The sequence below is a fragment of the Megasphaera sp. ASD88 genome, from assembly GCF_002287425.1.
GTDB classification, from domain to species: Bacteria; Bacillota; Negativicutes; order Veillonellales; family Megasphaeraceae; genus Megasphaera; species Megasphaera stantonii.
In genome coordinates, this window is sequence record NZ_NQXW01000016.1 from 1 (window position 1) to 57,379 (window position 57,379).

Here is a 57,379-nt window from a genome sequence, read left to right on the forward strand (position 1 = left end):
GGGACAGGTGTATGGGGAACTGAGCATAATGTACGAAGGCCGACTCCCAGAGTAACGCATAGCTGGCAAAAGCAGGCGAAAATCCTGTCTGTACTTGACATGTTCAGCATGTGTTGTTATATATAAACCATGAGCTGAAAGTTCTCAAATTCGCTTTCAGCTTACCAAGTATCATAGAAGATCTATGTTTACAGAGATTTTTTCACAGGCTCCTATCCGCTGCATAAAAAAGTAACGAGATAGCAAAAACTACCTCGTTACTAAAGTCTAACTTTTTGGGGTCACATCACTCCTTCATGACAGCTTTTTTCTATTTTCGTTTCAATACAGCCCTGACAGCCTCTGCCACGTGGCTGGGACCTAAGCCGTAAGCTTCCAGCAATTCGTTTGGCCGGCCCGACTCGCCGAACCGGTCGCGAATGCCGACCAATTCGACAGGCACGCAGCAGCGCTGAGCCAGGCATTCGCATACAGCGCTTCCCAGCCCGCCGATGCGCTGGTGCTCTTCGCATACGACGACGGCTCCCGTCGCGGCGGCGCAGGATACGATGCCGTCTTCATCCAAAGGCTTGACCGTATGGACGTTGACGACTTGTACAGAAACGCCTTCACTGGCCAAGGCCTTCGCCGCTTCCAGGCTTTGATACACCATGATACCGTTGGCAAAAATTGTAACGTCCGTCCCCTTGCGGAATACAGAGACCTTTCCAATCGTAAAGGGCGTGTCGTCGTCAGTGACGACGGGCACGGGATTACGGCTGAAGCGGATATACGAAGGCCCTGTCATATCGTATACGGCCATCGTCGCCTTATACGTTTCCTTATAATCGCAGGGAACGACGACCATAATATTGGGGATCGTCCGCATGAGCGCCACGTCTTCCAGGGCCTGATGGGTCCCGCCGTCGGGTCCTACGGAAATGCCGGCATGTGCGCCGCCCAATTTGACGTTCAGGCGATTATACCCGACCGTATTGCGGATCTGTTCCCACGCCCGGCCAGTCAGAAACACGCCGTACGTAGACACGAATGGGACGAATCCCGTCAGGGACATGCCGGCAGCCGTGCCGACTAAGTCCTGTTCCGAAATGCCTACGTTCAGATATTTTTGCGGATAGGCTGTACGCACCCAGTCGGTTCGCGTCGATTTTGCCACGTCGGCATCCATGACGATGACGTTATCGTGAAGGCGGCATAATTCCAGCAGCGCCTTTCCGTAGCCGTCGCGCATAGGTATACACTCCATTACAGCACCTCCTGAGATAATTCCTTCATGGCGGCCGCATACTGCGCTTCATTCGGCGCCGTGCCATGCCAGTCGGCCTGGTTCTCCATGTATGACACGCCCTTTCCCTTTATAGTCTGGGCCAGGACGACAGTCGGACATCCTGTATGCACCTTCGCTTCCGACAATACTTGATAGAGTTTATCTATATCATGTCCATCAACAGTCATGACATTCCAGCCAAAGCTCTTCCACTTGGCGTCAAAGGGCTGTAAATCCTTGATTGTTTTCAGCGAATCGACAAGCTGCATGCCGTTGCAGTCTACGATAAGGCAGACATTATCCAGATGATGATGGGCCGCAAAGGCCGCCGCTTCCCAAATCTGCCCTTCCTGCTGTTCGCCGTCGCCTATAAGGCAGAACACATGAGGCGTTTCATGACGGTATTTCAAAGCCCAGGCTATGCCGTTGGCAATGGACAATCCCTGTCCCAAGGACCCGACGGCGCAATCAAGACAAGGCAGCTTGACCATATTCGGATGTCCCTGCAGCGGGCTGCCTAAAGAACGCAGCGTCGGCAGCCAGTCTAAGGGGAAAAATCCCTTATGGGCCAATACGCTGTAATATGCCGGAGCCGCGTGGCCTTTCGATAAGATAAACCGATCTCTCCCCTCATATTTCGGCTGCTGCGGAATACACCGAAGCAAGTCGGTGAAATACAGCGTTACCAGAATCTCCACAGCCGACAGAGAGCTTCCGGGATGGCCGGAGCCGGCTAAATAAATAGCCTCGACGACGTCCTTTCGAACTTGTCTGCATAACTGCTGAAGCTGATCCATTATCAATAAGGCCTCCAAACTATACACGTAGTGTCGCCGTTGCAGCGCAACGAGGCGATACTCGTCTTTCATATAAAAAACGCATCGTATCGCTTATTCAGCTCACTATGATACGAATGCGCCTGCAACAAAAAAATGCAGATTCAGCTTGAGCCAAATCAATATACGTGCATTATCATTTTACAATGATTATACAAACAAGTCAAACAAAATATGCGCATACCGTATACATACCCACGTCCCATACTGCAAAACATCAAAAAGGCTTACAAGACCTGCATACGTGCAGGCCCTATAAGCCTTTTGTCAGTCTACACGCTTTCGTGACGCGTCGCGTTTCTTTCAGGGCGCAACTTATTTGCCCATTTCTTCTTTCAATACTGCGCCTAAGCGTTTAATGCCTTCTACAATGCGGTCTTCCGGCATGTTGGAATAGTTGAGGCGGAAGTGGTTTGCATTGCCGCCGTTCGGATAGAACGGGCCGCCCGGAACGTACGCAACGTTCTTTTCCAATACCTTCGGCATAATTTCTTTTGCATCCATGTTTTCAGGCAAGGTTACCCAAGTGAATAAGCCGCCTTCAGGATACGTAAAGGTAACGCCTTCGGGGAAATATTCCTTCATGGAATCATACATGAGGGTACGGCGTTTGCCATAGAGAGCTTTGATCTTTTCAACGTGAGCATCCAAATCGAACATATCGATGAAGTACGACGCCTGACGCTGTGCAAAGGACGAAGACTGGAGATCGACGGCCTGTTTCAATTTGACAACCTTGTCAATGATAACGGGATCGGCAACCATCCAGGCTACGCGCAGACCAGGCATAAAGATCTTCGAGAAGGAGCCCAGGAAGATGATATTGCCTTTCGTATCCATGGATTTCAAGGACGGTACGACGTCGCCGTCATAACGGAGTTCGCCGTACGGATCGTCTTCAATGACGGGGAAATCGTACTTGTTGACGATATCCATAAAGGCTTTGCGGCGTTCCATAGGCCACGTAATGCCCGTCGGGTTCTGGAATTCAGGAATAACGTACATCAAGCGGACGCGGTCGCCGTATTCGGCCAAAATCTTTTCCAATTCTTCCGGAATGATGCCTTTTTCATCCGTCGGAACTTCGACGAATTTCGGATCGCACAGCTTAAAGGCGTTGATAGCGCCTAAATACGTCGGGCTTTCTACTAAAATGACGTCGTCTTTATTGAGGAAAATCTGCGCCAATAAGGACAGGCCCTGCTGAGAACCTGAAGTAATGACGATTTCTTCGGGCGTGCAGTCGACTTGGAAAGCCTTTTTCATGCGAGCGGCAATTTTTTCGCGGAGAGGCAGGTAGCCTTCCGTCGTTCCGTACTGTACAGCCAGCTGGCCTTCTTTGCTCAAAATTTCTACGTCGACTTTCTTCAATTCTTCCAGCGGGAATAATTCCGGCGCAGGCAAGCCGCCGGCGAAGGAAATTACTTCCGGCATAGTCGTCAACTTAAGCAATTCACGGATTTCCGAAGCCTTTAAGCCCATAGCGAGGTCTGAAAATTTCATTACCAATCACTCCTTAATGATTAAATGTCCCCTGTTTCCCTATGTCATTATTATATCATTAATATGAGTTTCTTTCAATTATCGTTAGATGAGAAATAAATTAAAGTTTTACGTTTATCTTCTTCCATCTGCCCTATGAGCTCTTCTTTGCTGTCAAAGCGGATTTCCGGGCGCAGCCGCTTCCGGAAGCGAACGACGATGTCCTCGTCGTACATATCGCCGCTCCATTGCAGGATGTGCGTTTCTATGCGGCGGTATTGGTGGGCAAAGGTCGGATTGGCGCCGATATTCGTCATGGCCGGCAGCAGCTGCCCCTGCCAGTCTACTTCCGTTATATATACGCCGTCAGGCGGCACGGCCATCTGCGGCGGTATCAGCATATTAGCCGTTGGAAACCCGATCAGCCGTCCCCGGCGGTCGCCCTGTACGACCTTCCCCTGCAGGGCGAAGGGATGCCCCAGCAGGGCTTCTGCCGTTTCCATGTGGCCCATCGTGACCAGGCGGCGGATGACCGTGCTGCTGATCGGCGTGGACCGGCCCGGCCGTTCCAGCAGTGTCAGCGCCATGACGGGAATATGATGTCCCGCCATGAACTCGCGCAGCGTCTGCGTATTCCCTGCGGCTTTTGCGCCGTACGTAAAGTTCTCCCCTACGACGATAGCCGCCGGGCAGAGATATTCCAGCAGCTGCCGGCAAAATTCCTCCGGCGTTTCGTCGAGAAGATGCCGGGTCATAGGCAACAGCACCAGGGCGTCGATGCCGACGCCGGCAATATATTGGATTTTCTGCTCGACCGTAGCCAGCCGTATCGGCTCTTTTTCCGGGCACAACACGGAAAGAGGATGGGCTGCGAAGGTGACGACGACAGATTTGCCGCCCGTTTCCGCCGCCTTGTCGATAGCCGTGCGCATGACCTTCTGATGGCCCAGATGCACGCCGTCAAAAGTCCCCAGCGCGACGACGGCGCCTTGGCAATTCGTTACTTCCTGAAAGGAATGGAATAGTTGCATCGTATAATTACCTCACAGTACGTCGGCAAACATCTTATGCGGACGTATGACATGATGTTCTTTATCGAAATGAGCAATGCCGGCCAATTTTCGTTCCGGCGTATAGACCCGCAGCACGTCGCCATGGGCGAGCCCCTTGCCGGCAAAGGGCACCGCGCGGCCCTGCAGGAGGCGGGCACACTTTTCCGCCGTACAAACCGCCTTAGGAAGGTCTTGAATCGCCATGTCGGCAGGCAGGATATAGGCCTGCGGATCGGCTTCCAATTCTTCCAGCGAAGCTGCCTGAGCAATATCAAAGACGCCGGCCCGGACGCGGACGAGATAGGTCATGCAGGCATAAGTGCCCAGCGCTTCTCCGACGTCACGGATGAGCGAGCGGACATAGGTCCCCTTGGAACATGTCACAGCGATGACGCCCCGTCCGTTTTGATACGACAAAAGGCGGATCTCATATATCGTGACCCGCCTGCCCGGCAATGTAAAATCAGCGTTTTGTCTGGCCAGCTTATACGCTTTGACGCCATTAACATTGATGGCGGAATAACGGGACGGAGTCTGCTCGATATCGCCGCAGAACGACGCCAGCACGGAGGATATATCCTCAGCAGACAAATCGGGGACAGCAGCGCTGGCGACGACTTCGCCGGTGCTGTCCTCCGTATCCGTAGCAAAGCCTAAAGCAAACTCTGCATGATATGTCTTTATCCCGTTGTCTCCATATTCAATCAGCCGCGTCGCCTGACCCAGATACACGGGAAGCACGCCGGCAGCCAAAGGGTCCAGCGTTCCGGCGTGGCCAATCTTCTTCATCCCGTATATGCGGCGCATCTGGCCGATTACGTCATGGCTCGACATTCCTGTCGCTTTTAATACATTGACGATTCCATTTATCATTTTACTTTTAAAAGTTCCTTCACTATCATTTTTTTTGCTTCTTCCAGCGGCGCCGCCACGGTGCAGCCTGCTGCTCGCACGTGGCCGCCGCCGCCGAACATGGAAGCGACGGCGTTGACGTCGGCTCGCTTAGACCGCAGGCTGACCCGCGTTTCTTCCGGACCGACGTACTTTACCGTAAAAGCCACGTCGACGCCCTGAATCGTGCGGATGTAGTCGATATAGCTTCCCGTATGCTCACCCGTATACTGCAGCAAGTCCGGCGTAAACGAAAGACAGGCAACCTGGCCCTCACCGAATAATTCAATATGGCGCAACACCTCCGACAAGGCCTGAAGCTTTGCCAAAGACCGGGCTTCCAAATGCTCGGAAACGACGTTCGGCTGCGCGCCGGCTTCGACCAGCAGCGCCGCCATCCGCAAGGTATGGCCCGTCGTATTGCTGAATTTAAAGAACCCGCAGTCCGTCGCGATGGCCATGTACAAGGCGTTTGCCATAGACGGCGAAAATTCGGCCTGCCAGTCCTCCAACAGTTCGGTTAAAATCTCGCCCGTTGCAGCGCAGTCCGTCCGCACATATTCCCAATCGGCAAAATGGAGGTTGGAAATATGATGGTCAATATTCAGGACCTTCCCCTTCGCCAAGGCTTCAGCCGCGCCGATGCGATCCATGCCGGTCGCATCGAGCACGACGGTCAGCCAAGAGGCGTCGGTCTGTATCTGGTCGGGACGCCGTATCTGTTCCGCCAGCGGCAGAAAGAAAAACTTGTCGTCTATGTCGTCGTCCACGGCAACGACAACCTCCTTACCCAGGCCTTCCAGCCATTCCTGCATCGCCAGCAGGCTTCCTATAGCGTCGCCATCGGGGCTGACGTGGGCAGTCAGCACGATGCGGTCATGCTGTGCCAGAATACGGCGTACTTCCTGAGATGAACAATTCATGAAACTCAGTCCTTTTTTTCTATATCACGAAGTATTTTATCGATTTTCATGCCGTAATCGAGAGACGTATCTTCTTTAAATTCAATAGTCGGCGAATAGCGTATGCCCAAGCGGCGGCCCACTTCCGTGCGGATATAGCCCGTCGCGTTTTTCAGCGCTTTCAGGGTATTTTCTTTTTCCTCAGCCTTGCCAAAGAGGCTGACGTATACCGTCGCTTCGCGCAAATCGCCGGTAATCCGCGCGTCCGTCACAGTGACGAAGCCGAGGCGCGGATCTTTTAATTCACGAAGCAGGATATTGGAAACTTCCTGCTTGATGAATTCTTGTATTTTGCGGACTCGCAATTCTCCCATATGTATTTCCTCACTTTATTATTCCGGCGCGACTTCCACCATTTCATAGGCTTCGATTTCGTCGCCTTCTTTGATGTCGCGGTATTTTTCAAGAGTAATGCCGCATTCGTATCCGGAAGCCACTTCCTTGACGTCGTCTTTAAAGCGGCGCAGTCCGTCGATTTCGCCGTCGTGGATGACGATGCCGTTGCGGATCAGGCGGATCTTAGCGTTGTTCGTAATCTTGCCTTCCTTGACGTAGGAACCGCCGACGATGACCTTCGGCGTCGTAATGACCTTGCGGACTTCGGCGCGGCCGATAATGTGTTCTTCGTATTTCTTTTCCAGCATCCCTTTGATAGCCGCTTCCACGTCGTTGATGGCGTCGTAAATGACGCGGTACATGCGCATGTCGACGTTGTCGTGTTCCGCCGCCTTGCGGGCCGCCGCGTCCGGGCGGACGTTAAAGCCGATGATGATGGCGTTGGACGCCGAGGCCAGCATGATATCCGATTCGGAAATAGCGCCGACGCCGGCATGGACGATGGCGATGCGCACTTCGTCGCTCTTAATGTTGAGCAAGGACTGGCTCAGGGCTTCGACAGAACCCTGTACGTCCCCCTTAATGATGAGGGGCAGTTCTTTCAATTCGCCCTGCTGAATCTGGTTGAACAAATCGTCGAGAGTTACCTTCGCATTGACGTGGAGGGCCGACGAACGTTTCTTTTCCATTCGTTTTTCCGCTACACTGCGGGCCGTCTTTTCATCGGTCACGTCGAGGATATCGCCGGCTTCGGGCACATCGTTGAGGCCGAGGATTTCCACAGGGATAGACGGTTCGGCTTTCTTAACCCGTTCGCCCCGTTCGTTGTTCATGGCGCGGACCTTGCCGAAGCAGGGGCCGACGATAATCGTGTCGCCGACGTGGAGCGTGCCCTTCTGGATCAGGACGGACGCGACGGGGCCGCGGCCCTTGTCGAGCTTCGCTTCGATGACGACGCCCTGGGCCGGACGGTTCGGGTTGGCCTTCAATTCGGAAACTTCCGCCAAGACGAGGATGTTTTCCAGCAAGTCGTCGAGGCCGATTTTCTTATGAGCCGACACGGGAACCATAATCGTGTCGCCGCCCCATTCTTCGCTGATCAAGCCGTATTCCGTCAGCTGCTGCATGACGTGTTCTGGATTGGCGCTTTCCTTATCGATTTTGTTGATGGCGACGATGATGGGAACGCCGGCCGATTTGGCGTGGTTGATGGATTCAACTGTCTGCGGCATGACGCCGTCGTCTGCCGCGACGACGAGGACGGCAATATCCGTAACCTGGGCGCCGCGGGCGCGCATTGCCGTAAAGGCTTCGTGGCCCGGCGTATCCATGAAGGTGATCTTCTTGCCGTTGTAGCGTACCTGGTAAGCGCCGATGTGCTGCGTAATGCCGCCGGCTTCGTGGCTCGTCACGTTCGTCTGGCGAATCGCGTCGAGAAGGCTCGTTTTGCCGTGGTCGACGTGGCCCATGATCGTAACGACAGGCGGACGGACCTTCAGCGTTTCCGGCGCATCGATGATTTCTTCGATTTCCGTCGGATCTTCCGGCGGCGCTTCCTGCGTAACGGTTACGCCGAATTCGTCGGCAATCAGAGAAGCCGTTTCAAAGTCGATTTCCTGATTGATCGTCGCCATAATGCCGCCCATGAGCAGCTTTTTAATGACTTCGCCGACTTCACGGCCCAGCTTTTCCGCGAAATCCTTGACGATAATCGTTTCCGGCAGCTCGATAGACGTGGGGTAATTCTTTTTCTTCGCCGGTTCGCCGCCGCCCATATCGTGATGGCCGCCCTGCTTCTTGTTGTTCTTGTTATTTTTATTTTTGCCTTTGTTCAACACGTTAGATAAAAGTGTGTGAGGTCTGTTGTTTTTGCCGTTGGGGTTGTTGTTATTCTGATTGCGCTTATTTTTCTTATTGTCGCTGCGGCCGGCATTTTGGCCTTCGTCGCCGTTTTGCGAAGAACGACCGAAGAACTTCGTCCGCTTGCCGCCGTTGTTCTGCTGATTCTGCTTATTTTGCTGATTTCCATTCTGGCGGTTGTTCTGGCTGCCCGACGACTTTGCGTTCTGCTGTCCGGCATTTTTCTTATTGTCCTGGCCGCGGTTGTTTTGATGATTCTGACCGGACGAACCGCTCTGCTGATTTTTATTGCCGTTCCGCGCCGGCTGAGCCTGCTTCTTGGCGTTATTTCCCTGTTCAGGACGATTTTGCTTATGGGAATTTCCTTGTTTTTGTCCTTCCTGCGGTTTCGCTTGCTTAGCGCGGTTGTTATCGTTCACTTTGCGGCCAGTTCCTTCCATTCCTTTTTTCTGTTCTGCCGGCTTCTCAGCCTTCTTGGGTTCCTTAAAGGATTTATCTAATATGGCTCTCATCGAATCGTCGATGCCTGTAAAATTACCAGCTTTGATATTATGATCGCCTAACACTTTGATGACGTTTTTGGCGGATACGCCATATTCTTTTGCAACTTCGTATACACGTTTTGTCATCTAGTTACCCCCTTTTCAGTCGTTCTCAACACTTTATCTACAGCCTTGGCAAAACCGGCGTCCGTCAGCAGAACGACGACGTTCTGCATCTTTCCGACGGCCCTGCCCAGCTCTTCCTTCGTCAATATATCTACGACGGCAATCCCTTTGCGTTCTGCCAGGCGGCGGTACTTTTCCACGTTGTCGGCTCCGCCGTCTGCTGCCAAAAACAGCATGGGAACCGTATGCTTCTTCAAATGCTTCTCTGCCGCGAAATCGCCGCAAATCGTCTTGCGGGCCCGGCAGGCAAGTCCCAGCAGGTTGCCGATTCGTTCCTGCGCGGTCATGACAACTCCTGCCGCAGGCTTTCATAAATTTCGTCGGATACCTTCGTCTTTAAAGACCGTTCCAGACGATGTTCTTTATAGGCTTTTTCCAGACAAGCCGAATTCTGGCAGATATACACGCCCCGCCCGGATTTCTTGCCGGTCTTGTCGATTTCCACGGCGCCTTCCGGCGTGCGGACGACGCGGATCATTTCCTTTTTGCTCTTCTGTTCCTGACAGCCTGCACAGACGCGCAGAGGTATTTTTTTCTTTTTCATCTATACCTCCTCAGGCTTCGCCTTGTCCGTCTTCAGCCGCCGGCATATCCAATTCGCTCAGGATGTCTTCCTGTTCCACTTCTTCATCAGCCGAAGAAGATTCTTCGCTGGTAAGGGCAGCGGCCTGGCTTTCACTCTTAATATCGATTTTCCAATTCGTCAGCTTGGCCGCCAAGCGGGCGTTCTGGCCGGCCTTGCCGATGGCCAGGGACAGCTGATAATCGGGAACGACGACGCTCGACGCCTTTTCTCCTTCGTCGACGGTAACGGACACGACCTGAGCCGGGCTCAGGGCATTGGCGATGTACACGGCCGGGTCTTCATCCCATTTGACGATATCAATTTTTTCGTTCTGCAGTTCCGTCACGATATTCTGCACGCGGCTCCCTTTCGGGCCGACGCAGGCGCCGACGGAATCGACATTTTCATCGCGGGAATACACGGCGATCTTGGAACGGCGGCCTGGTTCGCGGGCTACGGATTTCAGTTCCACCACGCCTTCGTAAATTTCCGGCACTTCCAGCTCGAAGAGCCGCTTCAATAAGCCAGGATGGGTACGCGATACGAGGATCTGCGCGCCTTTCGTCGTCTTGCGCACTTCTACGACATAGCATTTGATGCGCTGGCCAACCGTGTAGGTTTCCGTCGGAATCTGTTCCGACGCCGGCAGAATCGCTTCGGCCTTGCCCAAGTCGACATAGACGTTCTTGTTTTCAATCCGCTGAATCAAGCCGGTAATGATGTCGTCCGTACGATTGTAAAATTCGTCGTAGACGATGCTCCGTTCCGCTTCGCGGAGGCGCTGGATCATGACCTGCTTGGCCGCCTGGGCGGCGATGCGGCCGAAGTTGGACGGCGTTACGTCGACGTTGACTACGTCTCCGACTTCGTATTCCGGGTTCAGCTTGCGGGCGTCTGCCAGGGAGATTTCCCCATGGTCGTTGACGACGTCTTCCACGACGGTTTTCGCCGCTACGATGCGGTAATCGCCCGTTTCCCGATTCAGCTCTACGTCGGCCAGGGGGTTGGCTTCCGGCTCCTTCTTATAGGCCGTAATCAGCACGGCTTCCAGGGAGTCGCAGATGACGTCTGTCGAAACCCCTTTTTCTTTAGACAAAAACGCAATAGCATTGAGCAATTCCTTATTCACGGTTACACCCTCCATTAAAAATCAATATGCAGACGAACCTGCGATATAGTTTTCATATCTAATATCTCTTCATTTCCATCGACCCGGACGGTCAGCTTGCCGTCTTCGCCTTTCCCTACCAAATCGGCTACCAGGTCTTTTTTGCCGTTGTAGGGCTGGAAAAAGTGAATATCCACGGTTCTGCCGGCGTAGCGGACAAAGTCCTTATCCTTTTTCAAGATGCGGTCCAGTCCCGGAGATGATACTTCCAGCAGATAATTTTCTTGTATAGGGTCCTTTTCATCGAGGACTTTGCTCAGCTTTTCGCTGACAGCCTGACAGTCCTCCAGATCGACGCCCCCTTCTTTGTCGATAAATACGCGGAGGTACCAGTTTTTTTCGCGGACATATTCGACGTCGACCAATTCCAAATCCGTGCCGCTGATAATCCGTTCTACTTCCTGAGAAATCATTGTTTCAATATGTTCACGCTTCATGCCATTCACCAGCTATCCTTCTAAAAATTCATACAGGTAAAAGTTAAGAGTGGGCTCGCACCCACTCTCACATAAAAGAATCTAAATTACGTTTAGTATACCACTTCAGCCGCCTTCTGACAACGCCGCAAGGGCAAATCAGGATATATCGGCTGAAATAGAGCCCAGCACCGGCAGCAGACGCTGCTGCAGCGCCCGTTTCAGTCCCTCCAGGGACGAGCCGTCAAAATCATGAACCAAATTTGGAAAGTTATGAATCCGCCGCTCTGCAAAAAAATCGTCGCGGAGGACGTTGTACATGACGGACAAGCCGCTTCGCGACTCGGTCTGGTAATAGGAAAGAATCATGTACGAGCCGTTAATAATCCGCACGGCCTGATTCGGCCGGATGAGGCAGCGGAATCCGCCGTATTCTGCCGGAAGGAACTCATCCCAGTCTACGTCGGGCAGGCCCTTGTTCTTCAGTATGACGCTGAAATTACGGCTCGGCTCTACATAGTAGTCGCGGATGATCCGGGCCAGCCGGTCTTCCACCATCGCCCGGAACATGGCGAAATCACTGGTAATAAACTCGATCAGGGCAAACTCCAGCATGCCGATGTCCGTGCGGACGGAAAACTCTTCCGAATCGGGATTGAATATCGCCCGTACAGACCAGTTATTGTCGGCGTTGCAATAGGCAAACAGCAGGTACTCTTTATCGCCGCCGTTTTCCTGCACCATGCGATATTCCGTCAATAACTGAAAATCTCCCACCTGAAGTGGGAGAATAGATGCAATATTCCATTGTTTGAATGTTTCAATCAATGCTTCATCCATAAGAGAAAAAAATGGTGCGGTTGGTGGGAGTTGAACCCACACAATCGAAAGATTACTGCCGCCTGAAGACAGCGCGTCTGCCATTCCGCCACAACCGCATAATCAATTAAAACTTGTAAAGATGTTTGTATTGCTGTTCATTCAACAAAACTATCTTAACATATTCTCGCGTTTCTGTAAAGGGTATTTTTTCAATTTCTGAAAAATTTTTTTCCCAACCATATTCTTCCATCCAGGAGTCGACGTGTCCGCGGCCGGCGTTATACGCAGCCAGGGCCAATACCTTATTTCCGTCATACTCATGCAGAAGATAGGCCAGATACCACGTACCCATTTTAATATTTGTCTGCACATTTGTCAATTGGTCCGGCGTAAAATTTTCGATTCCCATTTCTCCGGCAATCCATTCGCCCGTTTCCGGCATGATCTGCATCAGCCCCGAAGCGCCGCGATGGGAAAAGGCGTCTTCGTTGAACTTGCTCTCCACGAGAATCACCGCCGCGACCAAGGCGGGGCTGACGCCGTCTTCATACGAATATTGGCGCACCATGTAGTCGTACTGAAGAGGATAGACGAATTTCCGCAGCACGTCGTCTTTCCACGAGCAGAAATAGGTCGCTGAAAAACACGCCAGCACTACTGCTATGATAATTTTATCTTTTGTCTGGGTCTTCCGTCTCAACGCAGTCTCCTATCCTCTTTGAATTCTATCCATCAGCAGCGCCCACTGCGCCCGCACCTGTTCTTCCGTTTGAGCTAAGGCGCCGTTGTTGTCGATGACGACCTGCGACAGGGCGCGTTTTTTCTCTGCAGGCATCTGCGCACGAATGCGGGCCTCCGCTTCTTCCCGTGAAAAATGATTCCGGGCCATGAGCCGTTCCAGCTGCGTCGGCCCATCTACGCATACGAGCCATACTTCATCGACATACGCTTGATATTCTATCTCAAATAATAAGGGCATGTCAAGAAAAACGAAGGATTTCTTCTCCCCTTCATCTATGCGCCGGAGTTCTTCGTCGATTCGCTCGTAAATCAAGGGAAATAAAATGCCTTCCAGTTCCGCCTTGCGTTCAGCGTCGTTGAACACGACGCCGCCGATATAGGCCCGGTCCATCGTCCCGTCTTCTCTTATTGCTTTCGGGCCGAAGGCCGCCGCTACGGCAGCCAGCCCCTTCGTGCCGGGCCGCACGACATCGCGCGCCAGGACGTCGCAGTCCACGACGGACGCGCCGAGCTCCCGCAGCATCGATACGACCGTACTTTTTCCCGACGCAATCCCGCCGGTCAATCCAATGCGATACATGACAAGTTCCTCCTTACACCTGGCAGTGAGGGCAATAATGCGTTCCCCTGCCGGCAAACTTCGTATAGATAATCGTATGGCCGCAGCGCGGGCACGGCGTCCCTTCTTTGCCGTATACCTGCAAAAAGGCCTGGTTCGACCCTTCCTGGCCATTGCCACTGATAAAGTCGCGTATCGTCGTGCCGCCATGGGCCAATCCCTGCCGCAGCACGACCCCAATGGCCTCGTGGAGTCTGCGGCATTCGTCGGGGCTTATATCACAGCAGCGGCGCTGGGGCCTGACGCCGGCAAGGAACAGCGCCTCGTCGGCGTAAATATTGCCCAAGCCGGCTACGCAGGTCTGATCGAGCAAAAAGGATTTGACGGAACGCTTCGACGATTGGAGGGACTCCTGCAAATAGGAAAGAGTAAATTCGTTGCTGTTGCCGTCAGGTCCCAGCGAATCGTAGCCGGAAATACCCGTCGGCCCCTCCGGCGGCACGAGCCACAGGCACCCGAGGGTGCGGACGTCGCGATACAGGATATACCCTTCATTTAATGCAAAAATAATGCGCTGCCCTCGTATTTCTTCGTACTCCTCCTGATAGATGAGGCTGCCGGTCATGCGCAAATGCACAAGCAGAGACGGACCGCCGCTGCAGCGAAGAAGCAAATATTTTCCCTTGCGGCTGACGGCTGATATCGTTTGTCCCGTCAATCGGCGGCAAAATTCCTCAGGCAGCGCGTTTTTCACCAGGCGCGGCAGCAGGAGCCGTACGTTTTCGATCCGTTTTCCCACTGCGTGCTCTGCAATATAGGCGCGCACCGTTTCTACTTCCGGCAATTCAGGCATATAACTCCTCCTATTTCGCTTCTTCCCAGTTCCGGCCGCAGTGAATATCGACGACCAGGGGCACCGACAAGGTCACGATGTGTTCCATCGTATCCTTCAGCAGCGTTTCCACTTCTTCCCGCTCGTCAGCCGGCACTTCCAGGACGAGCTCGTCGTGAACCTGCACGAGAAGGCGGCTTCGCAAGCTGCGGCGTTCCAATTCGTCCTGAACGGCGTTCATGGCCAGCTTGATAATATCGGCGGCGCTGCCCTGGATAGGCGTGTTCATCGCCGTCCGCTCGGCAAAGGAACGGCGCGTAAAGTTCTTGCTGTTAATATCTGTCAGCGTGCGGATGCGTCCGAACATGGTCTTGGCCATCCCCGTTTCGCGGGCTTCCGCCACGAGCTTGTCCATGTAAGCGTGAATCGTGCTGTAGCGGGCGAAATAGGAGTCGATGTATTCCTTAGCCTGCTGACGGGAAATCGAAATATTGCGGGCCAGTCCGAAGTCGCTGATGCCATAAATAATGCCGAAATTGACGGCTTTGGCATGGGAGCGCTGCTCCGGCGTGACCTCGTCCCAGGGAATGCCGAAGACTTCCGACGCCGTGCGGCGATGGATGTCCTGATTTTTCTTGAAGCCGTCGATCATCGTCGGGTCCTGGGACAAATGAGCCAGAAGGCGCAGCTCGATCTGCGAGTAGTCGCCAGATACGATGTAGTCGTATCCTTCGCCCGGCACGAATAAGGAGCGGATTTTGCGTCCCTGCTCGGTTCGGATAGGAATGTTCTGCAAGTTCGGGTCCGAGCTGCTCAGGCGGCCCGTCGCCGTGACCATCTGGTTAAAGGATGTGTAAATGCGGCCCGTTTCCCGGGAAATCAAGGGTTCCAAGCCGTCCAAATAGGTGGAAATCAGCTTTTTCAAAGCCCGGAACTGCAGTATTTTCGGGATCATAGGATGCTGGTCCATGAGGGCTTCCAGTACGGCCGAATCTGTCGAATAGCCTGTCTTCGTCTTCTTGATAACCGGCAATCCCAGCTTTTCAAATAAGATGACGCCGAGCTGCTTCGTCGAATTGATGTTGAAGGTCTCGCCGGCATCGTCGTAAATTTCCTCTTCCAGCTTGTCCGCTTCCAGCGACAGCTCCCGTTCCATATCCATGAGCCGTTCCGTATCGACGGTAAAGCCGTTCATTTCCATAACGGCCAGCGTATGAATCAAGGGAATTTCAATCGTATCGTACAAGGTCGTCAAGCCGGCCTGCTCCAAGGCTTCTGCCGCCTTGGGCCAGACGTCGAAGGAAAACTGCGCGTCGCCGGCCAGGCGCAAGGCTTCGTCGCCGCTTTCCTGCAAAGGCACGGCAAATTTTTCCGATAAATACGCCAGGCCATAGGCGGTCCGCGTCGGATCCAGCAAATACGCTGCCAGTATGATATCCGCCAAGGGCAGGCGCTTGTCCGTATAGGGCGACGCCGCCTTGACGAGCTGCTTGCCCTGCGACGTGACGACTAAGGCCGCATCTGCCAAAGCACAGAGATACTCTCCTTCCCGTCCTGCCGGCACGATGAAGACGCCCTGATTTCCCGCAATGGCTAAGGCCTTCAGCACAGGCAGGGGCGCGGCCGGTTCATACACGCCTTCTACGGCGACGACCTGGCCGGCCAAGTCCTGGGGCTGCAAGTCGTCCAGCAGCTGCAGGGATACGTCCTGTGCCGGTTCCTCATCAGCTAAGGATGCAAAGCGGTCGAAGGCAGCAAACCGGGACAGCATGTTTTTAAAGCCCAGGCTGCGGAACAAGGCGGATACGTCTTCCTTGCGCGGCTGCGGCAGGAACATATCCAGACTATACTCGACGGGCACGCTGCAGCAGATCGTCGCCAGTTCCTTGGACAAAAAAGCTTTGTCCTTGTTGTCGGCCAGCTTTTCCTGCAGTTTCTTGCCCTTCACTTCGCCGATACGGTCGTACAGTGTCTCTACATGCTGAAATTGAGCGATGAGCTTCGCCGCCGTCTTTTCTCCGACGCCGGGAACGCCGGGAATATTGTCGGCCGTATCACCCATGAGGGCCTTCATGTCGACGACCTGGGACGGCGCGTAGCCGTATTCCGCCGCCATGACGTCAGGCGTAACGGCCAGCATATTCGTAATACCCTTTTTCGTCAAATGGACCGTGACGTTTTCATCGACGAGCTGCAGCGCGTCGCGGTCTCCCGTCACGATGTCGATATGAAAATCCTTCGCTTCCATCTGCCGGGCAACGGTGCCGATAATGTCGTCGCCTTCATAGCCTTCCAGCTCCAGGACATGAATGCCCAGGCATTCCAGTACTTCCCGTATCAAGGGGAACTGGGGCCGCAGATCGTCGGGCGCCGGCTTGCGCGTCGCCTTATAGCCGTCGTACAAGTCGTTTCGGAAGGTATGCTTGTCCTTGTCAAAGGCTACGGCTACGTAATGGGGCTCCAGCTGCTCGTACAATTTAAGCAGCATGTTTAAAAAGCCGTACACGGCGTTCGTCGGCCGGCCCTGGCTGTCCGTCAGGGAAGGGATGGCGTAAAAGGCCCGGTATAACAGGCTGCTTCCATCTATAATCAACAATGTTTCCTTCATGTCAGCCTCCTCTTACCGATGCAGAAACGCCTTGACGATGTTATATACAAAATAAATGACCAGCGCACCCAGCAAATAGGGCATCGCCATGATGATAAAGCCAAGGGCGCTGATGATGACGGCGACGATGCAGAATACGATAAAGCCCAGGGCCAGCTTGACGCGCCAGGACAATCCCGACGTGATGATGCGCACGCCTGAACGGCGGCGCTGCTGTTCGCGCATCTGTTCCTCATAGGCTTTCTGTTCGTCCCGTACCGTACCATCTTCTTCGATCGTCTGCCCGCGGAAGCTGTCCCGTTCGTGATCCGACATAACCTTGGCTTCGGCCTGCTCGTACTGCTGGTACAAGCGATGGCACGATTCGCACATGCCGTCGTCATAGACGGCTTCTCTATCGCAATAGCGGCACTTCATAGTAGTCCTCCTAAATTTCTGTAGCACACATAATACAAAATATCTCTCTTATTATATCATTTATCGTTTTGATTATCTATTCATTCATACAAAACAAGGCCGGCAGCCCAAACCATTTCGTTTTCCCGCCTGCCTATGGTATAATATGCGAGGCGTAAAAAGAAATCTGCAAATCACGGAGGAATGATATACGATGAATTTCATGGACGAAGCCATTAGCGAATCGGCAAAAAACTTAGAAACAGGCCACGGCGGACCTTTCGGCGCCGTCGTCGTCAAGGACGGTGTCATCGTCGGACGCGGCCATAACGAAGTATTGAAAAACAACGACCCGACCTGTCACGGCGAAATACAGGCCATCCGCGACGCCTGCCGCAATCTCGGCACGTACGACTTATCGGGCTGCGAGCTCTACACGTCGGCCGAACCCTGCCCCATGTGCCTTTCGGCCATCATCTGGGCGAATATTAAAACGGTGTATTACGGCAACAGCGCCAAAGACGCCGCCGCCATCGGCTTCCGCGACGACTTCATTTACGATTTCATCAAGCGGGGCTGCGCCGACGAAGATACGCTGGCCTTGCGGCAGATGGGCCGCGAAGAGGCCATCAAGATCTTTGAACAGTACAAAGAAAAGAATATGACCATATATTAATCGCTGCAAACGAAAAAGCTTGAAACATGGGACTCTAAAAAGTCCCTTTGTTTCAAGCTTTTTTCATCGTCGCGATTAAAAAATACGTTCCAGTACAGCCTGCACATCTTCGGGCTGTACGGCGACGGGATTGTTGTCCGCCCGGCCCTTGGTGAAAGCGTGACCGACGATGTAAGAAATATCGCCGCTGCCGATGCCGTAGTCCCGCAGGCGAAGGGCAAAGCCGCCGAGAGACAGCATATGGAATACCCAGTCTTTGACCTCTGCCGCCGAAGCGCATTGATACGCTTCCAGCAGCTCAGCATAGCGAGGAATCGCCGCCTTATTGAAATCCATGAAATCGCCCAGCGTCAAAGCCGCCGCCGTGCCATGAGGCACGCCGAATCTTTCCGTCATGGGGTACGATACGGAATGGCAGACTGTCGTCTTCGTATTGCTGAAAGCCAGTCCGGCATATAAGCTGGCCTTGCCGATGAGCAGGCGCAGCTCCGCGTCGTCCGGATGGGCCGCCAAGTCCTCTAAATGGCGGCGAATGAGGCCGATGGATAATAAGGCAAAGGTCTGGGATACTTCATTCGTCCGGCAGGCCCAGAAGGACTCCGTACTGTGGCACAAGGCGTCCAGCGCCGACGATATCGTCAGCGCTGCGGGACATGTCGCCGTGCATACGGGGTCGACGACGGCCAGGGCCGCAAAGTTATGACTATAGCTGCAAGACATCTTACATTCCCGTTCCCGATCCCATACGGTCGCCCACGGCGTCACTTCCGAACCCGTGCCGGACGTCGTCGGCACGCCGATCCAGGGAATAGGCTGCACCGCTTCATACGCCTCTGCGGCGATAAAGGCCCGCAGCCCTTCGGTCCCACGAATGCCGGCAGGAATCGCCAGGGCCAGGGTCTTCGCCGTATCCATGACGCTGCCGCCGCCGACGGCGAGGATGAGGCCGTACGGTTCGCCGCCCACCCGTTCCAGCATCGCGGCCATATCGGCCACGTCGGGATTGGAAAGCGTCAGCTCCTCTTCCCGGACGTCGCGCCCCGCTAAGGCCTTCCGCAAAGCCTGTCCGGCAGGACTTTGAGAAAAATCCATGCCGCGGGTCAGCAGGAGAATCTTCTTCTCCCGGCTCGTTTCCTCCAAGTAAAGAGCCAGCTTTTCCAAGCCGTCATGTCCGGCAAGGATGCGCACAGGATTATAAAATTCCAACGTTACCACTCCTTTTACTGCATGGACCGCTTGACCAGCAAAAAGCCGCGTTCTAAGCAAAAAGCGAAGGCGAATACCAGAAAAACGGCGAGTCCCGCTTGTCCATATTGATAGTTTTGTATGCTCGTGGAAATAGCGAAGCCGATGCCGCCGGCTCCCACCATCCCCAGAATCGCGCATTCGGCAAAATTGATTTCAAACCGCAGGGCAATCCAGGCGACGAGCTGCGTGACGGCACTGGGCAGCAGGCCGCAGCAGATAATCTGCCAGCGCGTCGCGCCTAAAGCCGCCAAGCCGTCTATCGTATCCTGCGGCACGTCCTCGAAGGCCTGGGAAAAGGCCCGCGTAAAAAAGGCCACGGTATGAATCGACAAACCCGTAACGCCCGCTACGGGGCCAAATCCAAAGCAGACCAGCATCAGTAGAACCCATACGGGCGTCGGCACAGCTCGCAAAAAAGTAAAGAAGGCCTTGACCGCCCCGGCAGCGATTCTGCTGCCGACGACGTTTTCCGCAGCCAATAGCCCGAAAACGAGGCCGAGGAATATACTGTACACCGTAGCCAGCACCATAATGGAAAAGGTGTCGGCGAAAGAAAGCAGGGTAAAGTCGACGCTGTCCGTCGTCATATGAGCCATTTTCCAAAAAATTTCAACGATGCCCGAGGAACGTTCCGCCAGCTGCAGCCAGTCAATATGCAGCATATACAGAGACACCGCGGCGGCTGCCGTCGTGCCGGCCAGGAACAGGGCGATGAAATGATCTCCCCCGCGGACGCCGACATCTATGTGTTTCTTGCCCTTTCTCTTGGGCCTTACGGCCGAATCTACGGCTGTAACTTCTTCTATATTCATGGATTCATCACTCTCTTTCGCAAGCATCCCGTCATGATATCTACCAGGATGACAATTGCCGCAATCATCAAGATGATGCCGGCAGCCTGCGGATATTTAAAGGCTTTCAGATACGACAGCAGGACCATGCCGCTGCCGCCGCCTCCTACCATGCCGACGATGGTCGAGGCGCGGATATTGACTTCCAGACAATAGAGAAACCATGAAATAAAGCCGGCTATGCAGCAGGGAATCACGCACTGGAACATGCGCTGCCAGAAATCGGCACCTACGGCTTCCATACATTCTAACGTGTCCTGAGGAATTTCGTCAATAACCTCGATAAACGTGCGGGTCATAAAGGCAAAGCTGGTAATCACCAGGGCGATAAACCCTACACTCGTGCCGACGCCCAGCGAAGAAAAGAGGATAAAAGCCCAGACGAGAGTCGGAATGTTGCGCAGGAAGGTAGCTGTGCCGCGGATAACGCCGGCGACGTACCGGGACGGCGACGTCTTTTCGCTGCCGAATACGGCAGCCACGACAGCCAGCACGGCGGCGACAAAGGCCGACGATATGGCTAGGGAAATCGTCACGGCAATGCATTCCATGACGGCTTCGCTGAACGATACCTGCGGCGGCAAAAAGTCTTCCGTAAAGAATTTCCATCCCTCGCCCAGCTGCGGTATAATTTCAGCCGGATTGAAACCCGTATAAGCCGTCGCAGCAATAAACGCTGCCGCAATAACTCCAGCCATAGTATATATTACATGTGATTCATTCTGTTTCATAGGTTTCGTTCCTTTATAGTGAGTTCATCAGCCGCTACGCCGTAAATGGTCTGAATTACGGCATCATTCATATCACACGGCGGGCCGTCGAAAACAATCTGCCCTTTCCTCAGACCAATAATGCGTGTCGCATATGCTTTTGCCACATCAATCTGATGAAGGTTAACCAGACACGCTATGTTCCGACGCGATGCCATGGAATAAATCATATCCATGATAATTTTGGCGCTCGACGGGTCTAAAGACGCAATCGGTTCATCGCAGAGAAGAATCTGCGGTTCCTGCATAAACGCCCGGGCAATGCCTACGCGCTGCTTCTGTCCCCCAGACAGGTCGGCGGCCCGCGTATTGAGGAAATCGCCCATGTCGATTTCTTTCAGCAGCTCTACGGCCTTTTCCTTATCTTCTTCCCGGTACCGTCCTATCATCCCCTGCAAGGAGCCCATGTAGCCCAGACGGCCGTGGAGCACGTTCTGCAGTACCGACAAACGGTACACCAGGTTGTAATTCTGAAAAATCATGCCGATTTGCCGCCGCAGCGTCCGCAGCCTGCTGCCCCGGGCTTTGGAAATATCTTCGCCGCCGATGAGTATGCGCCCTTCCGTCACGTCGTGGAGCTTGTTGACGGAGCGAAGCAGCGTCGACTTTCCGGCGCCGGATGGGCCGATGACGGCAATAAATTCTCCCGGATATACGGAAAAGCTGACATCATTCAATCCCTGCGTTCCGTTTCCATACCGCTTGCCTACATGTTCAAATACGACGACTGGCTGCTCTTCTGTCCAATTCATGCGAGCCGGCCTCCTTACTTGCTGAGGAGCTGATTCAGCTCGATAATGGGCTGGTAATCGGCTTTAGAAGCTTCTACAAAGCGAGCGCCTTTTACTTTAATAACCTTTGTGAAATAATCTTCGTTGTTATACTGCAGGAGAAAATCCGTCAGTGTCTTGCGCAGATTTTGATCCATATCAGCACGAATGATCATGCCTTCTGAAGGAATCGGATCTGAAGTGGCAATGACCTTGATGTCTCCAGCCCGAACATTGCCGCTGTTAATTTCAGCCTGCAAAATCTGATCTGACACAGCAGCCACATCTACGTCACCTTTAGCAACGGCCAGAATGCTGGCTTGATGCTTACCGGAGAACATAGCCGACGAGAAAAACTTTTCGTTCATGTGCAGCGTTTCGCTGTCGAGATTTTCATTGGCAAAGGCCTTCATGAGCATGCTCGTCGGAATGAGATTGCCCGACGTGGAGCCCGGGTCGACAAAGGCCATCTTCTTGCCCTTTACGTCCTGAAGGGAATTGATATCCGAACGGTCTGCCCTCGTAATGAAGACGGAATGATACAGGGCCTTCGCCTTGTCTCCGTCAGGGGCCTTCATGACGATGACGTCTACATTACCGTCTAAGCGCTGGTTTGCCAGAGAGATGCCCTCTGCTCCCAAATAAGCCATGTCGGCCTTTTTCGTCCGCAAGGCTTCAATGATGCCGTTGTAGTCGGACGCGCTGATTTCCTTTACTTCCCGTCCCAATGCTTTGCCTAAATCTGCCGATAAGGCGCTGCGGGCGTCGGCGCTCTGCTCCGTCGATTCGTTCGGCGCGTAGGCGATCGTAAAGGGCTGCTGCCCGCTACCGCCTCCGGAACTGCCACAGCCGCCGAAGCCTGCCGCCGCGGCTACCAACATTAAAGACACGCTAAGACCTTTCATCCACCGTTTCATATTCATGTCCATTTCCTCCTGTGTACGACAATATGATACTTTCCATATAATGCCTTGCTATACCTATATCCTACGGTATCCATATGTAGTTCCAGAAAATATATTGCAAATTCTTTGTAAATAATTGCATTTTACAGCATTTATTTGCATATTTTAGAAATATGTGGTTGAAATTGCAAACGCAGGAAGAAACAGCAAAAAACCTCTGAACGACATCCATTGCCATTCAGAGGTTTCATCGATTCCCTATCAACGGCGTTCCTTCATGCGCCGTTCAATATCCCGCTTCGCTTCCTTTTCAGCCAGGGCCTGCCGTTTGTCGTACAGCTTCTTCCCTGTCGTCAAGGCAATCGTCGCTTTGACCTTGCCTTTTTTGAAATATAAGTTCAGGGGAATCAAGGTATATCCTTTTTCTTTAATACGCCCCAACAGCTTGAGTATTTCATACTTATGGAGCAGGAGCTTCCGCGTCCGCAGCGGGTCGTGGTTGAAGCGGTTTCCCTGGTCGTAGGGGCTGATGTGCATGCCGACCAGAAACACCTCGCCGTTTTCAATGCGGCAGAAGCTGTCCTTCAGGTTGACCTTCCCCTGCCGCAGGGACTTCACTTCCGTTCCCGTCAAGGCGATTCCCGCTTCGTAGGTTTCATGAATAAAATAATCGTGGCGCGCTTTGCGGTTGTCCGTAATATATTTTACGCCACTCGGTGATTGTGCCACTGGCAGTTCCTCCTATTTTTTCCTGGACTTCTTGCCCTTGCGTTTTTTATCCTTCTTACCCTTTTTCTTGATTTTTTTGTCCTTCTTCTTTTTCTTTCCCTTCTGGGAGTCCGCAGCGCCGGCGAACCAATTTCGCTTCGTCACTTCCTGCTTGCCGCTCCGGCTGCCGTTCTTTTTATGCCGCCGTTCGGCGCCGGCTGCCATGAGCTGCCGCAAATCCTCCAGCGATTCTACCTTGCCGGGAACAAAATCGATTTCACATTTTTCGACGTTGACCTTCGCCAGCGTCACTTCCATCATGTCGCCCAGATGATATACGCGCCCGCCATGCTGTCCCCGCATCGTATACGTCCCTTCGTCGAACTCGTAAATATCGTCGGTCAGCAGGGAAATGTGAACCAATCCTTCAATGCCGTTTTCCAGGCCGACAAACAGGCCGAAGGACGTAATCCCCGTAATATGAGCCTCATAGGGCTGACCGATAAAGGGAACCATGTACTGGGCCTTCTTTAAATCGTCTGTTTCCCGTTCGGCCTCGACGGCAATGCGTTCGCGGGAGCTGGCCTGATCGGCAGCAATCGTATGGTATGCCAAGGACTGCTGGGCTTCTTCCTGAGTCAGCTTGCCTCTTTTTTTATTCTGCCGGATCAGCCGGTGCACCATCAAGTCGGGATAGCGGCGGATAGGCGACGTAAAATGGGTGTAGCACTCCGAAGCCAGGCCGAAGTGGCCGGCGTTATTCGTCGAATACCGGGCCTGCTGCATGGAGCGAAGAGCAATGGTCTGCACGACGAGTTCGGCGCTCGTTCCCTTGGACTGCTTCAGCAGCTTCTGGAAATCGGCGGGCTTGACGTCGTCGCCTGACGGCACAGGCAAATCAAAGCTGGCCAGCACGGTGCGCATCATCTCCAGCCGTTCCGGTTCGGGCGTTTCGTGCACCCGGTACACAGCCGGATTTTCGCTGTCTCTCAAATAAGCGGCGACGGTCTCATTGGCAATGAGCATGCATTCTTCTACGATCTGCTCGGCAATCGTCCGCTCTCTCTTTTCCAGCCGCAAGGGCTTGCCTTCCTCGTCGAGAATAATTTTATATTCTGGGAAATCGAAATCAATGGCGCCGCGGCGCAGCCGCATCTGCTTCAAAATCTGCGCCACGTCCTGCAGGTCCCGCAGCATAGGCATAAAGGGCTGCAGGTCGTCGGGGATAATATCGTCGACCAGGGCCTTTTTGACTTCTTTATAGTTGCAGCGCCGTTTGACGCGGATTACGGCCGGCCCGATGTCGGCCTTTACGACCTTGCCTTCCTGGTCGATTTCCATTACGCAGGTCATGGAATAGCGGTCCTGACCGGCGTTGAGGCTGCACATGTCGTTGGAAAGAACCGTCGGCAACATCGGAATGACCCTGTCGACGAGGTATACGCTCGTACCGCGTTCGTATGCTTCGGCGTCGAGCAGCGTGCGGGGCCGTACGTAATAGCTCACATCGGCAATGTATACGCCTAAACGGTAATTGCCGTTGGACAGGCGTTCCACATCGATGGCGTCGTCCAAATCCTTGGCGTCTTCGCCGTCAATCGTAATGAGCTGGCGATGGCGGTAATCGCGGCGGCCGTCTTCCAATACGACAGTCCTGTCGATGGAGTCGGCCTCCTTCAATACGTCGTCGGGAAAGGCAAAGGGCAATCCGTGACGAGCCATGATGACTTTAATATCCAAGTCCTTGTCGCCGTCATATCCCAGTATTTCCGTCACTTCGCCTTCGGCCTTGCGGCCCTCTTCGGGCCATTTCGTAATGGTCACGAGGACGCGGGCGCTGCTGCGGGCGCCGGCCGTTTTATCCAGGGGAATATAGATATCCTCCCGGATCCGTTCGTCGTCAGGACGGACGAAGCCACATTGCTTTTCCCGCTCGAACGTCCCGACCAGGGTCTTATTCGCCCGCTCGACAATGCGGATAATTTCCCCTTCCGTTTTATGGCGGCCACTGCCGCTCTGAATAATGCGCACGGCTACCTTGTCGTTATTCATGGCCGTATGCCGGTACTGCTCGGCAATGTAAATATCGTCCTGCATATTTTCGCAGAGGACAAATCCAAAGGTAGGCGTATATCCCTTGTATATGCCTACGATTTCCTGAGCCCGCTTAGATGCGCCGTAGCGTTCTTCGGATATTCTCACAAGACTCCCCCTCCTTATCATCTCTTCAAAGGTTTCAAACAGTTCGGACAGCTCCCCGCCTGACAGATGCAGCCGCTCGGCGCAGTCCTCCACGGTAATGCCGTCCGGTTCCATATTACATATATCCATTATATCATGGGACAACTTCAAATTCATACTCTTTATACATTCCCTTTCTCTGTCGTTCGTCTGCATATGAAAAAAGCCTGCGACGACGCCGCAGGCCATAACGTTCATTAAAATGTATTCAGCAATCTGCCTAAAATCAATGTCACGATTGCAAAGGCAATAGATACGACGATAGTTACTTTAGACAGCAATGCGTCCATACCGCGGGCTCTGCTGCCAAACAGGTCTTCCGCGCCTCCGCCGAAGCCGGCGCCCATGCCTTGAGTCTTGCTTTTTTGGGCTACGACAACGCCGATAAGAATCAGAGACAAGATGACAACTAAGATTTCCAATACAGTAATCACGCTAATCCTCCTTACAACACATGCTTAACGATACTATTGTACACTCATTTGCCTTTTCTATCAATAGGTTCTGATTTATTTTCTCCATCCCGGTTTTCCAAATAACGTTCCAGCTTGCGCTTGACGCGCTGCAGGGCGTTGTCGATGGATTTTACGTGGCGATGCAGTTCTTTGGACATCTCGTTGTAGGACTTCCCTTCCAGATAGGCCGTCAGCACCTGCCATTCTAGGTCGCTCAGGATTTCGTTCATCTTCAGCTCGATGTCGGCAAATTCCTCCCGGCTGATGACGAGCTCTTCCGGGTCGCTGACGCGGATTCCCGACAGAATATCCTGCAGCGTCCGATCCGATTCATCTTCATAAATCGGCTTATTCAAGGATACGTACGAGTTGAGGGGAATATGCTTCTGCCTCGTCGCCGTCTTGATAGCCGTAATGATCTGCCGCGTAACGCACAGCTCGGCAAAGGCCCGGAACGAGGCCAGCTTGTCGCCGCGAAAGTCCCTCGTCGCTTTATACAGGCCTATCATGCCTTCCTGAATGATGTCGTCGCGGTCGGCGCCGACGAGAAAGTAGGCCCGTGCTTTGGATTTCACAAAGTTACGGTACTTATTGACGATGTAATCCATCGCCTCGCCGTCCTGTTCCTGCTGCGCCAGTTGAACGATTTCTTCGTCGCTCATCCCTTCAAATCTGTCCGACCGGGGAAATTCCTCTCGCATTTCTGCCTGCATATTATACCTCTACTATTTCGATCTGCGAATTTTTTCTAATTTTCTCAGCACGTCTTCGTCCTGCACGCGGTACACGACTTCGTTGCGCTGACCGCCATGCTTCAATACGTTGCGGTGCTCGTAGGCCGCCGTTTCCTTCCGCGTCCGCTCTACGTCCTCGGCAAGCTCTCTCGCCGGCATGCGGTACGCGCCGGTGCCCAGCACCTGCGTCTGTTCCGAACCGTCGGATGTAGCGACGTAAATGATGCGCTTGTCGTTGCGGTGCTCGTAGACCAGCCGTTCGATGCGGCTGTCCGCCGTTTCCTCTTTATCCGTAAAGATGACTTCGCAGTCCCTGCCGATTTTCATGCTTTTTTCCGCCTCGTCCGTGTACATCGCGTCGAAGACGAGGACCAACTTATATCCCTTAGCCTTGCCGTAGCTCACAAGGGTATCCGTCAGCTTCTCCCGCGCGTGGTCCAGCGATTGGGCTGCCAGCTTTTTCAGCTCGTCCCAGGCAAAAATGATATTGTACCCGTCGACGATCAGCAAATCCTTCATTTTGCCACCGCCTGCCGCTGGCGCACGGCTTCATACATCAAAAGGGCCGCCGCCACGGAAGCATTGAGGGAATTAACCTGGCCGAACATGGGAATCTGCACGAGAACGTCGCATGTTTCCTTTACCAAATGGGATATGCCCCGGCCTTCGCTGCCGATGACCAGGACGATAGGCTCGGTCAGAGAGCTGTGAAAATAATCGACGCTGCCGTCCATATCGGCGCCGATAACCCAAAAGCCCCGCTTCTGCAATTTCTTCAAGGTCTGCGTCGTGTTGCCGATCTGCACGATAGGCATATACTCGACGGCGCCGGCAGACGTCTTGCCGACGGTTTCGTTAATCGGCGCGCTGCGCCGCTTCGGCAGGAGGACGGCGTCGACGCCGGCGCATTCGGCCGTACGGATAATAGCGCCTACGTTGTGCACGTCTTCAATACCGTCCAGCAGCACCAGAAACGGCGTTCGTCCCGACGCTTCCACGTCGGCAAGCACGTCGGTCAAATCGGCATAGGCCACGGGAGCGGCGAAGGCGACGACGCCCTGATGGCGGCTCCCAGGCGCCAGATGATTCAAGATCTTGACCGGCGCGCGTTCTATGAGAATATCCTTCTCGCGGGCCAGCTCCTGGATACGCAGCAGCGGCGGCGCGTCATTTCCGGCAGCTATATATAGTTTTGTAATGGACCGGCCGGCACGCAGCGCTTCCGTCACGCTGTTGCGTCCGACAATGATGCTTTCGTCGCTCATGGTTACACCTTTTCTCCATGTTTTATTGCACAATATTCTTTCGTAAACCTGTATATTTCATCCATAAGCCCGCCGAGGCGGCCGGCTTTCTCCGCCATAATCAAGTATCCCACCAGGGCTTCCAGCGCCGTACTGTCGTGATACTCGGCGACGGACGCGCTCTTCGGCGCCTGCGAATAGGCATTGCGGGCCCGCTGGCAGACAGAAGCTTCCGTCTCATCCAGCGTCTCCTTGATATGACGGTACACATAAGCCTGGGCCTTAGCCGAAACGAATTCCGAAGCCAGCAGGTGCAGGACCTGCACGTTGGGAATGCCGGTCTGCACCAAACGCCGCCGCAGATACAGGGCGTAATACGCATCGCCGACAAAGGCCAGGGAAATCGGGTCGAGCCGCGAGGCATCCTGTTCAGGTACCTCCAGCCGCTCGCCTTTGGCAAAGGCCGCATAGGCTCGTCCTTTTAAGGCTTGAAGCTGTTTAAATTTCACTTTTTCCAACGCGCTCCCTGAGGAGAATCTTCAATCGTAATACCCAAGGCTGCCAGCTTATCGCGGATGGCGTCGGCCAAAGCATACTGCTTCTGCGCCCGGCATTCCTGGCGGATTTCCAGGATTGCGTCCATCAGGTCGTTGTAATCCTTGCTGCTGGCGCTGCCTTTCTGGCCGCTCCACCGTTCTTCCAAAATGCCGAGGATGTCGGTCATCGTCTTGAAAATGCGCTTTACTTCCGATACGACGGACGAATCGACGGGCACGCCGTTGTTGACGACGGCGTCTTTATAGATGTTGACCTTCTTCGCCAAATCGAACATTGCCGCGCTGGCCAGAGCCGTGTTGAAATCGTCGCACATCGCTTCTTCAAAGGCTTCTTCGTTGGCCTTGGCGTCAGCCATGAGCTGCGCCGCTTCTTCCGACTTCGCGCCGGCCGGCATGTCGAGCAGTTCCAGCACGTTGTCAATCGACGTGCCGAGGCGTTCCAGGCTGCGGGTCATTTCTTCGAGCCGTTCGTCGCTGAAGTCGAGGGGGCTGCGGTAATGGTTGGAAATGAGGAAGAACCGCAGGGCGTCCGGATTATAATGTTCCAGTACATCCTTGACCAGGAAGAAGTTATTCAGGGATTTGCTCATTTTTTCCGAATTGATCGTAATGAAGCCGTTGTGGAGCCAGTAACGGACCATAGGCTTCTTGCCCGTATACGCTTCGGACTGGGCGATTTCATTTTCATGGTGCGGGAAAATCAAATCGCTGCCGCCGCCGTGGAAATCAAAGGTATCGCCGAGATACTTATTGCTCATAGCCGAGCATTCGATATGCCAGCCCGGACGGCCCGGTCCCCAGGGGCTTTCCCAAGACGGTTCGCCCGGCTTAGCGCCTTTCCACAAAGCGAAGTCCATAGGATTGTGCTTGCGGTCGTCTACTTCGATGCGGGCGCCGGCCATCATATCGTCGAGGCTGCGGCCGCTCAGTTTGCCGTAGCCGGCAAATTTTTCCACGCTGTAATATACGTCGTTGTCGATGACGTATGCGAAACCCTTTTCAATGAGCACTTCAATCATGTGGATGATTTCTTCCATATGCTCCGATACGCGGGGGTATTTGTCGGCCCGGCGGACATGGAGCTTGTCCATGACGTCGAAGTACGACGCAATATAACGGTTGGAAATCGTATCCCACGTTACGCCTTCGCCGTTAGCCGCATTGATGATCTTATCGTCTACGTCGGTAAAGTTCTGAATATGCGTTACTTCATAGCCCAGGTGTTCCAGGTAGCGCTTGATGACGTCCCAGGTGACGAAGGGACGGGCGTTGCCCATATGGGAATGATTGTACGGCGTGATGCCGCAGACGTACATCTTGACCTGTCCCGGCGTGACGGGCGTAAAGGTTTCTTTTTTACGAGTCAGCGTATTATATACTTTTAATTCTCTCATGGTAAACCTCCTTGATAATACAAAAAGGCCGCCATCCCTTTACAGAGACGGTGGCCCGTGGTTCCACTCTGTTTTTATGGCATCGCCATAATCTCAAAGCACATAACGGGTGCATCCGGACCAGATTACTAGCTTCACCTGATCTGCTCGCAAAGGCATCTTTGCAGCTTCTGCCATCTAAACAGGTTCTCAGCCCAGGCCCGTTCTCTCTGTAGCGCTCGTCTGCAAATCATTTTGGTCATTGCATTTAGATATACATTATTTATTACTATGTGCTACTTATATTAGCGAATATTCCCTAATCTGTCAAGCCCTTATTGGTTCAGCAAACCGCTCTGCTCCAACCGGCTCAACACTTTATCGCGGCCCATGAGGGCGACGATGACGTTGAGGTCCGGGCCGTGCATCACGCCGGTAATGGCGACGCGGATAGGCATGTATACGAATTTGCCCTTGACCTTCAGGCCCTTTTGAATCTTCTTGAACAAGGGCTGTACCGTGTCGGCCGTTACTTCGTCCAGAGCCGCCAGCTCATCGCGGAACATAGTCAGCACAGCCGGAGCCGTTTCTTCCTTCAATACGGCCGCCGTTTCTTCATTTTCCGGAGCATAGTCTTCCGTAAAGAATACCTGGACGGCATCGACGATCTGCGCGCCGTACTGGACGTGCTCGCGCATCGCCCAAACGACGTCCTTCAGCCAGGACAGCTCAGCGGCGTCCGGTTCCTGCGAGGCATAGCCGGCCTGCTGGAGATGGGGCAGGCAGAGGGCCAGCAGCTGATCGGCGGTGAGCTGCTTCATATAATGGAAATTAATCCAATTCAGCTTTTCGATGTCGAATACGGCCGGATTCTTCGCTACGCGGTCTAAGGAGAACTGCTGATTCAGTTCTTCACGGCTGAAGATTTCCTGATCGCTGTCCGGCGTCCAGCCGAGAAGGGCCAGGAAATTGACCAGCGCGTCAGGCAGATAGCCCATATCGCGGTACTGCTGCACCGACGTAGCGCCGTGGCGTTTGCTCATCTTTTTCTTGTCGGCACCTAAAATCAACGATACGTGGGCAAAGGTCGGCACGGGGAATCCCAGGGCATGGTACAGGACGAGCTGGCGCGGCGTATTAGACAAATGTTCTTCCGCCCGGACGACGTGGGTAATCCGCATGAGGGCGTCATCGATGACGACGCAGTAATTGTAGACGGGAATACCGTCGGACTTGACGATGACGAAATCGCCGACCTTATTGGAATCAAAGGCCACGTGGCCGCGGACGAGGTCGTCGAATTCCAGCGTTTCATCCTTCGGCGTCACGACGCGGATGACGTAGGGACGGCCTTCTTTTAAATACTGCTCTACCGTTTCCTTCGGCAGATTGCGGCATTTTCCGCTGTATACAGGCGTTTCGCCGCGGTTCATCTGTTCCTGCTTTTCCGCTTCCAATTCTTCAGGCGTGCAGAAGCAATAGTAGGCCTTTCCTTCGGCCAGCAGTTTTTCCGTATATTTCTGATAAATCGGCAGGCGGTCCGTCTGACGGTACGGTCCGTCCGGGCCGCCGACGTCGATGCCTTCATCCCACGTAATGCCCAGCCATTTCAAGGCATCCTTGATATTTTCTTCCGACTCGCTGGTCGAACGCTTTCTGTCTGTATCTTCAATGCGTACTACGAATTTGCCGTTCGTATGCTTAGCCATCAAATAGTTGAACAGCGCCGAACGAGCACCGCCGATATGGAACGGGCCTGTCGGGCTCGGCGCAAAACGAACGCGAACTTCTTGTGTCATGAACAATTCCTCCCATAAAATGCTATTTATTTCTATATTTCAGGACCATCGCCGCAGCCTGGGCGGCCATGCCCTCTTCCTTGCCGACAAAGCCGAGCCGTTCCGTCGTCGTCGCCTTGACCGACACGGCAGCTTCGTCTATCTGAAGAGCTCCGGCAATATTTTCAATCATGCGCGGCACGTAATCTTTGATCTTTGGCCGCTGCGCCATCAGCGTCACGTCGACGTTGATAACCCGGCAGCTGTTTTCAATCAGGATTTGCCGCACTTTTTCCAGCAGCAGCAGGCTGGATATATTCTTAAACTTTGCGTCTGAATCGGGAAAATACGTGCCAATATCCTTCAGTCCTGCCGCTCCGAGCAAGGCGTCCATCACGGCATGAACGAGCACGTCGGCGTCGGAATGGCCGGCCAGTCCCCGTTCAAAAGGGATTTCTACGCCGCCCAATACGAGCTTCCGCCCTTCCGCCAGGGGATGGACGTCGTAGCCGCTGCCGACGCGGTGTTCCGTCGGGCCGTTCATATAAAATTCCAGAATAGGCACGTCATCCATCGTCGTAACCTTGTGATTCCGCTCGTCGCCCTGCAAAATAAAGAGCTTTTCTCCCAAAGCTTCCACTAAAGACGCGTCGTCTGTTCCGCTGATATGGTGCTCTTTAGCGTACTCGTGAGCCTGTATCAATACGTCGCGGTGAAATATCTGCGGCGTCTGCACAGCAATAAGCCGGCTCCGGTCCAGGGTCCGCACCGTCTGCAGCCCCTGTCCGCCGGCAATTTCCCGTTCCTTTACCGTATCCTTGACGGGAATGGCGTAAACGGCAGCCTTGGCTTTGGCCATAACCCCGACGGCGTTGTCGTACCATTCCGGCCCGGCAAAAGGACGCGAGCCGTCGTGAACCATGACGACATCGGCGTCGCGGCTCGTCGCCATTAACCCATTGTACACGGAATCTTCCCTCTCCGCTCCGCCTAAGGCATACCGCACCGGCATGGATGGGTGGAGAGACTCGACGATGGATACGATATCCTCATGATCCCGTTCGGCATTGACGATAACGACCTCGTCGACGGACGAAGCCGAAAAAACGTGCATCAGCGTATGCGCCAGCACCGGTTTGCCGCATAATGGATAAAAGAGCTTATTCCGCTCATATCCAAAACGCCGGCCTGAACCGGCGGCTACGACGATAACAGATACTTTCAAAAAATTCACCTACTCATCCGTAATTTTTACAAAAATCATCCGGCCTGCCGACGTCTGCAGCACCGACGTCACTGTGACAGGAACGTTTTTGCCGATATATTTATGGCCATTTTCAACGACGATCATCGTGCCGTCGTCCAGGTATGCTACGCCCTGATTTTCTTCCTTCCCGGCCTTTACGATATAGACTTCCATCTGCTCTCCGGGAATACGGGCCGGTTTCAGCGCGTTGGCCAAATCGTTGATATTCAGGACGACGACGCCCTGCAGGGCGGCTACCTTATTGAGATTGTAATCGTTCGTCACGACCTTGGCGTTGATCTGACGGCCCAGCCGCACGAGCTTGGAGTCGACGCCCTGGACATCGCTGAAATCATCGTTGATAACCCTGACTTCGACGTAGTTGTCTTCCTGCATCTGCTTCAAAATATCGAGGCCCCGGCGTCCTTTATTCCGCTTGAGCAAATCCGACGAATCGGCGATGAGCTGAAGCTCTTCCAGGACGAAGACCGGAACCAGCAGCGGCCCTTCCAGAAATCCGGTGCTGCAGATTTCCGCAATGCGGCCGTCGATAATCGAGCTGGTATCGAGAAGCTTTCCGGAAAACTCATTGTGCTGGCGCTTGACGTTCGGTTCTTTATTCTGTTTTCCCAGGCGGATAGAACCAACTAGCCCCAAAATATCAGCCCGCTTGCGGATAGCAATGCTCATGCCGGCATATCCGAACACGATGCTGAACACGATAGGACCGTAAGCGCCGATAATAGGCAGTCGGGCAAACGCCAGCCCAATTAAATTAGCAATAATAAGTCCAAAAAGCAAACCCAGCGTTCCGACTATCAGGTCCTGGCTTTCGAAATCGCTCATTCCCGATTCGATACGGTGAATGATCTTCCAAATCAAATGAAGGACAAAGGGAGAAATGAGATAGCCAATCGCTACCCCCAGGACGACGCCTATGATATAAGCGATAACGGTAAGCAGCGTAATGCCGAAAACGCTGCCGTGAAAAAATCTCACTTCAATTTCCGCGCTGAAGTAAGGCGTCGCGATAATTTGATCAGAAATCATGACGCAGACCACGGCCATGATCAGCATGATAACGCCTCTCATGATATTATCGGTAATCTTGCCGCCGTTAAATTTCTTTGTACGCCGTTCCTTTCCCTTTTCGTTCGTACCAGTCGTACGTTCCACATCCATTGTGCCGCACCTCCTTTTTCACCGTGTATGATTTACGATAACTACATAACTATATCACACTTTTTAATAATAAACCACAAAAATAACAGGGACATCACAATTTTTTTACAAAAGGATAAACTTTTCCCGACGAAGCCCCTCTCTTAGCCCAGCAAATGGGTTGTGCAGGCTTCTACGTCGCTGTAAACGCCGCCTGTATCGCGTCGCGCAGCGTCGCCGCCCCGATAATCCGGCATTGCGGGAAAGCTCCTTCCTTGATTTCATCCAGATTTCCCTTGGGAATGATAAAGGTCTGGAACCCCATCTTCGCGCCTTCCTTGATGCGCCGCAAGGCATGGGGCACGCGCCGTATGTCGCCGGTCAGGCCTACTTCACCCATGACGACGGTTCGGCTGTCCATCGGCATGTCGCGCAGGCTGGAAAAAACGGCCAGCACGACGGCTAAATCGGCGGCAGTTTCCGTGACGCGCAGGCCGCCGACGCTGTTGATATACACGTCCTGCGTGCCCAAAGACAGGCCGACGCGCTTTTCCAGCACGGCCAGCAGAATAATCAGCCGGTTATAGTCCATGCCCGACGCCGTGCGGCGCGGGACGGCAAAAACGGAATGCGTTGTCAGGGCTTGAATCTCCCCTAAAAGGGGCCGCATGCCGTCCATGACGGCGGCGACAGCCGAGCCGGCTTGATTTGCCGACCGCTCGGCCAGGAGCATTTGCGACGGATTAGTCAATTCGGACAACCCCGTTTCTTCCATCGTAAACAATCCCGTTTCGTTCGTCGACCCAAAGCGATTTTTGATTCCCCGCAACACGCGGAACTGATAATTCCGCTCGCCTTCAAAATACAGGACGACGTCTACCATGTGTTCCATCATGCGCGGTCCGGCAATCGCCCCTTCCTTCGTGACATGGCCTATGACGATGACCGAAATGGACTCCGTCTTGGCAAATTCCATGAGACGCCGCGTGCTTTCCCGTATCTGAGTCATGCTGCCCGGCATGCCGTCGGCGTCGCTGCTGTACATCGTCTGGATAGAATCGATGATCAGCAGCACCGGACGGCGTCGCTTTGCTTCCTGCAGTACGGCGTCGAGAGACGTATCGGCCTGTATGATGAGATTGGAAGCCGTAATTCCCAATCGTTCCGCCCGCACCTTAATCTGTCCGGCCGATTCTTCGCCGGAGCCGTACAGCACCGCGCCGGCATGGCGGCACACGGCATCGGCAATCTGCAGCACCAAGGTCGATTTGCCGATACCGGGGTCGCCGCTCAGCAAGATCAGCGCTCCCGGCACGATGCCGCCGCCCAGCACGCGGTCCAGCTCGCCGATGCCCGTCCGGACGCGGCTCATCTGTTCCATGGCGATATCCTGCAGCAAGGCCGGCTTCGCCCCCTTGCCCTGCCGCGCGCCGACGCCTTTAGGCGGTTCAGGCACAGCCTGTTCTTCCATCATCGTATTCCATTCTCCGCACTGGGGGCACCGGCCCAGCCAGCGGCTGGACACGCTGCCGCAGTTAGCGCATACGTATCGGATCTTCGTTTTAGCCATCAGCGTCCTCCTATTCCGATTCGAGAAGTGCTAAAAATTCTTCCGGCCCCGGCAGGGTCTGCAAGAGCTTCCACGGTTCATGATGAGCCAGCTGTTCACAGGAATAATGGCCTGTCGCGACGGATATAGTCTTCGCGCCGATGGCCTTGCCGCACTGGATATCATAGGGCGTGTCGCCGATGACATACATTTCTTCCACCGCGTCGCCCCAGGCGTCCTTAGCCAGCCCATAGGCGTGGCGCGCTAAATCGTCGCGATAGTAAAAATTGCAGGCAAAGCCGGAATGGTCGAAATCAAAATAGGACGACAAGCCGAAAAAATCCAGCTTCATGCGCGCGCCGTGGACGCTGTTTCCCGTAAGAAGCAGCTGCTTAAAGGGCGGCCGGTCGGCAAAAAAAGCCAAAATATCGCGGACGGGCTCAAAGATCACGCTTTCTTCCCGCTTGACTTTAAGCCATTTCATCAGCTTCTTTTCATATTCCCGGCAAAACCAGCTCACTTCTTCATCTGTCGGCATGCGGCCCGTCGCTTTATACAGCAGCTGCTGGCAGATGTAATTGTCCGTCCGGCCGCCGGCAGAAATAGGCGGCACCGCCGCGTCTTCGCCCTGCATGGTATGGAAGACTTCTTCTATAGCGTATAATCCGGCCCTGCCCGTATTCAGCAGCGTGCCGTCTATGTCCCAGTATAACAGCTTCATCGTGTCACCTCATTAAAAATAGGGGCTGGAGCAGCATAGGGGAATCTAACTTCCTCTACCCTGCTCCCAGCCCCTGTTTTACGTTGCGTTAAAAACTACATGCAGCAGACGCGCCTTCCGGCCGACGCCAGATATACCCTATTAGAGGTTCGATACGATGTCTTTCGTATCGCGGGCAATCATGATTTCTTCGTTCGTCGGGATGACGTACATCTTGACAGTAGAATCATCCGTGCTGATCAGCGTATCTTTGCCGCGGACATTGTTCCGTTCGGGATCCAATTTAGCGCCCAGGAATTCCAAGCCCTGGCAGATAGCGGCGCGGTCTTCAATGCCATTTTCGCCTACGCCGGCCGTAAAGGTAATGACGTCGACGCCTTCCATGGCAACAGCCAACGCGCCGATCAATTTACGAACCTGATAGTGGAACATGTCGAGCGCCAGCTGAGCCCGTTCGTTGCCTTGGGACGCTGCGTCGCCGAGATCGCGGAAGTCGCTGGAAACGCCGGAAATGCCGAGAACGCCGGATTTTTTGTTCATGAGAGCGTCCATTTCCTTCGTGGACAAGTTGTGCTTATCCATGACGTTGAGGACGATAGCCGGGTCGATATCGCCGCAGCGCGTGCCCATGAGTACGCCTGCCAGGGGAGTAAAGCCCATCGTCGTGTCGACGCATTTGCCGTATTTGATAGCTGCCAGGGAAGATCCGTTGCCCAAATGGCAGTTGATGATGCGCAGTTTTTCGACAGGTACGCCCATTACTTTCGCAACCTGGCCGGCTACATAGCGATGGCTCGTGCCGTGGAAGCCATAGCGGCGGATGCCGTCTTCTTTGTATAATTCATACGGGAGGCCATACATGAAAGCTTTCGCCGGCATTGTCTGATGGAAGGCCGTATCGAATACGCCGACCTGAGGAACGTTCGGCATAATCGCTTTGCAGGCGTTGATGCCGATAATGTTGGGCGGATTGTGGAGCGGAGCCATAGCGGAGCATTTTTCCAGGGCTTTCATGACTTCGTCCGTAATCAGCGTCGAGCAGGCGAATTCTTCACCGCCGTGAACGACGCGGTGGCCTACGGCATCGATTTCATCCATCGATTTGATGACGCCGCATTCTGCGTCTGTCAAAATATCCAATACGAGCTTAACAGCAACTTGGTGATCCGGAATAGACTGCTGGATTTCTTTTTTCTGGCCATTCCATTTATGGGTCAGCAAAGAATCGGACAAGCCGATTTTTTCGACAACCCCTTTTGCCATGACTTCTTCATTGTCCATGTTTACCAACTGGTATTTCAAGGACGAGCTTCCGCAGTTTACAACCAATACGATCATGCAATTTACCCTCTTTCATTTTCTGTAATTATTTTATTTGGCCAAAAATATACTCGGTCACTTCCTGTCCCATGCCGTCGCCTTGACGGTACATGTACATGACGTGCCAAATTTGACCGTTATCTTCAAAGAAGAGACTCTGTACGACGAGATCGGATACTTGGCCGTTCAGGGGTTCGCGGTACGTATACTCCCCTTTCACGGCCGGTCTTCCGCCGGCTGTCGTCGGAGTGATCTTCGTTTGCAGATCCGAAATATCCGGCGTCTGTTCCAGCATGGCCACGTCGCGCTCGGCTGCCATCTGCGGCGTCATTTCACCGGCAGGCTCCGACATCACGATCAGATTCAGGTGCTTGTCGTTGTTGACATACATCATGGCGCCGCTGCCCTGCCGTCTGACATGGGCTAAATCAAAGGGACTCAGGAGATATACTTCCGAATCGCCGGCCTTCAGCTGGGCGTATCCAAAGCTGTATTCCTCCATCATCGTAGCGCCGCCGCAGCCGGCCAGAAGCATTGCCGCCGCCGTCATCGCCGCAACAGATAAGGTTTTCCATCGTTTCATCATACAACCACCTAATTTTATGCTTTCTCCAGACTACGTTCATTATAGCATATTCCGCTTTTGATAAAAAGGGAAATATGAGGACAATCATGAATTCCTGTCATGCCTTTTATACAAGCATATTAGCCATATTATTCTACTCTATTTTTTATTTCAATCGCCCTTCATCGTAGTATATAATAAACAATACATTAGAAACTCAAACGTCAGATAAAGGAGACTATTATGAACCGCATTGCCGTCATTGCAGAATACAATCCCTTTCACAACGGCCATCACTATATGCTTCGCACCCTGCGCAGCCGTTTCGGCAGCAGCGCGCCGATCGTCGTCGTCATGAGCGGCTCTTTCGTCCAGCGCGGCGAGCCGGCCTTATTCGATAAATGGACCCGGGCGTCCTGGGCATTGGACGGCGGCGCCGACTGCGTTGTCGAGCTGCCGGCCCTCTACGCCTTGTCCAGCGCCGAAGGCTTTGCCGCCGGCGCCGTCCGGCTGGCGGCCCGCCTCGGCTGTACCCATCTGTCCTGCGGCGTAGAAGACGGTACGGCCGACGATTTTCATCGCCTCGCCCAGGCGTCCCTTGCAGTCCTCGACGATTTCCGCCCCGGCCAAACAGGGCTGACCTACGGCCAGTACGTCAGCCAGGCCACGGCCAGTCAGACTACGCCGGAAACGGCGGCGCTCCTCGGCGAGCCGAACGCCCTGCTGGCCCTGGAATACGTCAAGGCGATTCATCGCTACGCGCCGTCTTTCGAATTCGTCCCCATTCTCCGGCAAGGAAAACATGACGGAGCAGACTTAACCGGCCCCTTTGCCAGCGCCTCGGCGATTCGCCGCGAGCTGCAGGCCGGCCGCCTTGAAGATGCCGCGCCGTATCTTCCAGCAAAGGAGCTGGCCGACATAGGCCGTCTCCTTTCTCAGGGCCAATACGCCGACTACAGCCGCTACGGCGACTGCATCCTGTACCGCAGCCGCCTCCTCTCGCCGCAGGAACTCCTCGCCTTGCCGGCCTTTTCGGAGGGCCTGGAAAACCGCTGGCAACGCTGCCTTCTGCAATCGACGTCCTGGCCGGAAGCGCTCGACGCCTTGAAGACGAAGCGCTACGCCTACAGCCGCCTGCGCCGCATGGGAGCCTATACGGCCCTTGCCGTAAGCCGCGCCGATATGGAAAAAGCCTACCTCGAAGGGCCCCAATACGGCCGTGTATTGGCCTTGTCGCCCCTCGGCGCGTCCGTCTTAAAGGAAGCGAAAAAAGAAATCCCCATCATTACGAGGCTGCGGACAGGCCTGAACCGCCTTTCGCCCTTCGGGCAGCGAATGATCCAGTACGATATGCGGAGCACCGATATACAATCCCTGTGCTTCCGCTCGCCGTCCGGCCGCGGCGGCCTGAAAGATTATTACGCCTCGCCTTCCATGAAAAAGTCCATATTTCGCCAGTAATCTTTTTTCTTCCCATGCAGTCCGCATTAATATTTGTATATTCTGCAAAAATTTGCTATGATGTACTATGTTATCATTTTTATTTCATATCCCAAAATCAAATTTTATAATCAGGGGATTGGAAGGGGTTTTGCAGCATGGGGATATCGTTAAATCTAAATATTTATCAAACCTTGGCGGCCGCCATCATCGTATATTACGTCGGCGTGTTTCTGCGCGTCAAGCTGGGCTTTCTCCGCAAGTATTGTATTCCGGCTCCGGTAGTCGGCGGCATCTTATTTGCAATCCTCAACTGCGTCTTGTACACGAACGAAATCTGGACGTATGAGCAGGACACGACGATGCAGAATATCTGCATGATGCTTTTCTTTACGAGCGTCGGCTACACGGCCAGCCTAAGCCTGATCAAGCGAGGCGGCGTCCTCGTATTCAAGATGGCCGTAATCACGACAGTTTTGATTCTCTGCCAAAATATCATCGGCGTAGGATTGACCAGCATCTTCGATTTGAATCCCCTCATGGGGCTTGCGACAGGTTCGATTCCCCTAGTCGGCGGCCACGCTACGTCGGCGGCCTTCGGCCCGGTTCTGGAAAAAATAGGCCTTGAAAACGGTACGACTATTTCCGTCGCCGCAGCTACATTCGGCCTCGTCGCCGGCGGCATCATCGGCGGCCCAGTCGGCGAACGCCTCGTCCATAAATTCGACCTGCACAGCAGCGCCGCTGCAGAACGTCTCGACCCGGCCGCGGCGCAGCCGGAAGTAGAAAAGCTGGAAGCCGCCGCAGCGGATAAAGAAAAAGCCCATGAAGCCATCGAGCAGGAACAAAAATCAGGCCAGACGATTAACAATCACCGCTTCATGAACGCCATGGCCCACCTCTTTTTAGCCATGGGCCTGGGCACGTTAGTCAGCAATTTCTTCGTCAGCGTCGGCCTCGTCTTCCCGGCCTACATCGGCTCTATGCTCGTCGCCGCCGTCATCCGGAATATTGCCGACTTCACCCACGTCTATCCCGTATACCAGCGGGAAAGCGAGGTGCTCGGCAACTTAGGGCTGACCATTTTCCTGACCTGCGTCCTCATGAGCCTGAAATTATGGCAGCTCGGCGCGCTGGCCCTGCCGATGATCGTCCTCCTGCTGACGCAGACCGTATTCATGGCCCTGTTCGCCTATTTCATCGTCTACCGCACCATGGGCAGGAACTATGAAGCGGCCGTCATGTCGTCAGGCGTCTGCGGCTTTGGCCTAGGCGCAACGCCGAACGCCATCGCCAATATGACGGCTATGACGGAGCTCTTCGGTCCGGCGCCGACGGCATTCTTCGTCATCCCCCTCATCGGTTCGCTCATCATCGACCCTGTCAACGCGTCGATTCTCATGATATTCATCAATATTTTGATTTAATATATTACAGCAAACAGGCTGATGCAGCATCAAGGAATGTTCTGCATCAGCCTGTTATTATTTTATATAATTCTTCATCTACAATGCCATATTATCTTAATGGCAGCATGGTATAGGTTAAATCCAGCGCAGGTTCCAATAGCAATATCGTCTCATGGCTTCTCCAACTCATGAAGCATATTGTGCCAGTAGGCTGCCTGTTGTATATCCTGCCGCACGCCTTCGCCATGCTCCAAGGCATGTATATAATTCTTGATTCCCTCCGTATAGCCGCTGGCAGCCGATAAGGCAAACCAATACGCCGCCTGCTGCAAATCCTGAGCGACGCCGCGGCCGTCGCGGTACAGCTGGCCTAAATTATTCTGCGCCGGCCCGTCGCCGGCAAAGGCCGCCTGCTCATATAGGGCTGCCGCCCTCGCCTCGTCCTTTTCGACGCCCTTTCCCATTTCATACAAATATCCTAAATTATTTTGGGCAATAAAATTTCCCTGAGCTGCGCCCTGAGCATACCAATAGGCTGCCTGCTCATAATCGGCCTCGCCGGTATAGCCAAATTGATACATGATGCCGGCGTTGCACTGCCCGTCGGCGTCGCCGCTCCGTCCGGCCTGTTCGTACCAAAACAGGGCCTCCCTATAATCTTGGGGCACGCCGCAGCCGATTTCATATAAATGTCCCAAATTATTGGCCGCCGGCCCATGTCCCTGCAGAGCCGCCTTCTTATACCAGCTGCCGGCCCGTTCGTAGTCCTGGGGCACGCCCAATCCCTGTTCGTATTGATAGGCCAGGTTATACTGTCCTTCGGCCCAGCCGCGGCGGGCCGCCATGCCGTACCAATAGACCGAGCGAGCTAAGTCGTCTTCATCGCCGTCGAAAAAATATACGTCGCCAAGGCGGCACTGCGCTTCCGCATCGCCCTGAAAGGCCTGCTTTTCCAAGGCCAAGAGATTTTCTTCTTTCATATACTACCCCTTCTTTATCATCCTATTGGCATTGTACGGAAGGGATTTTTTATTGTCAAGATAGATCTTCTTCGTTTTTATCTTTTGCTCTATTGACTTTTTGACTTTTATGGGTATAATGATACTTGAGCATATACAAATACTCGCACACCATATTACGTTATGAATCGCCTGTAATATAAGGAGGTCTTATTATGGGAAACGAAAAATACACGCAGAAAGTAATCGACGCGTTTCAGTCAGCCCAGCAAATCGCCGCGCTGCACTATAATCAGGAAATTTCTTCCGTCCACATGCTCATGGGGCTCGTAAAGGAACCGGAAGGTCTTCTCTCCACGATTTTCTCCGAATGCCATACGGATTTGCCTATGCTGCAGGCCCGTTTGGAACAAATGCTGAAAAAGATTCCCTCTGTCAAAGGACAAAGCCAAATGTCCATGTCGACGGAAATGGTCCGGGTCATCGGCAAAGCCCAACAGCTGGCGGAATCCATGCACGACGACTATATCAGCACGGAACATCTCCTCATGGGCATCGTCGAAGAAAGCAGCGACGATATGCAATCCTTGTGCCGCGAATTCGGCCTGACGAAAAACAACATTATGACCGCCGTGAAGGCCAACCGCAAGAGCAACGTCAATACGGACAACCCGGAAGGCAATTATAAGGCCCTGGAAAAATACGGCCGCGATTTGACGGCCGCCGCACGCCAGAATAAGCTGGACCCGGTCATCGGCCGCGACGACGAAATCCGCCGTACTGTCGAAATCTTGTCGCGCCGCCGCAAAAACAACCCTGTCCTCATCGGCGAACCGGGCGTCGGCAAAACGGCTATTGTCGAAGGGCTGGCCCGCCGCATCGTCAGCGGCGACGTACCGGAATCGCTGAAAAATAAGACGCTTTACTCCCTCGACATGGGTTCTCTGATCGCCGGAGCTAAATACCGCGGCGAATTCGAAGAACGACTCAAATCGGTCTTAAACGAAATCGCCAAATCGGACGGCCAGATCCTCCTGTTCATCGATGAAATCCATACGGTCGTAGGAGCCGGCGCGTCTGAAGGCTCCATGGACGCCGGCAACATCTTAAAACCGATGCTGGCCCGCGGCGACCTGCGCTGCATCGGCGCGACGACGCTGAACGAATACCAGAAGTATATCGAAAAGGACGCCGCCCTGGAACGGCGCTTCCAGCCCGTCATGGTCGACCAGCCGAACGTAGAAGACACGATTACCATCCTCCGCGGCCTGAAAGAACGGTATGAAATCCATCACGGCGTCCGCATCCGCGACAAGGCCCTCGTAGCCGCCGCCGTACTGTCGGACCGCTACATTTCCGACCGCTTCCTCCCCGATAAGGCCATCGACTTAGTCGACGAAGCCGCCGCCAAGCTGCGCACGGAAATCGAATCGATGCCGACGCCTATCGACGAACTGCGCCATAAGATCATGCAGCTGGAAATTGAAGAACAATCGCTCACGAAAGAAACGGACGAAGCTTCAAAAGAACGGCTGGCCAAAATCGTCGAAACAAAAGACGAGCTGAAAGAAAAAGAAAGCCAGCTCAAAGCCCAGTGGGATGAAGAAAAGCAGTCTATCCTCCGCACGCAGGCCATCAAAAAGGAAATCGATTCCGTCAGAGGCCAGATGGAACAGGCAGAACACAACTACGATTACGCCAAGGCGTCGGAATTAAAATACGGCAAGCTGCCTGAACTGGAACAAAAGCTGAAGGACCAGGAAGCCTATTTGGCAGAACATCAGGATTCGCAACTCTTAAAAGAAGAAGTTGGCGAAGAAGACATTGCCCAGGTCGTCAGCCGCTGGACAGGCATCCCCGTCACCAAGATGCTCACCGGCGAACGGGAAAAACTGCTCCACCTCGACGAAACCCTTCATAAACGAGTCGTCGGACAGGACGCGGCCGTCCAGGTCGTCAGCGATGCCATCATGCGGGCCCGCGCCGGCATCAAGGACCCGAACCGCCCCATCGGCTCGTTCATCTTCCTCGGCCCGACAGGCGTCGGCAAGACCGAACTTGCCAAAACCCTGGCCGAAGCCCTCTTTGACGACGAACGGAACATCATCCGCATCGATATGTCCGAATACATGGAAAAACACACCGTGTCCCGCCTCATCGGGGCGCCTCCGGGATACGTCGGATACGATGAAGGCGGCCAGCTGACCGAAGCCGTTCGCCGCCGTCCCTACAGCGTCATCCTCCTCGACGAAATCGAAAAGGCCCATCCGGACATCTTCAACGTCCTCCTGCAGATTCTCGACGACGGCCGGCTGACTGACGGCAAGGGCCGGGTCGTCAACTTCAAGAACACCATCATCATCATGACCAGCAACTTAGGCTCTCATGAAATCCTCGAATCGCAGAATTTCGAAGAAGCCGATAAAAAGGTCCGCGACTTGCTGAAACAGTATTTCCGCCCGGAATTTCTCAACCGTGTCGACGACATCGTCGTCTTCAAGGCCCTGCAGAAAGAACAGGTCAAAGATATCGCCTCCATCCTTCTGGAACGTTTGGGCGAACGGCTGGAAAAGCAGGTTAAGATTCACCTTACGTGGAGCGACGAAGCGCTGCAGGCCCTGGGCGATCAGGGATTCAACCCGCAGTTCGGCGCCCGTCCGCTCCGCCGCCTCATTACCCATACGGTAGAAACGGCGCTGAGCCACGACATCATCGCCGGTACGGTACGCGAAGGCGATACCGTCGCTATCGGCTTCGACGGCAGTGAATTTACCTTCACGCCTATGCGCCGCCACGAAGACAACTAACTAAGACTAGGACAAGAAAGGCCACAGCATCCTAACTGATGCTGTGGCCTTTTGCTGTATACGCATTGTCTTTTTTCCCTATGGGGCTATAATAAAAGTATATGTTGACGAGGAGGAATGATTATGAATCGAAGCACTATTGCCTGCTGTCTCCTGGCCTTGGCCGCCCTGCTCTCCCTGAGCGGCTGCGGCCAGACGGCGGAATCTGCAGCGGCAAAGCCGGCAGCGCAGCCAGCTCCCGCATCGCAGCAGCGCGCCGCCGACATCAGCGCCGATGACGCCCTGTCCATCGCCTTGGATCATGCCGGCGTTTCTGCGAATCAGGCGTACAATGTAAAAATAGACCGCGACAGGGACGCCGCCATTCCCGTATACGACGTGGAATTTGAAACGGATTACGGCGACTACGATTTTGAAATCGACATGCACAGCGGAGACATCGTCGGCTCCGATTACGAAGTCAAGGACGAATGGGCCCGCCGTCAGGACAGGCATCCCGTTTCCATGGACGAAGCGAAAGACATCGTCTTATCCAAGGTGCCCGGCGCTTCGCCGCAGGACGTGCAGATCTGGCGCGAGTCCGACGACGGTGCGCCGCGCTATGAAGGACGGCTTTTCACCGGCACGATGTATTACGAATTTGAAATCGACCCGGACACGGGCATTATACTGGATTGGAATGCCGATAAGAGAAAATAGGCCGGCACACAAAAACAGCGTCTCCGCTCCTTTCGCCGAGACGCTGTTTTACTATGCAAATGAAATTACAGGCGATGAAGATGCTTTAAGGACAAATCCAAAATCGGCGCAGAATGGGTCAAGGCTCCGCTGGAAATATAATCTACTCCTACATCCTTCAGCTTGCTGATGTTTTCTTCTGTTACGTTGCCCGAGCATTCCGTTTCCGCCCGGCCGTCGATGATAGCCACAGCTTCCTTCATCATATCGTGCGTCATGTTGTCGAACATGATAATATCGGCGCCGGCTTCGACGGCTTCGCGCACCATGTCGAGGGTTTCCGTTTCCACTTCTATCTTGCGGACGAAGGGTGCGTAGGCCTTGGCCATGGCGACGGCTTTCGCCACCGAACCGGCCGCGCCGATGTGATTGTCCTTCAGCAAAATGCCGTCGGACAAATTGTAGCGGTGGTTGCAGCCGCCGCCGACGGTAACGGCGTATTTTTCCAAAAGCCGCATATTCGGCGTCGTCTTGCGCGTGTCGAGGAGCTTAATACCGCTTCCTTCCAGCAGCTTGACGACCCGGTTTGTGTACGTAGCCACGCCGCTCAGGCGCTGCAGGTAGTTGAGCGCCACCCGTTCGCCCGACAGCAGCGCCCGGATATCGCCGCGGATGACGGCCAGCTTCTGCCCCTTGGACACCCTATCGCCGTCTTTGACATAAAAGGTAAAGTCCGTCTCTTCATCCAGCAGCGTAAACACTCTGGCAAAGACCGGCAAGCCAGCGATGACGCCGTCGGCCTTGCTGAGCAGCTCTACTTCGCCCAGGCAGGCTTCGGGCATGACGGCGTTCGTCGACACGTCCTCACTGCTGATATCTTCCTGCAGGGCCATCATCAATATCGGATCTACATGCAGCTTCATCGTAATCGAATTCAGTTCGTTCATTGTGCGCTCCGCTCCCGTTCCATTTCTTGTAATACTTCGGCCTTATACTGCGCCGCCAGCGTACGTTCTTCCTTTTTCAGCGCCTGAACAGCCCGTTCGCCGAGCCATTCAAATTCTCCCTCTGGACGCGCCGCCGGACGCCGTATCTGCTGGCTGACCTGCCCGGCCGCCCGTTCGGCAAAGACCAGGCTTTCCAGCAGTGAGTTGCTGGCCAGGCGGTTTTTACCATGCACGCCGTTGCAGCTCGTTTCACCAACGGCGTATAATCCGTCCATCGTCGTCTTGCTGAAAGAGTCGACGTGGATGCCGCCCATGAAGTAATGCTGGGCCGGTACGACGGGAATCCAGTCCTTCGTTACGTCGAAGCCCTCTTCCAGGCATTTCTGATAGATATTGGGGAAATGGCGGAAAATCGTGTCTTTTCCGAGGACCGTCATGTCCAGCCATACGTAGGGCATGCCGTCTTTGGCCATTTGCTTGCGGATTTCCGCCGTCATCACGTCGCGGGGCAGCACCTCGCTGGCAAACCGCCGGCCGTCCTTGCCGTACAGCCTGGCCCCCTCGCCGCGGACAGATTCGGAAATCAAAAAGCTTCGGCCGGGATGAGTCGTATACAGCGACGTCGGGTGAATCTGCACGTAGTCGATATGCTCCAGAGCGATGCCGTGCCGGCGGGCAATGGCAATGGCGTCGCCCGTCAGGTGGGGAAAATTCGTAGACCTTTCGTACAATCCGCCTACGCCGCCGCTGGCTAATATCGTCTTGGCAGCTTCAATGGCCATGTATCCGCCTGCTTCATCCCGGGCGATAATGCCGAGACACCGGTTATCCTTGGCTACCAAATCGATCATCGTCGTATATTCCAGAATCGTCACATTCGGCAGGCCGCGCACGGCGGCCAGCAGCTTGCTGGTAATTTCTTTCCCCGTCACGTCTTCATGGTAAAGAATCCGCGCTTTGGAATGACATCCTTCCCGCGTGTAATCCAGCTGCCCGTCCTTCATGGCGAAATCCACGCCCCAGCGGATAAGCTGGTCGATGACGCTGCGCGAGGAACGAATCATGATGTCGACAGACTCGCGCCGGTTTTCATAATGGCCGGCTTTCAGCGTATCTTCCATGAAGCTGTCATAATCGTCTTCGTCGCGCAGCACGCAGATGCCGCCCTGAGCCAAATAGGAATCGCTGTTTTCTGTCTGGTCTTTCGTAATCATCAGCACCTGCTTGTCCGTCGGCAGGTGGAGCGCCGCAAAGAGCCCGCTGGCGCCGGTCCCTACGATCAGCACGTCCGTATTTATTATCTTCATACCTATTCCCTCTTTATCAAATCGCCTTATTCAGCTAATTCCAGCATACGGTCCAGCGAACGAAGCGCTTTTTCCCGCACTTCGTCGGACACGGTAATTTCTCCCGTCCCGTCGCGCAGGCACTGCAGTACCTTTTCCAGCGTCACTTTCTTCATATCTTCGCAGACCCGGCCTTCCATGACGGAATAAAACGTCTTTTCCGGATACCGCTTCGTCAATTCGTACATAACGCCGTCCTCGGTCCCGATAATGAATTCGTCGGCTCCGGCTTTTCCGGCATACTCGATAATGCCGGCCGTACTGCCGATGTAATCAGCTAAGGCCAAAACTTCTTCCGGGCATTCGGGATGAACCAAAAACAGGGCCTTGGGATGCTGTTCCTTGCAGGCCCGTACGACGTCCGGGCGGACGCCGTTGTGCCGGGGACAGTAGCCGTCATTGCACAGGATATGCTTTTCCGGAACCTGCGTGCTCACGTAATGCCCCAGGTTTTTATCGGGAATAAAGAATATATTGCGCTGCGGCAGCTTTTTGACGATGTGCACCGCATTGGACGACGTAACGCACACGTCGCTGTGCGTCTTAATCTCCGCCGTGGAGTTCACGTAGCATACGACAGCCAGGTCGTCGTACTGCCGGCGCATGTCTTCTACGGCCTTCGCCGTGACCATGTGCGCCATAGGGCAATCGGCCGTGCTGTCCGGCATGAGGACCCGTTTCTGCGGATTGAGGATTTTTGCGCTTTCTCCCATGAAACGTACGCCGGCGAACACGATCGTCTGGGCGTCAGTCTCTTTTGCCTTCTTGCTCAAGTAAAAAGAATCGCCGACGTAATCGGCGACGCGCTGTACGTCGTCGGGCACGTAGTAGTGAGCCAATATGACGGCGCGTCGCTCCTCTTTCAGCCGGGCAATTTCCTTTTCAATCAATTCCATTGCAATCCCCTTTCTCTTCATCGTTTACCTGCTATTATAGCATCAAGCATTTACAGCTGACAAGACAATGAATGATATTTCTTTTGCCGTAAAACAGAAGGCATATTCAGCATAGTTTTATGACATTTTGATATGTTAACCATAGGCATCTCTTGCCCGATAGCTTCGGAGGTCGCATTTTTACGTATATTTTACGATAATAGAAAATACTTATAGTATCTCCGTCCTTATTTCCATTTGGAAAACTGCGTTTACAAGGCGGAAAAAACAGTATATAATGAGCTGTACTAAACTAACGGGTGGAAATTCATGGCTAATACATTAGGAAAACATTTACTGATAGACTTTTACAACTGCAAGGCAGAACTGACGACGAACGACGAACTGCAGAATCTGGTAAAAAAGGCCTTCGAGCCTGTCGGCGCGCCCATCGAGGGCATCACGCTGTACCATGACGACGCGGAGGAGCTCGTCTGTATCGGCGTGTCGAAAAACGCCCATCTCTGCATCCACATTTATCCCCAGCTGGCTTACGTCGCCGTCGACATTTACAGCTTCAACAACGACCTCAACGCCAGCCACGTCATGAGCACGCTGAAGGTCATCTTAGGCTCCGACCGCATCAAAGCTACGAGCATCCGCCGCGGCGACTTCGGCTCGCTCCGCGACATGCGGCCTGCCCGCAAATCGAAGATTACGACGGTCCGCCGCATGAAGAATACGGGCTCTCGCATCAAAAAAACGAGCGCCAGGATGTTTAATATCCTGCGCCATCCGCAAAAAATGCGCCGTTCCCGGCGCATAAAAAAGAAGTAATATAGTATTGAAGAAAGGTTTTGTCCGTCATGTACATGGTATCGCTGAAACAGGCCGCCGGCATCGGGATGGAGGAAATGAATTCCCTCGACACGATTACGGCGGAGCTGCTCAAATTCATACAACTGAAGAACCAACGGCTGTATATGCACTCCCTCCAGGTTGCCAACTACAGCGTCAGCATCGCCGCCAAGCTGGCTCTTCCCAAAAGTGAAATTGAGCAGATCAAGCACGCGGCCCTTCTGCACGACGTCGGCCTTCTCTTCGTTTCCAATACGCTGCTGGCAAAAATCCCCTATCTCAACCGCCGGGAAAACGCCCAGTACAAGCGCCACGCCGCGGCGGGCGGCAACATGCTGGAAAACATTCCCTGCTGTCAGGATATCGTGCCGTATATCCGCTATCACCACGAACGGTGGGACGGCTCGGGATTTCCCAAGCACCTGCGCGGGGCCAATATTCCCTTCGGCGCCCGCATCATCGCCGTCGCAGACTACTACGACCGCATCATCAACCCGTCGACAGAGCTCTGGGCCAAGACGAAGCAACAGGCCGTCCGCGAAATGTTCAGCGCTTCAGGCATCCTCTTCGACCCGGAAGTCGTCAAGGCATTTATCGAAACGTTAGGTCAATTATAAGGCGCCGCTGGCAACGACGAATCCCGTCACGCTAGCAGCGCCTTTTTTGTGCAGCGCGTAAGCGCAGGCTTCCATCGTCGTCCCCGTCGTATAAATGTCGTCGACCAACAGAATATGCTTTCCCCGTACCTCAAACGAGCCTTTGACTTCAAAGGCTCGTTTTACGTTGTCAGCGCGGTCCGCCTTGTCCAGATGCCACTGGGCCTGGGTTGAGCGGACGCGCTGCAGGCCGTCTTTCCATGGCCAGCGCCGTTCCGCCCAGGAGCGGAACAATACTTCCGACTGGTTGAACCCCCGCTTGCGCTCTTTTTCCGGAGCCAGGGGCACCGGCACGACGCAGTCGATATGCCCCAGCCGCTCCGGCCAGGGAAACTGCGTCAGCAGTTCCTCCGCAGCCCGTCCGTAGCACACGGCTCCGTCATATTTAAGCCGCTGCAGCATCGTCCGGACAGGCCCGCGGTAATCGCACAGGCAGTAACAGGCGGCCAGGCGGCTTTCCCGTTTCCGCGCGAGCCGGCGCGGACGCCAGACTGCCCCAAAACAGGAAGAACACCACTGGCCATGACGGCTTACAGCAGCGCCGCAGCCAGGACAGCGCGGCGGATACAACAGGTTCAGCAGCCATTCCTTCAGCATATTTCTTCCTCCCTCAGCCGCTGAGCCAGCAAGGTAAAGCGCCGGCTCGTCCGCACGTTTTGAACGGCCGTGCGCAGGGCCGCTTTCGTACCGACAAGGATGACCTTGCCCTTGGCCCTCGTAACCGCCGTATACAGCAGGTTCCGCTGCAGCATGATGCCATGGCTGTTGACGAGCGTCATGATAACCGTATGGTACTCGCTCCCCTGGCTCTTATGAACCGTTATGGCATAGGCCAGGGTAATTTCATCGATTTCCTGCCCTTCGTACTTGACGTCCTGCTCCGGATAGCGCACGTACACGATGTCGTTCTGCACGGCAAAAATCTCGCCGATATCGCCGTTAAATACGCCCTTGTCATAGTTGTTCTGCTTCTGCATGACCTTATCGCCTGTACGGAAGGTCATCTTTCCCGCCTTATGCTCGCCTTTTCCTTTTTGGGGTCCGTTGACGGCGGACTGTATGACGGCGTTTAAGTTGTCGACGCCGCAGGGATTTTTATACATAGGCGACAGCACCTGCACGGCGAACTTGTCGCCGGCCTCCGCCGTTTCTGCCGCGTACAGCCGGCAGATCACGTCCGCGCCCTGTTCTTCCCGTTCAATTTCCACGAATCGGAATTCCTCGTCTTCATTGACTACGGGCAGGCGGCCGCCGTTGATGAGATGGGCGTTCGTCACGATGCGTCCCCCTTCTTTCTGGCGGAAAATCGTCTGCAGCCGCACGACGGGGAGTATTTCGGACTGAATAATATCGTGAAGGACGGCGCCGGCTCCGACCGACGGCAGCTGATCTGCGTCGCCGACGAGGATGCACCGGCAGTGCGGGCTCAGTGCCTGCAGCAAGTGATACAGCATTTCCATATCCAGCATGGAAACTTCGTCGACGATGACCAAATCGGCGGGCAGCTGCTTCGTTTCGTTGTATTCGAAAACCTGCCGGCCGCCGGCAAAGCCTTCCGGCACGAGAAGGCGGTGAATCGTCTTAGCCTTGCGCTCCGTCGTTTCGGCCAGGCGCTTCGCCGCCCGCCCCGTAGGCGCGCACAAGACGATGCGCAGCCCTTCCTGCTCGGCCAGGCGGATAATCGCCTGCACGACCGTTGTCTTGCCGGTCCCCGGGCCGCCGGTAATGACCAGCATCCCCGACTGCAGGGATTGGGATACGGCTTCGCGCTGCCCCTCGGCCAGCTGGAACTGACACGACTCCTGCCAGCGGTCTAAAAACAATTCCACATGCCTTCGCGGCTTAGGCGGCGTATACGCGGCCATTTCCCGGATCCGCTCGGCAACGCCCCGTTCTTCTTCATAGGCCTGCAGCGTATACACATAGGTCTCTCCGCCGTAATCATCGGCACAAAGCTGCCCCATGGCGAGCGCTTCAGTCAGCACATCCCGCAGCATCAGCTGTTCCGCCCGCAAGATGAGGGACGCCCGGTAGACGAGCTCCCTATCAGGAATACATACGTGGCCGTTCTGCGTCATGTCCTGCAGGACATACGTCAAGCCCGCCGCCAGCCGCTCCGGCGACTGCGGGTCCATGCCGTACGCCAAGGCAATCTGGTCGGCCGTTTTAAAGCCGATGCCGTCTATTTCGGCAATCATGCGGTACGGCTCCTCTGTCAGCACATACAGGGCTTCTTCGCCGTATTTCTGCACGAGCCGCGCCGCATAGCGCCCCGACACGCCGTGGGTCTCCAAATCCAAGGCCAGGTCGTTGACCTGCTTTTCTTCATAAAACGATTCCGTAATGACGGCCAGCTTTTTCGCGCCGATGCCTTCGATTTCCAGCAGGCGTTTTGGTTCCTTTTCCAGGACGGCCATCGTCTGGCTGCCGAAGGCCGATACGATACGGCGAGCCAGAGACGGCCCGATGCCCTTGACGGCGCCCGACGCCAAAAACCGCTCGATGCCGTCGGCCGTATCGGGAATGAGGCGCTTCCACGCCAACGCCGCCATTTGGCGGCCATACTTTTTATGCTGGGTCCACCGGCCCATGATTTCTATGCGGTCTCCAACCAGCGGCTTCGGGCCGTTTCCCGTAACCGTCAGCAGGGACTCGTCGTCTTCGCGCCGAATGCGGAAGACTATATAATCCGAATCGGGGGCCTCAAACAAAACGCGTTCTACCGCCCCCTGCACCGTTTCCATATCTGCCATATTTATAACTTCATATACTCCCGTTCATAGTTTTTGCTTTCGTCCATAATGCATTGATAGATCTTCTGCAAGTACGGAGCCAATTCCTTATACTGCGCCATAGCGGCAATCTTGTCGAGGACCTGCCGCTCCCGCCGCGGGTCGAATATTTCCATATGATTTTCTTTTTTATATGCGGCTACCTTCGCCACTACCTGCATGCGCTGCTCCAGCAAATTCGTCAGCTCTTTGTCCAGCCTGTCAATTTCCTTCCGGCATTCTTCCAAATTCATAGGTGTCTCCTTCTACGAAAATAAGATGGTACATATGTACTTATTATACGATATATGTCATACCCTGGCTAGGCAGAAATAGGCAGGAAAAAACCTGAAGCAGCGCAGTGCCGCCTCAGGCAGGTAACATACGTTATGACGCATCTCTATTCATTTCCGGCTAACGTCAGCAGCAGCTGAAACCTCTGATCTGTCCGCTGCTGAATTGCCGCAATCGCTTCGTCGCTGAGTGCCTTGAACTTGCCGATGGCTTCGACAAAGTCGGCTACGGGCAGGGGATTGGCCGGCTTGACGTTTACGGTCAGCTTGCCTTCGGCCATTTCCCACAGAGGAAACAGATTGGACTCTACAGCCCGGCGAGCCATCGTAATACTCATGTGGCTACCATAGCCCCAGCCCGTCGGGCAGGGCGAGAAAACATGCAGGTACGCGAAGCCCTTCTTGCTGGCCGCCAACCCCTTCTGGATTTTTTCCACCATGTCCTTCATATGGGACGGCGAGGCCGTAGCACAGTATTCGATCTGATGCATAGCCATGATGAGGGGCACATACTTCTGCTGCTGTTCCTTGCCGCTGATTTTGCTGCCCAGAGGCGTCGTCGACGTGCGGGACCCCAGCGTCGTCGTCGAGCTGCGCTGATACCCCGTGTTCATATAGCCTTCGTTGTCGTAGCAGATATACAGCATCTTTTCGCCGCGCTCTGCCGCGGCCGACAAGCTCTGAAAGCCGCAGTCAGCTGTCGCGCCGTCTCCTGCGACGGCGACGATGTTGACATCACTTCGTCCCTTCCGTTCGTACATGCGCGACAAGCCGCTTAAAAAGGCCGCCGTGTTGTCCAGAAGGGTAATGTGAACCGGCGTTTTCTGCCCGTTGGCATAGTTCCAGCCGACGACGCCGGCGCCGGCCAAGCATCCCGGCGGAATCGCCACAATAGTATTCTTTCCGGCGACCTGCATGACCCGCCGCAGGATCAATTCGCCGCCGCAGCCCTGACAGGCCGACATGCCCGGCGTAATCTGATCGGGCGCGTCCTTCAGCAATGATACGTAGTTCATACGATTCCCTCCTCAATCCTTCAGCAGCCACTTGACGGGCCGTTCGCCTTTTTCATCTTTATGGGTTTCTAATTCATCTATAAGTCCTGAAATCTCCGTCAATGAAATATCAGCGCCGCCTAAGCCGCCGATAGCCGAAAAATGACAGTACGACGCCCCCTGGTCGGCAAGGGCCGCCTTGACTTCCACATGCATCGGCCCCTGGCTCCAGCCGAAGGATACGCTTCGGTCGAGGACACAGAAGGCCTTCTTGCCCAGAAGAGCCTTGGCAATGCGGTTTCCCGGGAAGGGCCGCGTGAAGCGCAGGCGGATGAGGCCGGCTTTGACGCCCTTTTCACGGGCTATGTCAACGGCGTCCTTCGCTGTGCCGCTCATGCCGGCAATGGTAATCAAAACGACGTCGGCGTCGTCGAGGCGGTATTCTTCAATCGCGCCGCCGTAAGACCGGCTGAAGGCGGCGGCGAATTTCGCGTCTACCTCTTCCAGTACGGCTAGGGCCCGTTCCATTGCGTCCAAATGGCTCTTTCTGTATTTCATCAGCAGCGGGCCCGCCGTCAGCGGGTCCAGAGCCAGAGGCTTATCGGGATTTAAAATAGGATTCCAATCTGCGCTGTAATGAGGCAGGAATGCATCGACGTCTTCCTGATCAGGCAATTCCGCACCCTCCGTCAGATGGGAGCTGTAAAAGCCGTCGTAGCACACGTTGATAGGCAATAAGACCCGCGGATCTTCGGCCAGCATGTAGCCCTGAATGATCATGTCGATGATTTCCTGATTGCTCTCGCAGAATACCTGCATCCAGCCGGCTTCACGGACGGACATGGCGTCCTGCTGGCCGCTCCACACCGTTTCAGGCGACGTCATTTCCCGCGTTGCCAAGGCCATGACCATGGGCAGGCGCAACGTAGCCTGCCGCATATAGGGCTCGAACATCAGGGCCAGCCCTTGGGCGCTCGTCGCCGTAAAGACCCGTCCTCCTCCGGCAGACGCACCCTGGACGGCGCTCATGGCCGAATGCTCGCTCTCTACCTGAATCATTTCCGAGTCCAGCCGGCCGTCGTATATCATATCAGCTAAATGTTCTACGACCTTGGACTGCGGCGTAATCGGGTAAGCCGCTACCAAATCGGGACGGCACAAGGCCGCCGCTTCCGCCGCCGCGTCGTTCCCCGTCAATACTACCTTTCTGCTCATCGTCTAGCAGCCTCCTTCCGGTACCATCGCAATCGCCCCGCGCGGGCATTCCTGGGCGCAGATGCCGCAGCCCTTGCAGTAGTCATAGGTAATTTCGTACGTATTATCTTCACGGCCGACGATGGCGTTCACCGGACAGTACGTCAGGCACATGCCGCATTCCACGCATTGTTCCTTGTCCATGACCGGGCGGAATACGCGCCACGACGCCGTATCCAAAATGTACATCCCCGTATCGCCGACTGGCGTAATATACTGGCGTTCGCTCATAGTTTCTCCCCCTTACTTGTATTCCGCAGCGCTGTCGTAAGCCCGGACAGCTGCTTCCTTATTCTCTGCGCCAAAGGTATGCTCAATCTTATCCAACAGCGTATCCTTATCCACCAAGCCTGTCGCCTTGGCAAAAGCGCCGAGTATGGCCGTATTCGGCATGTTGCGGCCTAACAGGCCTTCCGAAATTCCCGCGGCGTCGACGAGCCATACGCTGCCGGCCTGAGGCGGAAGGGGCAGCTCTTCCCGTGTTTTAGTCGTATTGAGAATCACCATACCGCCTGCTTTCAAGCCGTCGAAGGTCTCCGGCGCCGACACGAGGGAATCGTCAAATATAATCAAGATATCCGGCTCATAGACCTGCATACGGCGGCGAATCGGACTGTGAGACAAGCGCAGATACCCAAATACAGGCGATCCCTTCCGTTCTACGCCGAAAAAGGGAATAGCCTGTCCGTACAGCCCTTCGGCTACGGCCGCTTCCACGACGAGCTGCGACGCTTTGACCACGCCCTGGCCGCCGCGGCCCTGCAAACGAATTTCCTTCATAATTTCATCTCCTCGCTTGTTCATATAAAGATACTTTAGTTTCTTTATATGAACTTTATATTTCTATGTTAGAATGTTTAAATCAATATGTCAATGAAAAATATGATGCATGAGAAAGCGATATTTTCCGCCTCTTTATGATGTGCCCGCGTCATATCTATAGGTCTCTTACGGTGAGTATGCTATAATAAAAATGATTTATACATTGTACACAAAAAACTAACCCCGCAAAGGATACTGTATATGAAAGAAGACGCCTCGAATAAAGAAAAATATATACTCACCTCTGTAGACAATACGCTGTCTCTCCTAAATCTCTTCTTCGACTATGAAGAACTCAGCGTAAACGACGCGGCCAAGCTGTTGGGCCTCAGCCGCAGCACAGTGTTCCGTTTCATGGTCACCTTGGAAAACCGCGGCTTTTTATCGAAGACCGACCACGCCACCTATCGTCTGGGCCTCAACATGTTTTCCCTAGGCATGCTGGCCTATAACCGCATGGAGCTGGCCGCCCTCATCCACCCCTACCTGCAGGACATCGCCCGGCAGACGGGAGAAACGAGCCATTTAGGCATCGTCGACGACGGCATTCACATCATGTTCATCGACCGCGCCTTAGGCACGTCGCAGCTGAAAATGGAAACGGCCCTGGGCTATCGTCAGCTCGCTCACCACACGGCATCGGGCAAGGCGATTTTAGGATTTCAGTCCGACCAGGTCATACGAGAATATATAAAAAGAGTCAGCTTCCAAAAGCTGACCCCTGCGTCTCTCGGCGATGCCGGCGAGCTCCTCCACCTTCTCGACCAGGTAAAAAGAGAGGGCTACGCCTGCGACAACGAAGAAAGCGAACTCGGCCTGACCTGTTTTGCCGTCCCTATCGTCGACGCAACAGGACGAGCTGTCGCCTCCATCAGCATTTCCGGTCCGACGACGCGCATGAAAACGCATAAAAAATCGCATATTGTCCTGTTGAAA

57 protein-coding genes and 1 tRNA gene (1 of these 58 cut by a window edge) are annotated in these 57,379 nt (G+C 54.2%); 8 read left to right on the forward strand and 50 right to left on the reverse strand.

Annotated features, from left to right (window positions below; all coding sequences use genetic code 11):
• Positions 1-310: 310 nt before the first annotated feature.
• The 19 genes from CJ260_RS08655 to CJ260_RS08745 form a co-directional block, all read right to left on the reverse strand.
• On the reverse strand, positions 311-1,246 hold the full coding sequence (locus CJ260_RS08655) for a transketolase family protein (protein WP_095629915.1): 936 nt from the start codon (positions 1,244-1,246) through the stop codon (positions 311-313).
• Positions 1,246-2,064: a transketolase gene (locus tag CJ260_RS08660; protein ID WP_095629916.1), complete on the reverse strand. Its 819-nt coding sequence runs from the start codon at positions 2,062-2,064 to the stop codon at positions 1,246-1,248. The genes CJ260_RS08655 and CJ260_RS08660 overlap by 1 nt, the downstream gene beginning before the upstream one ends.
• Positions 2,065-2,418: 354 nt before the next feature.
• Positions 2,419-3,606, reverse strand: coding sequence for a PLP-dependent aminotransferase family protein (locus CJ260_RS08665; RefSeq protein WP_087476965.1), 1,188 nt, complete (start codon positions 3,604-3,606; stop codon positions 2,419-2,421).
• A 74-nt stretch (positions 3,607-3,680) separates the two neighbouring features.
• A complete protein-coding gene (locus CJ260_RS08670) occupies positions 3,681-4,616 on the reverse strand; it encodes a bifunctional riboflavin kinase/FAD synthetase (protein ID WP_095629917.1) in 936 nt (311 codons plus the stop codon).
• Between the two features lie 12 nt (positions 4,617-4,628).
• Positions 4,629-5,510: a tRNA pseudouridine(55) synthase TruB gene (gene truB, locus CJ260_RS08675; protein ID WP_095629918.1), complete on the reverse strand. Its 882-nt coding sequence runs from the start codon at positions 5,508-5,510 to the stop codon at positions 4,629-4,631.
• A complete protein-coding gene (locus CJ260_RS08680; protein WP_095629919.1) occupies positions 5,507-6,451 on the reverse strand; it encodes a bifunctional oligoribonuclease/PAP phosphatase NrnA in 945 nt (314 codons plus the stop codon). The genes truB and CJ260_RS08680 overlap by 4 nt, the downstream gene beginning before the upstream one ends.
• Positions 6,452-6,456: 5 nt before the next feature.
• Positions 6,457-6,804 carry a 30S ribosome-binding factor RbfA gene (gene rbfA / locus CJ260_RS08685; protein WP_087476961.1) on the reverse strand — a complete coding sequence of 116 codons (348 nt, stop codon included), beginning with the start codon at positions 6,802-6,804 and terminating at the stop codon, positions 6,457-6,459.
• 18 nt (positions 6,805-6,822) lie between these two features.
• Entirely contained in the window at positions 6,823-9,315 is a 2,493-nt protein-coding gene (infB, locus tag CJ260_RS08690; protein WP_087476960.1) for a translation initiation factor IF-2, read from the reverse strand.
• Entirely contained in the window at positions 9,312-9,641 is a 330-nt protein-coding gene (locus tag CJ260_RS08695) for a ribosomal L7Ae/L30e/S12e/Gadd45 family protein (RefSeq protein WP_095629920.1), read from the reverse strand. Before CJ260_RS08695 ends, infB begins: the two co-directional genes overlap by 4 nt.
• Positions 9,638-9,898, reverse strand: a complete 261-nt coding sequence (rnpM, locus tag CJ260_RS08700) for an RNase P modulator RnpM (protein ID WP_087476958.1) — start codon at positions 9,896-9,898, stop codon at positions 9,638-9,640. The genes CJ260_RS08695 and rnpM overlap by 4 nt, the downstream gene beginning before the upstream one ends.
• 10 nt (positions 9,899-9,908) lie before the next feature.
• Entirely contained in the window at positions 9,909-11,048 is a 1,140-nt protein-coding gene (nusA, locus tag CJ260_RS08705) for a transcription termination factor NusA (RefSeq protein ID WP_095629921.1), read from the reverse strand.
• Between the two features lie 14 nt (positions 11,049-11,062).
• Entirely contained in the window at positions 11,063-11,524 is a 462-nt protein-coding gene (gene rimP, locus CJ260_RS08710; RefSeq protein WP_087476998.1) for a ribosome maturation factor RimP, read from the reverse strand.
• Positions 11,525-11,662: 138 nt separating this feature from the next.
• The gene (locus CJ260_RS08715) at positions 11,663-12,280 is read right to left on the reverse strand and encodes a hypothetical protein (RefSeq protein ID WP_233127937.1); all 618 of its coding nucleotides are present in this window, start codon (positions 12,278-12,280) and stop codon (positions 11,663-11,665) included.
• A 75-nt stretch (positions 12,281-12,355) separates the two neighbouring features.
• Positions 12,356-12,441 (reverse strand) — tRNA-Leu (locus CJ260_RS08720).
• A gap of 8 nt (positions 12,442-12,449) precedes the next feature.
• Positions 12,450-13,025 carry a lytic transglycosylase domain-containing protein gene (locus CJ260_RS08725; RefSeq protein WP_087476955.1) on the reverse strand — a complete coding sequence of 192 codons (576 nt, stop codon included), beginning with the start codon at positions 13,023-13,025 and terminating at the stop codon, positions 12,450-12,452.
• A gap of 9 nt (positions 13,026-13,034) precedes the next feature.
• The gene (gene coaE, locus CJ260_RS08730) at positions 13,035-13,646 is read right to left on the reverse strand and encodes a dephospho-CoA kinase (RefSeq protein ID WP_087476954.1); all 612 of its coding nucleotides are present in this window, start codon (positions 13,644-13,646) and stop codon (positions 13,035-13,037) included.
• A gap of 13 nt (positions 13,647-13,659) precedes the next feature.
• Positions 13,660-14,478 carry a bifunctional DNA-formamidopyrimidine glycosylase/DNA-(apurinic or apyrimidinic site) lyase gene (gene mutM, locus CJ260_RS08735; protein WP_095629923.1) on the reverse strand — a complete coding sequence of 273 codons (819 nt, stop codon included), beginning with the start codon at positions 14,476-14,478 and terminating at the stop codon, positions 13,660-13,662.
• Between the two features lie 10 nt (positions 14,479-14,488).
• Complete coding sequence (polA, locus tag CJ260_RS08740; RefSeq protein WP_095629924.1) at positions 14,489-17,065, reverse strand: DNA polymerase I; 2,577 nt, start codon at positions 17,063-17,065, stop codon at positions 14,489-14,491.
• 12 nt (positions 17,066-17,077) lie between these two features.
• On the reverse strand, positions 17,078-17,482 hold the full coding sequence (locus tag CJ260_RS08745; RefSeq protein ID WP_232818842.1) for a signal peptidase complex subunit 2: 405 nt from the start codon (positions 17,480-17,482) through the stop codon (positions 17,078-17,080).
• A 202-nt stretch (positions 17,483-17,684) separates the two neighbouring features.
• On the opposite strand from CJ260_RS08745, the gene CJ260_RS08750 reads away from it, so the two are divergent.
• On the forward strand, positions 17,685-18,137 hold the full coding sequence (locus CJ260_RS08750; protein ID WP_087476996.1) for a nucleoside deaminase: 453 nt from the start codon (positions 17,685-17,687) through the stop codon (positions 18,135-18,137).
• 75 nt (positions 18,138-18,212) lie between these two features.
• Here the strand turns inward: CJ260_RS08750 and CJ260_RS08755 are convergent, their stop codons facing one another.
• The 20 genes from CJ260_RS08755 to CJ260_RS08850 form a co-directional block, all read right to left on the reverse strand.
• Positions 18,213-19,343 (reverse strand): phosphonoacetaldehyde reductase, encoded by a 1,131-nt coding sequence (locus CJ260_RS08755; protein WP_158221389.1) that lies wholly within the window; start codon positions 19,341-19,343, stop codon positions 18,213-18,215.
• 14 nt (positions 19,344-19,357) lie between these two features.
• Positions 19,358-20,197: an ABC transporter permease gene (locus tag CJ260_RS08760; RefSeq protein ID WP_158221390.1), complete on the reverse strand. Its 840-nt coding sequence runs from the start codon at positions 20,195-20,197 to the stop codon at positions 19,358-19,360.
• Positions 20,194-20,934 (reverse strand): ABC transporter permease, encoded by a 741-nt coding sequence (locus CJ260_RS08765; protein WP_095629942.1) that lies wholly within the window; start codon positions 20,932-20,934, stop codon positions 20,194-20,196. The genes CJ260_RS08760 and CJ260_RS08765 overlap by 4 nt, the downstream gene beginning before the upstream one ends.
• A gap of 29 nt (positions 20,935-20,963) precedes the next feature.
• Positions 20,964-21,758, reverse strand: coding sequence for a phosphonate ABC transporter ATP-binding protein (phnC, locus tag CJ260_RS08770; protein WP_095629927.1), 795 nt, complete (start codon positions 21,756-21,758; stop codon positions 20,964-20,966).
• Positions 21,759-21,772: 14 nt separating this feature from the next.
• Entirely contained in the window at positions 21,773-22,699 is a 927-nt protein-coding gene (locus tag CJ260_RS08775; RefSeq protein ID WP_095629928.1) for a phosphate/phosphite/phosphonate ABC transporter substrate-binding protein, read from the reverse strand.
• A 243-nt stretch (positions 22,700-22,942) separates the two neighbouring features.
• Positions 22,943-23,410, reverse strand: coding sequence for an SsrA-binding protein SmpB (gene smpB / locus CJ260_RS08780; protein WP_095629929.1), 468 nt, complete (start codon positions 23,408-23,410; stop codon positions 22,943-22,945).
• Between the two features lie 12 nt (positions 23,411-23,422).
• Positions 23,423-25,747, reverse strand: a complete 2,325-nt coding sequence (gene rnr, locus CJ260_RS08785) for a ribonuclease R (RefSeq protein ID WP_095629943.1) — start codon at positions 25,745-25,747, stop codon at positions 23,423-23,425.
• An 80-nt stretch (positions 25,748-25,827) separates the two neighbouring features.
• On the reverse strand, positions 25,828-26,064 hold the full coding sequence (gene secG, locus CJ260_RS08790; protein ID WP_087476947.1) for a preprotein translocase subunit SecG: 237 nt from the start codon (positions 26,062-26,064) through the stop codon (positions 25,828-25,830).
• Between the two features lie 44 nt (positions 26,065-26,108).
• Complete coding sequence (gene sigH, locus CJ260_RS08795; RefSeq protein ID WP_087476946.1) at positions 26,109-26,798, reverse strand: RNA polymerase sporulation sigma factor SigH; 690 nt, start codon at positions 26,796-26,798, stop codon at positions 26,109-26,111.
• A gap of 12 nt (positions 26,799-26,810) precedes the next feature.
• The gene (locus tag CJ260_RS08800; RefSeq protein ID WP_087476945.1) at positions 26,811-27,338 is read right to left on the reverse strand and encodes an NYN domain-containing protein; all 528 of its coding nucleotides are present in this window, start codon (positions 27,336-27,338) and stop codon (positions 26,811-26,813) included.
• Positions 27,335-28,084 carry a 23S rRNA (guanosine(2251)-2'-O)-methyltransferase RlmB gene (gene rlmB / locus CJ260_RS08805; protein WP_087476944.1) on the reverse strand — a complete coding sequence of 250 codons (750 nt, stop codon included), beginning with the start codon at positions 28,082-28,084 and terminating at the stop codon, positions 27,335-27,337. The genes CJ260_RS08800 and rlmB overlap by 4 nt, the downstream gene beginning before the upstream one ends.
• Positions 28,085-28,086: 2 nt before the next feature.
• Positions 28,087-28,572: a Mini-ribonuclease 3 gene (locus CJ260_RS08810; RefSeq protein ID WP_087476992.1), complete on the reverse strand. Its 486-nt coding sequence runs from the start codon at positions 28,570-28,572 to the stop codon at positions 28,087-28,089.
• Positions 28,569-30,014, reverse strand: coding sequence for a cysteine--tRNA ligase (cysS, locus tag CJ260_RS08815; RefSeq protein WP_087476943.1), 1,446 nt, complete (start codon positions 30,012-30,014; stop codon positions 28,569-28,571). The genes CJ260_RS08810 and cysS overlap by 4 nt, the downstream gene beginning before the upstream one ends.
• 314 nt (positions 30,015-30,328) lie before the next feature.
• Positions 30,329-31,792 (reverse strand): glutamate--tRNA ligase, encoded by a 1,464-nt coding sequence (gene gltX / locus CJ260_RS08820; RefSeq protein WP_095629930.1) that lies wholly within the window; start codon positions 31,790-31,792, stop codon positions 30,329-30,331.
• Between the two features lie 22 nt (positions 31,793-31,814).
• Positions 31,815-33,005, reverse strand: coding sequence for a 2-C-methyl-D-erythritol 4-phosphate cytidylyltransferase (ispD, locus tag CJ260_RS08825; protein ID WP_232818841.1), 1,191 nt, complete (start codon positions 33,003-33,005; stop codon positions 31,815-31,817).
• Positions 33,006-34,199, reverse strand: a complete 1,194-nt coding sequence (locus CJ260_RS08830) for a PIN/TRAM domain-containing protein (RefSeq protein WP_087476941.1) — start codon at positions 34,197-34,199, stop codon at positions 33,006-33,008.
• A 172-nt stretch (positions 34,200-34,371) separates the two neighbouring features.
• Positions 34,372-35,748 (reverse strand): DNA repair protein RadA, encoded by a 1,377-nt coding sequence (radA, locus tag CJ260_RS08835; protein ID WP_087476940.1) that lies wholly within the window; start codon positions 35,746-35,748, stop codon positions 34,372-34,374.
• A 10-nt stretch (positions 35,749-35,758) separates the two neighbouring features.
• Positions 35,759-36,448: an HAD family hydrolase gene (locus tag CJ260_RS08840; RefSeq protein ID WP_095629931.1), complete on the reverse strand. Its 690-nt coding sequence runs from the start codon at positions 36,446-36,448 to the stop codon at positions 35,759-35,761.
• A 141-nt stretch (positions 36,449-36,589) separates the two neighbouring features.
• A complete protein-coding gene (locus CJ260_RS08845; RefSeq protein WP_087476938.1) occupies positions 36,590-37,786 on the reverse strand; it encodes an acetate/propionate family kinase in 1,197 nt (398 codons plus the stop codon).
• 28 nt (positions 37,787-37,814) lie between these two features.
• Positions 37,815-38,354, reverse strand: coding sequence for a hypothetical protein (locus CJ260_RS08850; RefSeq protein WP_232818840.1), 540 nt, complete (start codon positions 38,352-38,354; stop codon positions 37,815-37,817).
• A gap of 222 nt (positions 38,355-38,576) precedes the next feature.
• Between CJ260_RS08850 and CJ260_RS08855 the strand changes: the two genes are divergently transcribed.
• Together CJ260_RS08855 and gltS are read left to right on the forward strand one after the other, a co-directional pair.
• Positions 38,577-39,794, forward strand: coding sequence for a nucleotidyltransferase family protein (locus CJ260_RS08855; protein ID WP_087476936.1), 1,218 nt, complete (start codon positions 38,577-38,579; stop codon positions 39,792-39,794).
• 137 nt (positions 39,795-39,931) lie between these two features.
• A complete protein-coding gene (gltS, locus tag CJ260_RS08860) occupies positions 39,932-41,200 on the forward strand; it encodes a sodium/glutamate symporter (protein ID WP_233127938.1) in 1,269 nt (422 codons plus the stop codon).
• A gap of 152 nt (positions 41,201-41,352) precedes the next feature.
• Here the strand turns inward: gltS and CJ260_RS08865 are convergent, their stop codons facing one another.
• Positions 41,353-42,162 carry a tetratricopeptide repeat protein gene (locus CJ260_RS08865; RefSeq protein WP_095629932.1) on the reverse strand — a complete coding sequence of 270 codons (810 nt, stop codon included), beginning with the start codon at positions 42,160-42,162 and terminating at the stop codon, positions 41,353-41,355.
• Positions 42,163-42,356: 194 nt separating this feature from the next.
• On the opposite strand from CJ260_RS08865, the gene clpB reads away from it, so the two are divergent.
• Positions 42,357-44,948: an ATP-dependent chaperone ClpB gene (gene clpB / locus CJ260_RS08870; RefSeq protein ID WP_087476934.1), complete on the forward strand. Its 2,592-nt coding sequence runs from the start codon at positions 42,357-42,359 to the stop codon at positions 44,946-44,948.
• A 123-nt stretch (positions 44,949-45,071) separates the two neighbouring features.
• The gene (locus CJ260_RS08875) at positions 45,072-45,647 is read left to right on the forward strand and encodes a PepSY domain-containing protein (protein ID WP_158221391.1); all 576 of its coding nucleotides are present in this window, start codon (positions 45,072-45,074) and stop codon (positions 45,645-45,647) included.
• 65 nt (positions 45,648-45,712) lie between these two features.
• On the opposite strand, the gene nadC is transcribed toward CJ260_RS08875, so the two are convergent.
• Genes nadC through nadA form a run of 3 tightly spaced genes read right to left on the reverse strand, consistent with a single transcriptional unit; the run spans position 45,713 to position 48,815 of the window.
• Positions 45,713-46,573: a carboxylating nicotinate-nucleotide diphosphorylase gene (nadC, locus tag CJ260_RS08880; protein ID WP_233127939.1), complete on the reverse strand. Its 861-nt coding sequence runs from the start codon at positions 46,571-46,573 to the stop codon at positions 45,713-45,715.
• The gene (locus CJ260_RS08885; protein WP_087476932.1) at positions 46,570-47,880 is read right to left on the reverse strand and encodes an L-aspartate oxidase; all 1,311 of its coding nucleotides are present in this window, start codon (positions 47,878-47,880) and stop codon (positions 46,570-46,572) included. Before CJ260_RS08885 ends, nadC begins: the two co-directional genes overlap by 4 nt.
• 26 nt (positions 47,881-47,906) lie before the next feature.
• Complete coding sequence (nadA, locus tag CJ260_RS08890) at positions 47,907-48,815, reverse strand: quinolinate synthase NadA (protein ID WP_095629934.1); 909 nt, start codon at positions 48,813-48,815, stop codon at positions 47,907-47,909.
• 309 nt (positions 48,816-49,124) lie between these two features.
• On the opposite strand from nadA, the gene CJ260_RS08895 reads away from it, so the two are divergent.
• Both CJ260_RS08895 and CJ260_RS08900 read left to right on the forward strand, forming a co-directional pair.
• Complete coding sequence (locus CJ260_RS08895; RefSeq protein WP_087476930.1) at positions 49,125-49,631, forward strand: S-adenosylmethionine decarboxylase family protein; 507 nt, start codon at positions 49,125-49,127, stop codon at positions 49,629-49,631.
• Positions 49,632-49,660: 29 nt separating this feature from the next.
• Positions 49,661-50,269 carry an HD-GYP domain-containing protein gene (locus tag CJ260_RS08900; protein ID WP_095629935.1) on the forward strand — a complete coding sequence of 203 codons (609 nt, stop codon included), beginning with the start codon at positions 49,661-49,663 and terminating at the stop codon, positions 50,267-50,269.
• On the opposite strand, the gene CJ260_RS08905 is transcribed toward CJ260_RS08900, so the two are convergent.
• From CJ260_RS08905 to CJ260_RS08935, 7 genes are all read right to left on the reverse strand, one after another.
• On the reverse strand, positions 50,264-50,905 hold the full coding sequence (locus CJ260_RS08905; RefSeq protein ID WP_095629936.1) for a ComF family protein: 642 nt from the start codon (positions 50,903-50,905) through the stop codon (positions 50,264-50,266). The two genes, CJ260_RS08900 and CJ260_RS08905, sit on opposite strands and share 6 nt — an antisense overlap.
• Complete coding sequence (locus tag CJ260_RS08910; protein WP_095629937.1) at positions 50,899-53,061, reverse strand: ATP-dependent RecD-like DNA helicase; 2,163 nt, start codon at positions 53,059-53,061, stop codon at positions 50,899-50,901. The genes CJ260_RS08905 and CJ260_RS08910 overlap by 7 nt, the downstream gene beginning before the upstream one ends.
• A 2-nt stretch (positions 53,062-53,063) precedes the next feature.
• A complete protein-coding gene (locus CJ260_RS08915) occupies positions 53,064-53,333 on the reverse strand; it encodes a chorismate mutase (protein ID WP_087476926.1) in 270 nt (89 codons plus the stop codon).
• Between the two features lie 146 nt (positions 53,334-53,479).
• Complete coding sequence (locus CJ260_RS08920) at positions 53,480-54,388, reverse strand: thiamine pyrophosphate-dependent enzyme (RefSeq protein WP_095629938.1); 909 nt, start codon at positions 54,386-54,388, stop codon at positions 53,480-53,482.
• A 12-nt stretch (positions 54,389-54,400) separates the two neighbouring features.
• Positions 54,401-55,582, reverse strand: coding sequence for a phenylglyoxylate dehydrogenase (porA, locus tag CJ260_RS08925; protein ID WP_095629939.1), 1,182 nt, complete (start codon positions 55,580-55,582; stop codon positions 54,401-54,403).
• A gap of 3 nt (positions 55,583-55,585) precedes the next feature.
• Positions 55,586-55,852: a 4Fe-4S binding protein gene (locus tag CJ260_RS08930; protein WP_095629940.1), complete on the reverse strand. Its 267-nt coding sequence runs from the start codon at positions 55,850-55,852 to the stop codon at positions 55,586-55,588.
• Positions 55,853-55,864: 12 nt separating this feature from the next.
• Positions 55,865-56,401: a 2-oxoacid:acceptor oxidoreductase family protein gene (locus CJ260_RS08935; RefSeq protein ID WP_158221392.1), complete on the reverse strand. Its 537-nt coding sequence runs from the start codon at positions 56,399-56,401 to the stop codon at positions 55,865-55,867.
• A gap of 243 nt (positions 56,402-56,644) precedes the next feature.
• On the opposite strand from CJ260_RS08935, the gene CJ260_RS08940 reads away from it, so the two are divergent.
• On the forward strand, positions 56,645-57,379 hold the 5' portion of the coding sequence (locus CJ260_RS08940; protein WP_087476921.1) for an IclR family transcriptional regulator. It continues 36 nt past the right edge of the window; only the first 735 of its 771 coding nucleotides appear in the window; its start codon is at positions 56,645-56,647; its stop codon lies off the right edge, out of view.

Bases quoted from the DNA above. Each gene is read 5' to 3' on its own strand.
- CJ260_RS08655 (WP_095629915.1), bottom strand. From the start codon at position 1,246: ATGGAGTGTATACCTATGCGCGACGGCTACGGAAAGGCGCTGCTGGAA.
- rbfA (WP_087476961.1), bottom strand. From the start codon at position 6,804: ATGGGAGAATTGCGAGTCCGCAAAATACAAGAATTCATCAAGCAGGAA.
- CJ260_RS08920 (WP_095629938.1), bottom strand. From the start codon at position 54,388: ATGAACTACGTATCATTGCTGAAGGACGCGCCCGATCAGATTACGCCG.
- radA (WP_087476940.1), bottom strand. From the start codon at position 35,748: ATGGCTAAAACGAAGATCCGATACGTATGCGCTAACTGCGGCAGCGTG.
- rlmB (WP_087476944.1), bottom strand. From the start codon at position 28,084: ATGAGCGACGAAAGCATCATTGTCGGACGCAACAGCGTGACGGAAGCG.
- CJ260_RS08915 (WP_087476926.1), bottom strand. From the start codon at position 53,333: ATGAATTTGGAAGAATGCCGGAAGGAAATTGACAGGCTGGACAAAGAG.
- CJ260_RS08670 (WP_095629917.1), bottom strand. From the start codon at position 4,616: ATGCAACTATTCCATTCCTTTCAGGAAGTAACGAATTGCCAAGGCGCC.
- rimP (WP_087476998.1), bottom strand. From the start codon at position 11,524: ATGAAGCGTGAACATATTGAAACAATGATTTCTCAGGAAGTAGAACGG.
- porA (WP_095629939.1), bottom strand. From the start codon at position 55,582: ATGAGCAGAAAGGTAGTATTGACGGGGAACGACGCGGCGGCGGAAGCG.
- coaE (WP_087476954.1), bottom strand. From the start codon at position 13,646: ATGTATCGCATTGGATTGACCGGCGGGATTGCGTCGGGAAAAAGTACG.
- CJ260_RS08895 (WP_087476930.1), top strand. From the start codon at position 49,125: ATGGCTAATACATTAGGAAAACATTTACTGATAGACTTTTACAACTGC.
- CJ260_RS08695 (WP_095629920.1), bottom strand. From the start codon at position 9,641: ATGACCGCGCAGGAACGAATCGGCAACCTGCTGGGACTTGCCTGCCGG.
- CJ260_RS08830 (WP_087476941.1), bottom strand. From the start codon at position 34,199: ATGGATGTGGAACGTACGACTGGTACGAACGAAAAGGGAAAGGAACGG.
- CJ260_RS08760 (WP_158221390.1), bottom strand. From the start codon at position 20,197: ATGAATATAGAAGAAGTTACAGCCGTAGATTCGGCCGTAAGGCCCAAG.
- CJ260_RS08840 (WP_095629931.1), bottom strand. From the start codon at position 36,448: ATGAAGCTGTTATACTGGGACATAGACGGCACGCTGCTGAATACGGGC.
- CJ260_RS08885 (WP_087476932.1), bottom strand. From the start codon at position 47,880: ATGAAGATAATAAATACGGACGTGCTGATCGTAGGGACCGGCGCCAGC.
- rnr (WP_095629943.1), bottom strand. From the start codon at position 25,747: ATGAATTTGAAGTTGTCCCATGATATAATGGATATATGTAATATGGAA.
- CJ260_RS08935 (WP_158221392.1), bottom strand. From the start codon at position 56,401: ATGAAGGAAATTCGTTTGCAGGGCCGCGGCGGCCAGGGCGTGGTCAAA.
- CJ260_RS08930 (WP_095629940.1), bottom strand. From the start codon at position 55,852: ATGAGCGAACGCCAGTATATTACGCCAGTCGGCGATACGGGGATGTAC.
- rnpM (WP_087476958.1), bottom strand. From the start codon at position 9,898: ATGAAAAAGAAAAAAATACCTCTGCGCGTCTGTGCAGGCTGTCAGGAA.
- CJ260_RS08905 (WP_095629936.1), bottom strand. From the start codon at position 50,905: ATGCTGAAGGAATGGCTGCTGAACCTGTTGTATCCGCCGCGCTGTCCT.
- CJ260_RS08875 (WP_158221391.1), top strand. From the start codon at position 45,072: ATGAATCGAAGCACTATTGCCTGCTGTCTCCTGGCCTTGGCCGCCCTG.
- CJ260_RS08680 (WP_095629919.1), bottom strand. From the start codon at position 6,451: ATGAATTGTTCATCTCAGGAAGTACGCCGTATTCTGGCACAGCATGAC.
- CJ260_RS08660 (WP_095629916.1), bottom strand. From the start codon at position 2,064: ATGGATCAGCTTCAGCAGTTATGCAGACAAGTTCGAAAGGACGTCGTC.
- CJ260_RS08750 (WP_087476996.1), top strand. From the start codon at position 17,685: ATGGACGAAGCCATTAGCGAATCGGCAAAAAACTTAGAAACAGGCCAC.
- clpB (WP_087476934.1), top strand. From the start codon at position 42,357: ATGGGAAACGAAAAATACACGCAGAAAGTAATCGACGCGTTTCAGTCA.
- CJ260_RS08900 (WP_095629935.1), top strand. From the start codon at position 49,661: ATGTACATGGTATCGCTGAAACAGGCCGCCGGCATCGGGATGGAGGAA.
- CJ260_RS08800 (WP_087476945.1), bottom strand. From the start codon at position 27,338: ATGAAGGATTTGCTGATCGTCGACGGGTACAATATCATTTTTGCCTGG.
- sigH (WP_087476946.1), bottom strand. From the start codon at position 26,798: ATGCAGGCAGAAATGCGAGAGGAATTTCCCCGGTCGGACAGATTTGAA.
- nadA (WP_095629934.1), bottom strand. From the start codon at position 48,815: ATGGAATTGATTGAAAAGGAAATTGCCCGGCTGAAAGAGGAGCGACGC.
- CJ260_RS08855 (WP_087476936.1), top strand. From the start codon at position 38,577: ATGAACCGCATTGCCGTCATTGCAGAATACAATCCCTTTCACAACGGC.
- gltS (WP_233127938.1), top strand. From the start codon at position 39,932: ATGGGGATATCGTTAAATCTAAATATTTATCAAACCTTGGCGGCCGCC.
- CJ260_RS08745 (WP_232818842.1), bottom strand. From the start codon at position 17,482: ATGAAGTGCCGCTATTGCGATAGAGAAGCCGTCTATGACGACGGCATG.
- CJ260_RS08665 (WP_087476965.1), bottom strand. From the start codon at position 3,606: ATGAAATTTTCAGACCTCGCTATGGGCTTAAAGGCTTCGGAAATCCGT.
- mutM (WP_095629923.1), bottom strand. From the start codon at position 14,478: ATGCCTGAATTGCCGGAAGTAGAAACGGTGCGCGCCTATATTGCAGAG.
- polA (WP_095629924.1), bottom strand. From the start codon at position 17,065: ATGAAGGAAACATTGTTGATTATAGATGGAAGCAGCCTGTTATACCGG.
- truB (WP_095629918.1), bottom strand. From the start codon at position 5,510: ATGATAAATGGAATCGTCAATGTATTAAAAGCGACAGGAATGTCGAGC.
- gltX (WP_095629930.1), bottom strand. From the start codon at position 31,792: ATGACACAAGAAGTTCGCGTTCGTTTTGCGCCGAGCCCGACAGGCCCG.
- phnC (WP_095629927.1), bottom strand. From the start codon at position 21,758: ATGAATTGGACAGAAGAGCAGCCAGTCGTCGTATTTGAACATGTAGGC.
- nadC (WP_233127939.1), bottom strand. From the start codon at position 46,573: ATGAACGAACTGAATTCGATTACGATGAAGCTGCATGTAGATCCGATA.
- CJ260_RS08845 (WP_087476938.1), bottom strand. From the start codon at position 37,786: ATGATCGTATTGGTTGTAAACTGCGGAAGCTCGTCCTTGAAATACCAG.
- cysS (WP_087476943.1), bottom strand. From the start codon at position 30,014: ATGAGAGAATTAAAAGTATATAATACGCTGACTCGTAAAAAAGAAACC.
- CJ260_RS08850 (WP_232818840.1), bottom strand. From the start codon at position 38,354: ATGATGAAACGATGGAAAACCTTATCTGTTGCGGCGATGACGGCGGCG.
- CJ260_RS08775 (WP_095629928.1), bottom strand. From the start codon at position 22,699: ATGAATATGAAACGGTGGATGAAAGGTCTTAGCGTGTCTTTAATGTTG.
- CJ260_RS08910 (WP_095629937.1), bottom strand. From the start codon at position 53,061: ATGGCAGATATGGAAACGGTGCAGGGGGCGGTAGAACGCGTTTTGTTT.
- CJ260_RS08765 (WP_095629942.1), bottom strand. From the start codon at position 20,934: ATGGCTGGAGTTATTGCGGCAGCGTTTATTGCTGCGACGGCTTATACG.
- infB (WP_087476960.1), bottom strand. From the start codon at position 9,315: ATGACAAAACGTGTATACGAAGTTGCAAAAGAATATGGCGTATCCGCC.
- CJ260_RS08865 (WP_095629932.1), bottom strand. From the start codon at position 42,162: ATGAAAGAAGAAAATCTCTTGGCCTTGGAAAAGCAGGCCTTTCAGGGC.